Raw genomic sequence first — 55,878 nt, forward strand, 5'->3', positions numbered from 1 at the left:
ATTGGGCTGCCCAACGCCATCCTCCTGCCGCACATGGCATCCTCGACAATCGAAGCGCGCCAGGACATGGGCGACCGCGTCATCCTGAACGTCAAGACCTTCCAGGACGGCCACCGCCCGCCGGACCGCGTTATCCCGGCGATGCTGTAAGATAAAATGGGCCGAAAAACTTTTTCACAGGAATCGTGATTTAGGCCCTTGCAATGATTTCAGGCTTCCGTCTATAAGGCGCCCCTCTCCGGCAGACATCTCAACGGGATGACTGCTCCGAAAGGCCCCAGATGGCCTTAAGGATTAATGAGCGGGCGTAGCTCAGCGGTAGAGCGCCACCTTGCCAAGGTGGATGTCGAGAGTTCGATCCTCTTCGCCCGCTCCAATCTTTCTCTTTTATTTTCTGTCTTTTTCAGCCTTTTCGACCAGGCGGCTATGCGTCTGTTCGTCCGGCTTCTTTTCGAGGATGCGCTGGTCCGGATCGGGCATCGGCGCCGGATGGCTGGTGCGATTGGCGTTGTCGGTCTTGCTCATGAATGTCTCCTATCCAATCCTTGGACCATTGCTGGTCAGGTCGTGGCGCTTTTCTTCATTGTAAACAGACGTGCCGTCATCGGCTTCCAGCACGGCGTCGGCGGGCAGCTTCTCCTGCTTTAAGACGCGATCGTCATGCCGCGCTGGCGAGGGCTGGCGCGTCAAGGTATCGCCGCCCTTGTCGGCGTCGTCGACAACGCCCTGGAAGCGGTTGACCACTTCCTTCTGGCGTGGGTTGTCCTTGATCGTCATAGCAAAACTCCTATCGTTCGCGATGAACGATAGGAGTCGTCAGCTAAGGTTTCGCTCCGGTTGACCGGCCGAAAAAGCAAAAGGCTCTAAATCAGGCCGGCGGCCTGCGACAGCTCCACGGCGTCGCGCGTCGCCTTTTCATAGTCGCCGTCGAGCGGATTGTATTCCAGGCCCAGGAAGCCCTTGTAACCCGCCGCGCGAATGGCCTTCAGCAGGTTGACGTGGTTGACCTCGCCTGTGCCAGGCTGGTTGCGGCCTGGCACGTCGCCGAGCTGGACATAGCCCACCTGGTCGATGCCCGCCTTGAACTTGTTGATCAGGTCACCTTCCTCATGCTGCATGTGGAAGAAGTCCCATTGTATCTTCACCATCGGCGAATTGACCGCCCGGCACATGGCCACAGTCGGCCGCGAGCCGTTGAGCAGGAAGTTCAGGTGATTGACCGTATTGAACGGCTCGACCAGAGCCATCAGGCCGGCATCTTCCAGCATCGGCGCGATGCGCATGAGGCCGGCCGTATAGCTGACCAGCATGTCTTCGCGCGACATGCCATCCGTATTATGGTGGCCGACCAGGGTGATCTGCGAGCATCCCATTACCTTGGCATCGGCGATGGCGTCCTTGATCATGGCGTCCAGCTCACCGTACTTGGCCGGGCTGGTAAAGGCCGGCGCCGCCGGGGCGAACTGCGATACCTTCAGGCCATGCTTGTCCAGTTCCCCGCGGATCGCCTGGGCATCGATGCCGCCGTCGCGCCGGGCCGGCCAAAATTCCACCGTGGTAAAGCCGCACTTCGCCGCCAGGGCAAAGCGTTCCATAAAGGGCGTCGGGCGGAACCACATGTCGATATTGCAGGCATAGGGCGCAAGAGCGGCCTTGGCATCAACCTTGGCCGCCTTGACTGGTTTGGCCGCCTGCGCTGCCGTAGCCGCTGTCATCGCAACACCTGCCGCCAGCATGGCTGACCTGCGTGTCAATTGTCCCTTATCCATGCTTCCCTCCATTATTGGCCTCCAATTGTCTGATATTTGGAGTGAACCTACGCTGAGGTTTCGGGACGCGCAACCTCATCTTACCGGGTCATTATATTTCCGCCGCGTACTGCATATTTCAAGAAAATGACGAATGTCCTAGCCCTTGATCCCCCGACAATCACACCAAGGAGGACGTCATGGGTAAGGGTATTCTGCTTTGGCTTCTGGGGGTGCCGATTCCCGTCATTATCCTGCTCTACCTCATCTTCTAAAGGGCGCGGATATGGACACCCCTTCCGAAACGATCGGCCGGCATGACCGGCCGAATATTGAATCCAGCCAGTCCGGCATTCACTGGGCCGCCATACTGGGCGGTGCGGCGGCCGCGGCGGCGATTTCCCTTATTCTCATCCCGCTGGGCTCGGCGCTGGGCTTCGCCTCGTTCTCGGTCTTTACCGCCGATGCGGAGGATGCACTCGAAGTCGGCGCGGGCCTGGCCATCTGGCTGGTCGTCATGCAATGGCTGTCGTCGGGCGTCGGCGGCTATCTGGCCGGGCGGATGCGCGTCAAATGGGCCGACCTGCACAGCGACGAGGTTTTCTTCCGCGACACGGCACACGGCTTCCTGTCATGGGCAATCGCCTCGCTGTTTATGGCCTTCCTCTATATTTCCGCTGCTGGTTCGGTCCTGCAAACAGCGTCAAACGTCGCCGCCGGCGCCGCTGAAAACGACCGGCTGGCTTATAATGCCGAAAGCCTGTTCCGCGGCGCCACCACGCCATCGGCGGACGCCAGCGCCGAAGCCGGCCGGATCATTGCCCAAGGCATGGCCGACAGCACCGTGACACCGGCCGACCGCGCCTATCTGGTGCGGCAGGTGATGGCGCGCACCGGCGTCGCCCAACCCGAAGCCGAGGCGCGCGTCAACGCCGCAGTAACCAACGCTGAAGCCGCGAAGAAAAAGGCGGCGGAGGCTGCGGAAAAGGCGCGCGAGGCCATGGTCGCCCTGCACTTTGGACTTTGTCTGTCTTTGTTGGTCGGCGCCTTTATTGCCAGCGTCGCCGCGGCACTCGGCGGCCGCCTGCGCGACAAGCACTAACATGCTCCCACTGCGGCCCTTCTTGGCCGCAGTGGGGCATCTTTGTTCCGCCGTACCTCCCGAACCATCGATATTTAACGCCATGCCAGGCTATTTCCGCCGCCTCATTTCCTGTCAGAGGTGCCCTGCCATGACGCACAAAGACCTTAGCCATTCCACCATCGTTATCACTGGCGCATCAAGCGGGATCGGCGAGGCGACCGCCGAAGCCTTTGCCCTTCACGGCGCGCGGCTTGTATTGGCGGCACGCGACGTCAAGGCGGTCAAGGCGGTCGCCGCCCACTGCCGTGCACTCGGCGCCCGGGTAAAACCGGTCTATGTCGATGTCACCGACCCGCAATCGGTCCGGCGCCTTGCATCCAAGGCGGTGGGGTTCGGCGGCGGCATCGATGTCTGGGTGTCGAATGTCGGTGTCGGCGCCTTTGGTCGTTTCGAGGACACGCCGATCGAAGCCCACGAACAGGTCCTGCGCGCCAACCTCTTCGGGCACATGGCCGACGCCCACGCCGTGGTACCGATTTTCAAGGCGCAGAAGCACGGCACCTTTATCAATATCATTTCGCTGGGTGGTTATACCGGCACGCCGTTTTCCGCCGCCTATAGCGCCAGCAAGTTCGGCCTGCGCGGTTTCTCGGAAGCCCTGCGCGGTGAACTGGCGGGCCACCGCGACATCCATATATGCGACGTCTATCCCGCCTTTATCGACACGCCGGGCCTGAGCCACGCCGCCAACTATACCGGCCGCGAATTGAAGGCGCCGCCGCCGGTCTTCGACCCGCGCAGAGTGGCCGACGCCGTCGTCGCGCTGGCACGCCGGCCACGCGACACGACCACGGTCGGATGGACGGCGCCCGCGGCCAAAATAGCGCATGGCCTGGCCCCTGGCCTGTTCGTATCGGTCATGGCGGGCCTGATCGACCGCTACCTGCGCAAGGCCAAGCCGGTGCCCGTCACCGACGGCAACCTGTACCACGCCCCCGCTGTGCCTGGAGGCATCGACCATAAGCATAGGCGTAACCCCGTACGGTACGAAACCGCGCCCAAGGCTTCCTTACCGGGTGGGGTGGCGCTGCTGGCCGGGGTGGCGATCGCTGGGATCGCCCTGGTGTGGCCGGCCATGGTGCGTGCAGAGGCGAAAGCTACAGTACCCGCCGAATAGCGGCAACTTCCACTTTTCACTCAAAACGCGCTTAAACATTTGTGATGTAAGATAATTACCTTGCAAGTCTCTTCAGGTACGGTTTTTGCTAGAAACCGTCCACAGGGCGAAAAGTGTCGCGAATTGCATCAGCGACGCTCCGTTCGGCGAAGACCGGCTCAGGCAAGGGTTAACAAGCGCGTATGTTATTGACGAGTGAGCAAGATCTGATTTTGGTCCTTGGCATCGTCGCCGCGGTCCTCCTGGCGCTGTCCATCGGCGCCGGGGTCCTGGCGACCATGAAATCCATGCAGGTCAAGCAGTTCCAGGACCTCCTGTTCAAGGCCGAACGCAAGATCGACACCCTGGAACGGCGCATGTTCAACGTGCTGAACGCCGTGCCCGTGGCCCTGGTCGAAACCGATGCGTCTGGCAAGTTCACCTTCGCCAACCGCGCCGCCCACACGCTTCTGGGCCGCAAGGACAATGAGCTGATCGGACTGCGCTTCCATTCGGCGACCTGGGGCATCACCTTTCCCGACGGCCGCGTCGTCCCCGCCGACATGCTGCCGATCGCGCGCACCCTGCGCGGCCAGACGGTGAAGGGCTTCCAGCACCTGATCGTCAACCACGGCAGCCACGAAAAGATCCTGGTCAGCGTCACCTCCATGCCGATCATGAACGGCAATGGCGAGGTCATCGGCTCGACCTCGGCCATGGTCGAACTGGAAAGCAATGCCGGCGAAGGCGTGGACGACCTGACGGGCTTGTGGCGCGGCCACTGGTTCACCGCCGCCGCCCTGCCCTTCTGGGGCCTGGACGCCAAGGGCCAGATCGTCGACGTCAACAATGCCGCGCTCGACGCCTTCGACGTCAGACGCGAGGATGTCCTGGGCAAGACGTGGACGCACATCTTCGTCAGCGACGCCGACTTCCAGAACGCCATCAACTACCTCGGCGAGGCTCAGGACGAGACGTCGCCGCACAACGAGAAAACGATCCCGCTGACGCTGAAGGGCGCGGAGGGGGAACGCGCCATGATCGTCAGCGCCTGGGCCGTCCATACCCACGAAGGCGGCGAACACGGCATTACGGTCATGGCCTTACCTAGATCAGAAGGTTGGCCGGCGCCCGAAGCGCCGGCGCCGGCCGCAGAGGAGACACCCATGGCGTTCAAGCCAGCCTCGGAACTCACCGACGACGACGCCCAGGAACTGGAAGACCTGCGCAATGCCGAGGCCGCCCTGGCGTCATTGGGCATCGGCGTCTGGCAGTACGATCCCGAAGCCGAGACCATCGTTGAGGACGAAGGCATGCGCCGGCTGATCGGCCGCGAATATGACGGCGGCCCGACCCTGATTTCCGATGACGACCAGGCGCGCGCCGACACTGCCTTTGCCGACCTGTTGAGCGGCAAGAGCGACGCCCTGAACCTCGATATCCGCGTGATCGACAAGGACCAGGAGCGCTGGATCACCATGCGCGGCCAGGCCGAAACCACAGCCGCCGGTGAACGTCAGATCTACGGCGTGGCGTTCGACTCGACCGCGCTCAAAACCACCCAGCCGGCCGAAGTCGTCATCCAGCCGGTCACCGGTTTGACCGTCGCCGATGTCGAAGCCGCCCGCCAGGAAGCCCTGGAGACTGCCCGCAAGGAATATGAGGCGAAACTTGAAGCCGCCGTTTCCGAACAGCCCGGCGTCTACGGCTGGTCGGATGCGCCCGCTCCCATGACGGAGGCGGACCCCGCTGTTGTCGAGGAAAACGCGGCGCTGAAGGCGAAACTCGAAAATCTCCAGGCCGAACTGGCCGATGCCGCCACCTATCAGGGCGCATTGCGGCAGGAAATTGAGACGCTGAAAGCGCGCCCGGAACCCGAGACTCCGGGACCGGCCGACGTGGAAGAAAACGCCGCCCTGAAAGCGAAGCTGGAAACCCTTCAGGCCGAACTGGTCGAAGCCGCCGACCATCAGAGCGCGCTGCGGCAGGAAATCGAAGCCCTGAAGGCGCGTCCGGAACCCGAAGCGCCCGAGCCCGTCATCGTGCGCGAAGCCGACCCGGACGTGGCCGAAGAAAATGCCGCGCTGAAGGCCAAGCTGGAAACCCTGCGCGCCGAACTGAACGACGTTACCACCTATTATGGCGGCCTGCGCGACGAAATCGCCCTGCTGAAAAGCCGCCCGGAACCCGAAGCGCCCGAGCCCGTTATCGTGCGTGAGCCCGATCCGGCCTTGCTCGAAGAGAATGCCCTGCTCAAGGCGCGGGTGGAAACCCTGCATACCGAGCTGGCCGATACCACTATCTATCACGGCACGCTGCAGCAGCAGATCGCCGCCCTCGAGGCCCGGCCTGCGCCGGTCGCGGACACGTCGGCTTATGAGGCGCGCATCGCCGAACTGGAGGCCCGGCTGAAGGACACCAGCGAAGCACGCAACGAGCTTCAGGTGCAGCTGTCCGACATCCTGATGGCGCCGCCTATCGAGACCAAGGACGACCGTGACGCCCAGATCGAACGCCTCACCAGCGAGTTGGAAGGCGCCAAGCTGCACGGCGATGTTCTGGCCGCCAAGCTCGACGCGCTCGCTTCGGCGCCGCCGCCCAAGCCGGATACGCGCGAGTGGGAGCAGAAGGTCGCCGCCGCCGAGTTCGAAATGCGCAAGTGGCACGCCGCCTATGAGGACGTCCAGGCGAAGCTCGCCGCCGTCCCCCCGCCGCCCGCCGTCGATATCGATGCCCTGACCCGGCGCCTCGATGAGCTGCAAACCAGCCTGAACCAATCCCTGGCGCAACAAGCGGAGCTGCAGACCAACCTGAACCAGTCGCTGGCGCAGCAGACCGAGCTTCAGAACAATCTGACGCAGTCACTGGCGCAACAAACCGAGCTTCAGACCAGTCTCGCCCAGGCCACGGCCCAGCAGAGCGAAGCGCAGGCGCGGGTCGAACAGCTGTCGACGGCGCTCTCGAATGCCCGCCGCTTCGAGACGGTCGGCCGCCTGACCGGCGACGTGGCCCAGGACTTCGCCCAGATGCTGAACGTTATCAACGGTGCGCTCGACGTCATGGGCCGCCATGCCGAAAACGAGCAGATCAAGAAGCTGTCCGAAGCGGCGCTGGCCGCCGGCAAGCGTGGCGAACGCCTGACCCGTCAATTGCAGGCCTTCCAGTCGGACGATTACTAAGCGCATTCCCAGAAGGGCTCTGCGGTTTTGGGTTAAAATGCGCGACGATAAACGATCCTCTGGCTTTTGATACCTGACGCAAAGTAAGATGCCCCACCACCACGCCGTTTCACGGCGCTTTCTCTCCTCCCTGTCGCGTAGCGATGGGGAGGGGGACCATTGGCGGAGCCAATGGTGGTGGGGTTCTTACTTGGGTGCGGCATGGCGCGATACAAATTAAAGGCTGAAGATACGCGCCTGTGGGCCCTGGTAACCGCTACCGTTCGCCCGCATAAGGCCTCGCGCGTCGAAACACCTCCGCCGGAAATTGAAACCGTCCACGTCGCCGATATGCCGAAGCCGATGGTGGCCGAGAAACCCAAACCGTTACCGCTCACACCCTTCGCCATCGGCCAGGCGATCAAGCCGCAGACCGGTTACAAGCTCTCCTTCGATAGCCCGAAGTTCGAGCCCGACCCGATCGAGCCCCGCCGCAAGCGCCGTCTGTCGCGCGAACGCGATCCGATCGAAGCTCGGCTGGACCTGCACGGGCTGAACAGCATCGCTGCCGAAGCGCGCCTGAAAGCCTTCGTGCAGCAGGCCTATGCCAATGACTACCGCGCCGTGCTGGTCATCACCGGCAAGGGCATGGCGGAGAACGGCATATTGAAGCGCAATGCACCGGAATGGCTGGCCGATCCTGCGCTTTCACACATCGTCGCTGGCATCAGCCAGGCCCATGCCCGCCACGGCGGCAGCGGCGCGCTCTACGTGGCGCTGAAAAGAAGAGCGGGATAATTTCTTTATCGGCGGGGCCAACTTCTGTATCGTCCCGCACTTAAGAGGTAACCTAGATCAGCCCCTTTTCCTTGGCCAAGGCATTAAGGCTGACGCGCGGGCGCGGGCCAAAGTGGCCGATCACCTCCGCCGCAGCCAGCGACCCCAGCTTGGCACAGGTCTCGATATGCAGGCCTTGCGTCAGGCCGTACATGACACCTGCCGCGTACTGATCACCGGCGCCAGTCGTATCGACGACCTTGTCAACCGGCGCGGCCGCGACGGTGTGAGTGTCCTCGAACTTGATCGCGACCGAGCCCTGCTCCGAACGCGTGACAAAGGCCAGGTCGACCTTCGAGCGCAGGAAGCGCAGCGCCTTGAAGAAGTCATCCGTCTGGAACAGCGACAGCAGCTCGCCCTCATTGGCGAAGACGAGGTCGATGTGGCGCTCGATAAAGGCCAGGAGGTCGGTCCGCCAGCGATCGACGACAAAGGTGTCCGACAAGGTGATGGCGGTCTTGCGGCCGGCGGAGCGCGCGATCTGCGCCGCTTTCGCAAACGTTTCGCGGCCCGACGGCGAGTCGAACAGATAGCCCTCAAGATAGGTGATCTGCGACGACCGGATGATGTCGGCGTCCAGGTCTTCCGGCGAGATCAGAGCCGCGGCGCCCAGATAGGTCGCCATGGTGCGCTGACCGTCCGGCGTAACATTGATCAGGCAGCGGCCGGTGCGCGCCGGATCGTCGTGCAGCACCGGCGTATTGAAGGTCACGCCCATCTTTTTCAGGTCACGGGCGAAGACTTCCCCCAGCGTGTCGTGCGCCACCTTGCCGACATAGGCGCATTTGGCCCCGAACGATGCCGCGCCGGCAATGGTATTGCCGGCCGATCCGCCCGATTCCTGCTCGCTGTCCGCCATGGCCTCGTAAAGGCTGGTGCCACGATGGGTATCGATCAGCGTCATGGCGCCCTTGTGCAGGTCGTGCGTCTTCAGGAAGGCGTCATCCGCGGGCGCCAGGACATCGACGATCGCGTGGCCGACAGCGGTGATGTCGTAGGTCAGTTCCATGGAAAATCCGGAAAAATCGGTTGCTTCAAAAGGGTGGTCGGGGGAATAGAGCGTCCATGACCAAGACGCTACTGTTTTTTACGCCCGATCCCGCCACGCCGTCGCATCACGGCCGCTGGCCCGCCGTGCTCGACGGCTATCGCGAAGCCCTGAAAGGGCTGGATGTCGAAATCAGCGCGCAAGCCTGGTCCGAACCCGTCACAAAGTCTTACGACCTGATCTGTCCGCTGGTCGCCTGGGGCTATCACAACGATCCTGACCGCTTCCGCGTCGCCTTGGCGGCATTGAAGGATACAGGGCACCGCGTCTTCAATCCGGCCGATATCGTCAGCTGGAATGTCGACAAACGCTATCTGCGCGACCTGGCCGAAGGCGGGGTGCGCATTATTCCAACGCATTTCGTCGAGCGCGTCACGGATGAGGCCATCGCCCACGCCCGCGCCGATTTCGGCGACACCCTGGTGCTGAAGCCCGTCGTGTCGGCCGGCGCCAAGAACACCCTGGTCTGGCGTCCCAGCCAGACAACCGCCTTTGCGTCCGTCGACGGCGGCGCGGATAGCGGCAAGGCCGGTCCGCCGCAGGGCGCAGCCATGATCCAGCCCTTCATGCCGTCCATCCAGGACGAAGGCGAATGGTCGTTGCTGTTCTTCGCCGGCCAGTTCTCGCACGCCGTTTTGAAGACACCGAAGTCCGGCGATTTCCGCTCCCAGCCCGACTACGACGCCCATCTGCGCACCCTGCCCCCGCCGCCGGAAGCCATGATGCTGGCCGCCGCCGCCATCGACTATATCGGCGCGGACCGCCTGCTCTACGCCCGCGCCGACATGGTGCGCGATGCCGAGGGCCGTTTCTGCCTGATGGAGCTGGAGCTGATCGAGCCCGACCTTTACCTCGGCTATTCGGACGGCGCCGCCGACCGCCTGCGCCATGCCTTTGAGATCGCCCTCTTCGGCGGATGCGCCTGCCATTCCTAGTCGCGGCAAATACCACCTCCGCGCTCACGTACTTTTCGCTTGAAAAATATGAATGGCGGGCGCTTAGTTCCGCTTTCATAATTGGCTGGGGCCAAGCCAAAAAACACATGACCAATGCCGCCGCCAGTCCGCGGCTCGCGCAGGCGCTCTTTGTCGATGATAGCGCCGCCGAGATCCGCTTAGTCACCGAGTTGCTGAACCGGGCCTGCGTGCAGTTCGACGGTCATTGGGTGAGCTGCGGCGAAGACGCCCTGGGGTTCCTGCGGCGGGAACAGGGGTTTGAGAACGCGCCCCAGCCCGATATCATCTTCCTCGACCTCAACCTGCCCAAGCTCAGCGGCGCCAAGGTACTGCAGATCATCCAGAACGACCCGACCTTAAGCCGCATCCCGGTCATTATCCTGAGCGGTTCGGATCATGAGGACGACATCGTCAATGCCCGCGAACAGGGCGCGACCCACTATGTCGTCAAGCCGCTCGACTACCCCAAGCTGCGCGAGACCGTGACCCTGATCGACACCCTGCGCCTGGTGCAGGATGGCAGCGAGTGGCACCTTATGCCCGCCTGACCGGCGGGCTTTCCACGCGAAACGTCTATGCGGACTGTTCGACGCCGATCTTGGGACACAGGTTGCGGACAATGCAGATGCTGCATTTCGGCTTGCGCGCCACGCAGACATAGCGGCCGTGCAGGATCAGCCAATGGTGTGCGCGCGTCAGCCAGTGTTTCGGTATCAGCGCCATCAGCTGTTTTTCGACCTTGTCCGGCGTACTGGCGCGAACCAGGCCGAGGCGATGGGCGACACGGAAGACATGGGTGTCAACGGCGATCGCCGGCTCGACGTCCAGTTCGTTCAGCACCACCGACGCCGTCTTGTTGCCGACACCCGGCAACGACACCAGATCCTCACGGTTCAGGGGCACCTCGCCACCAAACTTTTCCAGCAGGATTTCGCTCATGCGGATGACGTTCTGCGCCTTGCCGCGATAGAGGTTGAGCGAGCTCAGCATGGGCGTCAGGCGCTCGACGCCCAGGGCCGCCATGTCGCGCGGATTGGAGGCGATGGCAAAGAGGGGCTTGGTCGCCTTGTTGACCGCCACGTCGGTCGTCTGGGCCGACAGGGCGACGGCGACAACCAGGGTGAAAGGATTTATGAAGTTCAGCTCGGTGCGCGGGTCAGGCTTGTCCTGCTCGAAGCGCTCGAACAGGGTCTTGACCAGCTTCGGGTCCGGATTGACGAAGGGTTCAGTGGTCATCAGCTTCGACTCCGGCGCTCCAGGAAACGGATCGGCTCATTGCGGAACAGGCCGTCGTGGTAGACCGCATAGCCCAGACGCGCCGCCAGTTTCAAGGACCGGACATTGGCCGGCGAGATGATGCAGACCGTGCGCGGGATGTTCAGCGCCGTATCGGCATGGTGCAGCAGGGCGGTCATGGCTTCGAAGGCCAGCCCCCGGCCATAAAAGGCTGGCGCCAGGCTCCAGCCGGTTTCCATGGCGCCAAACGCCGGGTCTATGTCGCGGCGATAGTCGAACAGGCCGACCGTGCCGGCAAAGGCACCATCGCCATCGACCAGCGCCCAGTTGCCATGACCGAAGACCTGCCAGTGGCCGACATCGCGCAGCAGCCTCAGCCAGACGGTTTCCGGCGTGAACGGCCCGAAGCCGATATCGCCGACGAACACCGGGTCGGACCACAGCCGGCACAGCGCGTCGAAATCGCCGACCGCCACGGGCCGCAGGGTCAGGCGTTCGGTTGTCAGGATAGTCATGCGGTCTGCGTCTCCTGGCGCATGACCTCCTCCCACTTCAGCCACTTCTCGGTGATGGCGGCATTGAGGTCTATGCCTTCGGCGCGCGCCATCAGCATGACCATGCAGATGACGTCGGCCATCTCCATGGCGACGTCGTGCCGGGCGCCTTCCGCATCGCGGCGCGACCGGCCGGTCATGGCCAGGTAGGCCTGGGTCAGTTCGCCCATCTCTTCCTGGACCTTGAGCAGGTGCCAGTCGCCGCCGCGGTCGACGTCATAGACCTTGCCATAGCGGTCTGAAATAACCTTCAGGCGGTCGATAAAAGGTTCCAGTTCCGGAAGCGGCACAGCCATGGGTCACCCGTTCATATTCTGTTCCAACCGTCTTAGGGCCGAATCTGCGGTGTGATCAAGAGGTCCTTACCTTATGTCTTACCAGACGCTATAGAGACGCCATGAACTCCATCCTGTTTGTCTGCCTTGGCAATATCTGCCGCTCGCCTTTGGCCGAGGGCGTCCTTCAGCACAAGATCGACGCGGCGGGCCTGACGACGCGGTTCGTGCTCGACAGCGCCGGCTGCGGCGGCTGGCACGCCGGCGAACCGCCCGACCGCCGCTCAATCGCGGTGGCGGCCCGGCACGGCGTCGCGATCGACACGCAGACCGCGCGGCAGTTGAAAAGCGACGACTTCGACCGCTTCGACCTGATCCTCGGCATGGACCGCGACAATGTTGCCTATCTCAAGGCGCAGCAGCCGCGCGGATCGAAGGCCAGGGTCGCCCTTTATCTCGAAGAGGCCTTGGGCGAGGCCAAGAATGTCCCCGATCCCTATTACGGGACGGACGCGGATTTTCACAAGGTGTATGACGTGTGCGACCGCGCCAGCGACGCGCTTCTGGCCAGGCTGGCGACCCATTGATCCTCATGCAATTGTAAGCCATGGTGGCCGTTGCATTTGTATCAAGTGATAAGGCCCATGCTGGAAACCACCAACCCCGCGCTGTTCGAACGCGCCGACGCGCATATCAAAATCTGCAACGACCAATTGAAGACCAGCACGCCCGAGCGGGTGGCCGATGCCGCGGTTTACGGCGCCGCGCACTTCAAAGCGTGGTCGCTGATGATCCGCAGCCCGGACCAGCAGGCGATGACGGCAAATCGTGACGCTGCCATTGCAGACGCCGTCGAACAGTACAAGCGAATGTTCGAACAGAACTACGACCAGTACGTCAAGACCTTCGACGACGTCCGCGAGTAGACATTACAATATGTAGCGGCTGAGGTCGGCGTCGCCGGCGATTTCCCCCAGGCGCTTGCGGACATAGTCGGCGTCAATGGTCACCGTCTGGCCGGCCATGTCCGACGCCGTATAGCTCAGGTCCTCCATCACCTTTTCGATGACGGTGTGCAGCCGGCGGGCGCCGATGTTTTCGACCTTGGCGTTGACGGTCGCTGCGGCCTCGGCCATGGCGGCGATGGCGCCGTCATCGAACGCCAGCGTCACGCCTTCGGTCGCCATCAGCGCCTGGTTCTGCTTGATCAGGTTGGCTTCGGGCTCAGACAGTATGCGGCGGAAATCGTCCTGGGTCAGGGCCTTGAGCTCGACGCGGATCGGCAAACGCCCTTGCAGTTCCGGCAACAGGTCCGACGGCTTCGACACATGGAAGGCCCCGGACGCGATGAACAGGATGTGGTCGGTCTTCACCGGCCCGTACTTGGTCGAGACTGTTGTGCCTTCGATCAGCGGCAGCAGGTCGCGCTGCACGCCCTCACGCGACACATCGGCGCCGCCGCGTTCCTGACGCGACGCGACCTTGTCGATCTCATCGATAAAGACGATGCCTTCGTTTTCGGCCAGTTTCAGCGCTTCATTGGTGACGCTTTCGGTGTCAAGCAGCTTGTCGCTTTCTTCGGTGATCAGCGGCGCCAGGGCGTCCTTGACCGTTGTCTTGACCGTCTTCTTGCGGCCGCCCATGGCCTTTGACAGCATGTCGGAAAGGTTGAAATTGCTGTTGCCCGGCTGGCCCGGGATTTCCATGACGCCGAAGGGTGAGGCCGTCTCATTGAGCGACAGCTCGATTTCCTTGTCGTCCAGTTCGTTGCTGCGCAGCTTTTTGCGGAAGACATCGCGTGTTGCCTGACCGGCGTTTTCACCGACCAGTGCGTCGATCAGGCGCTCCTCGGCGGCGGCCTCTGCCTTGGCGCGGACACCGGCGCGGTTCTTTTCACGGATCATGATCTGGGCGGCTTCGACCAGGTCGCGCACGATCTGGTCGACGTCGCGGCCGACATAGCCGACCTCGGTGAACTTGGTCGCCTCGACCTTGATGAACGGCGCACTTGCCAGCTTGGCCAGCCGGCGGGCGATCTCGGTCTTGCCGACGCCCGTGGGCCCGATCATCAGGATGTTCTTCGGCGTGATCTCGTCGCGAATGCTTTCATCGGTCGCCTTGCGGCGCCAGCGGTTGCGCAGGGCGACGGCGACAGCCTTCTTGGCGTCGGCATGGCCGATGATGTGGCGGTCGAGTTCCGAGACGATTTCGCGGGGGGAGAAAGTGGTCATGATTTCAAACACTGCATGAGTAGGCTGGGGCCCCATTCGGGGCTGATGATTTCGCCGTAAGCCACAAAGCCGGCCTTTTCGTAGGCGCGGATGGCGCGGGCGTTTTGCGGGTGCGGGTCGGTGACGACCACGGGCGCGCCCATGGCAAACAGCCGCTCGACCTGCTGACGGATAAAGGCCGGGCCGTGGCCCTGACCTGTCATGTCGGCCTCACCGATGATCTGGTCGATGCCACGCGTTCCGTCGGGGCGATCGAAAAAATGGTGGCCCGGATAGAGATGCGGAGAATAGTCCTGCATATAGGCGAATGGCCGGCCATCCAGCGACACGATCCAGGTATTGAAGTCGGGTTCGATCAGGTCGTCTTCGTCCATGGGATCAGATTGGCCATCGGCATCGATCCACCATTCCGCCACGTGCGGCTGAGCGATCCACTCGTTGACCAGATTCAGGTCTTCCGCCGTCATGGACCGAAAGCTGTAGATCACGCGCGGCCTTCCAGCTTCAGGATCTGCGCGCGGACCTCTTTCGAGCACATTTCGCTCTTTTCGGCGAAGCTGTTGTCGGCCGCCAGGACGCGCGCCTTGATGGCGGCTTCCTTCAGTTGCTGGACATTGGCGACGCGGCTATAGGCCCACAGCTTCCAGCGCGGCGTCATATAGGCCTTGTACAGCCAGTTCATCGGCCAGCCGGAGACGCCGATAAAGATCGACACGGCCATGATGCTCATCGGCGCCAGGCCCGATGGCACGATCAAAAGCGCCTGGGCCCAGGCGACCATCATTATCAGGGTCGCTGGCATGTTGATGGTCAGGCGCGCCTTGTCGATGGCCTGATCGATGGTGATGCGATCGGTCATGACAGCTGTTCGAGCGTGACGTTGCCGTTGGTATAGACGCAGATATCGCCGGCGATCTTCATGGCCTTGCGGGCGATGATTTCGGCGTCGGGTTCGTATTCAAGTAGAGCCCGCGCCGCCGAAAGTGCGTAGGTGCCGCCCGAGCCGATGGCGGCCACGCCGTCTTCGGGTTCCAGCACGTCGCCGACGCCGGTAATCGTCAGGATGTGGTTCCGGTCGCCGACCAGCAGCATGGCTTCAAGCCGGCGCAGATAGCGGTCGGTGCGCCAGTCCTTGGCGAGATCCACACAGGCGCGCGCCAGCTGGTCCGGATAAAGTTCCAGCTTGGCTTCCAGCCGCTCCAGCAAAGTAAACGCGTCAGCCGTCGCGCCGGCGAAACCGACAATGACCTTGCCGCCGGCGAGCGTGCGGACTTTTTTCGCGCCGCCCTTGACGATGGTGGCGCCCATCGAGACCTGGCCGTCGCCGGCGATGACGGTCTTGCCGTTCTTGCGCACCGCGACGATGGTCGTGCCGTGCCAGTTTGGAAAATTGGAGTCTGTCATGGTCCCGTACTTGGCTGTTTTGTGACGCGCTTTCAAGGGCCAAATCGCGGACTTGCCATGCGGCTATTCGTCAGCCAAGACTTGGCAAAACAGAGGACACGCCCATGACGATCAGCCGCCGCACCGTGGCCGCCACCCTGATGCTGGGCCTGGCGGCCAGACAGGCCCGCGCCACCTCCGTCACCTTCCCTATTCCCCGACTGGCCATCGCGGGCCTGACGCACGGCCACGCCCATTGGGTCTTCCAGGCAGCCAAACGCGGCGACACGTTTGAGATCGTCGGTATCGCCGAGCCCGATCGCAAGCTGGCCCGCCAGTATGTCACGCAGTACGGCCTGAGCATGGACCTGGTCCATGACGACCTGGCGACCATGCTCGACAAAGTGAAACCCATGGGCGTCATGGGTTACGGGTCTGTGGCACGGCATGTCGATATCGTACGCACCGCAGCACCGCGCAAAATCCATGTCATGGTCGAAAAACCCTTGGCGGTCAGCCTTTCCGATGCGCGCGAAATGGCAGCGCTGGCGAAAAGGCACAATATCCATCTGCTGACCAACTATGAGACGACCTGGTATCCGACGGTCGAAACAACGCAAGGCCTGTTGGCAAGCGGCGCGATCGGCCCGTTGCGCAAGACTGTCTTTCATGCCGGCCACAAGGGCCCCAAGGAGATCGGCGTTGGGCCTGAGTTTCTCAACTGGCTGACCGACCCGGCGCAAAACGGCGGCGGGGCCATCATCGACTTCGGCTGTTACGGCGCCAACCTGATGACCTATCTGCATCAGGGCAAACGACCCGTCAGCGTCACCGCCGTCACGCGCACCTTCAAGCCGGAGGTCTACCCAACGGTCGACGACGACGCGACGATCATCGTTGACTATGGCGATGCCCAGGCCATCATCCAGGCATCATGGAACTGGCCGGTGTCGCGTAAGGACATGGAGCTTTATGGCGCCACGGGACAGATCATCGCCGATGACGGCATCCACATGCGGCTGGTAACCGAAGCCGGCGTGAAACCCGTCACGGCGCCGGAGCGCCGGCGCCCGGGCAATGACCCGTTCGCTTATTTCTGCGCCGTCATCCGCGGCGAAATCACCCCTCAGCTGTTCGAACCCTCGGCGCTGGACAACAATCTGATTGTCATGGAAATCCTCGACGCCGCCCTGCGCAGCGCAAAAACGGGACAGATGGTCCGCTTCACCTGACGGAAACTTGCCGCACCGGCGTTTCACTGTTATCCAATTGTCAGACAAGAGGGAAACGCCATGTTGAAACAAATGACCGGCCTGGCGCTTGCGCTCAGCCTGATGACCACGCCTGTGTGGGCCGAGGATAGCTTTCCCGTCACCATCACGGTCGACGCCGCCAAATCGCAAGGGCCGCTCAAACCCGTCTGGCGGTTTTTCGGCGCCGATGAACCCAACTACGCCACCATGAAGGACGGGCAGAAGCTGCTCGATCATCTGGGCGAACTTAGGCCCAAGCAGGTCTATTTCCGCGCCCATAACCTCTTGAATACCGGCGACGGCACCCCGGCTTTCAAGTGGGGCAGCACCAACGCCTATACCGAGGATAAGGACGGCAAACCGGTCTACAACTGGATGATCACGGACATGATCATCGACAGCTATCTCGATCGCGGTGTCCGCCCCTACCTGCAGATCGGCTTCATGCCCGAAGCCCTGTCATCGGCCCCGGAAGGCACGCAATACCGCCATAGCTGGCGGCCGGGCTTCAAGTATGAGCTGATCGAAGGTGGCTGGAACTACCCGCCCAACGACTACAAGAAGTGGGAAGAGCTGGTCTATCAGTGGACCAAACACAATGTCGAAAAGTACGGCAAGGACGAGGTCCTGACCTGGTATTTCGAGGTGTGGAACGAACCCAACGGCCCGTCCTACTGGAAGGGCACGCCGGAAGAATTCTACAAGACGCACGACTATGCCATTGCCGGGGTCAAGCGCGCCCTGCCCGAGGCTAAGGTGGGCGGGCCGGATGTGGCGGGCTCCGGCGGCGCCTTCATGGACGGTTTCCTCAAGCACGTCGTCTCGGGCAAGAATTACGCGACCGGCGAGACCGGCACGCCGACCGACTTCCTGGCCTTCCATGCCAAGGGCACGCCGAAATTCATAGACGGTCACGTCCAGATGGGCATGGTCAGCCAATTGAAAGCGGTCGATACGGGCTTCAAGAAGATCGCGGCCGTACCCGAACTGAAAGACACGCCGATCGTCATCGGCGAAAGCGACCCTGAAGGCTGCGCCGCCTGCCCGGGCAAGGCCAACGGCTATCGCAACGGCACTATGTATTCCAGCTATACGGCGGCCTCGTTCGCCCGCATCTGGGAGCTTTCCGACCGCCACAAGGTCAATCTCGAAGGCGTGCTGACCTGGGCCTTTACCTTCGAAGACCAGCCGTGGTTTGCCGGCTATCGCCAGCTGGCGACCAACGGCATCGACCTGCCGGTGCTCAATGTCTTTCGCATGTATGCGCAGTTCGGCCCTGAGCGCATCGCCGCCAGCAGTTCAGCGCAGCTTCCGCTCGATGACATGATGGCCACCGTCACCCAGAAAAATGATGTCGGCGTCATGGCGACGCGCGATGGATCGAAAGTCGCGGTGCTGGTCTGGCATTACAACGACGACGACCTGAAAGGCCCGGATGCGGCGGTTACCGTCAACCTGTCGGGCCTCGGCAAGGCCAGGACACGCAAGGTCACGCAGTACCTGGTCGATCCGAAAACCGCCAACGCCTATACCGCCTGGCAGGAGATGGGCTCGCCGCAGTCGCCCAATCAGGATCAGTACAAGGTTCTGGAAGCGGCTTCGGTCATGCACCCGACGGCCCTGGCACCGTTGACGGTCACCAAGGGCGCGGCGAAGCTCGATCTTACGCTCGTCCGCCAGGGCGTGACCCTGCTGATCGTCGAATAGGCTTGGATCGAACGGCATTCGGTCTTATCTAGCCGTCATGCTTACCGACGATGAAATCGACCGCTATGCCCGCCACCTCGTGCTCAAGGAGGTCGGCGGGACGGGCCAGTTAAAGCTTAAAGCCGCCAAGGTCGCCCTTGTCGGCATGGGCGGGATCGGCGCGCCGGCCGCGCTGTATCTGGCAGCGGCCGGTGTCGGTACATTGGGCCTGATTGACGATGACACGGTGTCGGTGAGCAACCTGCAACGCCAGGTGCTCTACGGCACGGGCGATACCGGCAAGGCCAAGGCCGGCACTGCGAGAACGACGCTTCAGAGCATTAATCCGCACACGGACTATAATATCCACGCTGCGCGCCTCAGCGACGACAATGCCACGGATATCCTTGACGGCTATGACATTGTGCTCGATGGCTGCGACAACTTCCCGACTCGGCTTCTGGTCAACCGGGTCTGCCAATCCTTGAAAAAGCCGCTGGTATCGGCGGCGCTCGGCCGCTGGAGCGGGCAATTGTCTGTGTTCGATGGGCCGCCCTGCTATCAGTGCCTGGTGCCGGACATTCCGCCGGACGCCGAGACCTGCGAACGCGTTGGCGTTGTCGGCGCCCTGGCCGGCGTTATGGGCTCGCTGGCGGCGCTGGAGACAATCAAGCTGATCACCGGCGCGGGCGAGCCCCTGCGTGGCCAATTGCTGATTTTCGACGGCCTCACCATGCAGTCGCGCGTCGTCAGACTTTCGGCCGATCCGGACTGTCCGGTGTGCCACGGCTAGAGCGATGTGCGGAAAAGTGTAAGCGGTTTCCGCTTAAACATCGCGACAAAACAAGACGGTTTTCCGTCGCGCAAAACTATGGCATGATAGTTTCAAGCGTAAACATATGCGCATCGCAGGACAGGATGCACGCCAGGCCCCAAACCTGATGGATGCGCCATGCCGCCAAGCACCGCAACAGCCGCGACCGCCAATGACGACAAGGAGAGCCTGCTCTACCCGGCCGTCAAACACACCCTGATCGAAGACATCTACGCCTTCGCCATCGGCTGTTCGTTCGTCGTGCTGGGCATGATGTTCCTGAAGGCGGCGGGCCTGGTCACCGGCGGCGTCGCCGGCATCGCGCTGCTGGCCTCATACGTCGTGCCCATGCCGGTCGGCCTGCTGTTCCTTCTGATCAACATCCCGTTCTTCCTGTTTGCCTGGCCGGCCATGGGCAGGCACTTCATGATCAAGACCGTCATCGTCAACCTGGCCATCATGGCCGGCGCGCAAGCTGCGCCCTATGCCTTCCATATCGACAAGGTGCATCCGGTGTTTGCTGCGCTGTTCGGCGGCACGGTCATCGGTATGGGCATTCTGTCCCTGGCCAGGCACAGCGCGGGTGCCGGCGGCACGGGCGTGCTTGCGCTGTACCTGCAAAAAACGCGCAATATCAATGCCGGCAAGACGCAGATGCTGTGCGACGCCCTGATCCTGTCGGCGTCGATCCTGGTGCTGAACGGCCAGCAGATCGTCTTTTCGATCCTGTCGGCCATCGCCATGAGCGGCGTGCTGATCGGTTTCCACAAGCCCGAGCGCTATATCGGGCGTTAATTATTGAGACGCGCTTTCTATCCAAAAACCGCATGACACTTTTTGGAAAGCGCTTTTAGTCGTCACTGGTATAGACGCTGTCACCGATGAAGATCATTTCCGTGTCCGGCTGGGGCGGCGTCTTCTTCGAGGCAAAGGCAAAGAACTCGCGCTCAATCTTGCCGTCCGCATAGGTAAGCGTAATGGTGTGGCCCTTGACTGTATAAGTGCCGTTCTTGCCGTTGCTGGCGCTGACCGCCGTCGCCCAGCCCGTTTGGCTGCCGGAATTGAGCGCGCCGACATTAGCGCCGCGCACAAACCGGCCATCGGGCGAGAAAGCGATCTTGCTTTGGACGGCAATCGTCATCTCACCCCCCATGGCGGAATTGCCGCCGCCCGACACGCGCTTATAGGCCGGCAGCAGCTTGCCTATCGAGGCCGGATAAGCCTTGAAGAACTGGCCCTGCTGGAGTTCGTAGCTGTGGGACTTTCCGGTGTATCCCGTCAACACGAAGGCCGCGCCGGCCTTGCTCCAGCGCCCCCACAGTTTCGGCCGCGCCTGGCGGTCGGCGGTCAAATCCATGTCCTCGAGCGCCTGCTGGCGGATTTCGACATAGGACCCGTCCTTGAACAGTATGATCGGTTCGAAATCCATGATCATCATGCCGCCGACGCCGAAATTGGCGATCGAGCGAAAATAGACGCCCTCGACCTTGGCCCAGTTCTGGGCGAAGCGCGCATTAGGCGCGGCTTTTATGCCGGCAGGCTTCGGAGCGGCGACCGGCGCGGCAGCGGGCGTCGCCGGAGCGCTTACCGGCTTGCCGAAATTGGCCAGGCACAGCAACAGGAGCTGCGGGATGTGCGACTGGCTCTCCGTCCTGGCGGGCGCGCGGATATGGCAGACCCCGCCGCCGCCGTCCGAAGCGACCAGCATATGGACCTGTCCGGGGTCCTTGCTGAACTGGCGCGCCACGACGGCGATCGCCACCCCCATGGAGCTATCGATCTTGGGCTCGGGACCGCTTGACGCCTGCCCCAACGTGCCTTGCAGCCTGACGATCGCCGCACTCAGGCGTCCGGCGGGATCGGCGGCCGGACCGCCTTCTTCCTCCATAGCCACCGTAATGCCGAGCGGATTGTCATAGGCCAGCGGCCCGGCGTGCGCAGCCAAGGGCGCAGCCAGCAGCGCGCCAAGCCCGGCGATGGATTTCATGGACAGCATAGACGGTCTCCCGAACGCAGGATGCCCGCCCCCGGTCGCACCCTACCGTCAAAATCGCGACGAAACGATGACGAACGGCAAGGTCTTGCGCGGCTTTATCCCCGCACCATGAACAGGTCACGCAGCCAGTCCTTCACCTCTTCGATGATCTGGTGCTGTCGCGTCGACAGAACCGTACCGTCCTGGTCAACATAATCGGACAAAATCTTCATGGCGCGCTCATATGGCGTGCCCTGGCACTGGCTCGTTTCGGCCATGCGTTTCAGCGACTCGGCAATAAGCCTCGGGTCTTCCAATGCGAACAGGTGCGCGTGGTCTCTTTCCGGATCTCGCGGCCATTTCCTGATCGTCACCATGCGCACTCCGTGCCAGCCCGAATGCATTCTGCACTTCACGAAATCAGGAAGTAATTTGCGGGCAGTCCGCGAGATATCAGAAGGTGGCAAAAAAACGACTTACGGGTCTTATTAGACAAACGGCGCCTTTTCCTATATAAGCCGCGCCTTCATCCCCGAAATGCTCTGTCCGAAAGCCGCTTGCCTTGGCCCATACGCTCGACCTGTCTCAAAAGCCCGCCTCCCCTCAGCTGGTGAACATCACCGGCCTGACGCGCGATGGGCTGACCCAGGCCCTGATTGACAGCGGCGTGGTCGAGGCACGAAAGGCCAAGATGCGCATGCAGCAGATCTGGCGCTGGGTGCACCATTACGGCGTCGTCGATTTCGACCAGATGACCGACATCGCCAAGGACCAGCGCGCCCTGTTCGCCGACAAGTTCACCCTGGCCCGGCCGGAAATCGTCGAGCGCCAGATTTCCAAGGACGGCACGCGCAAATACCTGATCCGCATGGCGCCGGGCATAGAGGTCGAAACCGTCTACATTCCGGATGTCGGCCGTTCGGGCGCATTGTGCGTCTCCAGCCAGGTCGGCTGCACGCTCAACTGCTCCTTCTGTCATACCGGTACGCAGAAGCTGGTGCGCAACCTGACGGCCGCCGAAATCGTCGCCCAGGTCCAGGTGGCGCGCGACGATCTCGGCGAATGGCCGTCGCCCAAGGAAGACCGTCGCCTGTCGAACATCGTCTTCATGGGCATGGGCGAGCCACTCTACAATCTCGACAATGTCGCCGACGCCATCGACATCATTTCCGACAACGAAGGCATCGCCATTTCGCGCCGGCGGATCACGGTGTCGACCTCGGGCGTCACGCCGGAACTGCCGGCTTTGGGCGAGCGCACGGCCGCCATGCTGGCCATCTCGCTGCACGCCACCAACGATGAGCTGCGCGACGTCCTCGTGCCGCTCAACAAGAAATACAATATCGAACAGCTGATGGCGGCCATCCGCGCCTATCCGGGCCTGTCGAACGCCCGCCGCGTCACCTTCGAATACGTCATGCTGAAGGGCATCAACGACACACCAGCCGAAGCGCGCGCCCTGATCCGCCTGCTGAAAGGCATTCCGGCCAAGATCAACTTGATCCCGTTCAACCCTTGGCCCGGCACCGATTACCAGTGTTCGGACTGGCGCACGATCGAAGCCTTTGCCGCCGTGCTCAACAAGGCCGGCTACGCCTCGCCGATCCGCACGCCGCGCGGCCGCGACATCCTGGCCGCCTGCGGCCAGCTGAAGTCCGAGAGCGAGAAGCAACGCGCCAGCGTGTTGCGCCGCAACCAGCGCGAAAATATTGCGTCAAACGAGGACAACACGCAAGACGACGATCATAGCGAGAGCCTGCCTTTTGCCCATCTGGCGGCCGGCATGATCTCCTGAATCGCGTATTTGCAAGGTCCGACGCAATTCACAGCGAAAGTGTCCACAGGCGTGGAAGCGTGGACTTGATCTTGCAGGAAGTTTCCAGCATACCTAACGGGCCGGTGGAGAACGCCACCGGACCGCACCGCAAAAAGTGCCGCAGGGGACCGTTTCGCAAATGACATCCGACACGCTCAATCTCAGCTTCCTGACGCCCGAAGTGCTGCGTCCGGAAATGCAGGCCTTCGCCTCGGGTTTCGTCACCACCCTGCTGCACGGCGGCGTCGCGCTGCTGATGCTAATGATTGGCGCAACCGTCTATTCCATCCTGACGCCCTACAAGGAAATCCAGCAGATTCGCGAAGGCAATTCGGCAGCTGCGGTTGGCTATGGCGGCGTCATTATCGGCCTGGCCATTCCTCTGGCTGCCTCCATCGTCGCCTCGACGTCTTTACGCGAAATCGTGCTGTGGGGTGGCGCGACCATTCTGCTGCAACTGTTTGTCTTCCGTATGGTGGACTTCCTGCTGGCCGGCCTGCCCAATCGCATGAATGAAGGCGAAGTTTCCGCCGCCGTACTGCTGGTTGCCGCCAAGCTGGCCGCCGCCCTCCTCCTCGCCGCCACCGTCCAGTAAGGGCCCGGCCATGAAGCTAGACTGGCTTCTTTACGGTGCATGTGTCGCCCTGATTACAGTGGTGACCAGCCAGTGGCATGAGAATTCGCCGGCGCCCCCCGCGCCGCCGCCGCCGGGTGTCGGTGAGATGGCCCTTTTCGCCAACTTCACGCCGTTTTCCGCCGGCTCGATCATCAACCTGCCGATCGGTGATCAGCGCGTCATGACCGGCACGGCCTTCAGCCTGTCGCAGACGGGTGACTGGGTCGTGTCGCGCCAGAGCATCCGCGGCTGCAGCCACCCCTTTCTCAATATTGGCGGCAATCTCGGCGTGCCTTTCAAAATCCGTGAAGTGCCCGGCGTCGACAGCTACGTGATAGGCGTAACGGACGGCGGCGCGCGGCCCCTGTCCCTGGTCGATCCTAAGACGATCGAGCCGGGCATTCGCGGTTTCATGCCGGGCTTTCCCGCCGGTGAACCCGGCGAAGCCACCGCCCGCCTGATCGGCGTGACGGTGCTGGAGCGCTCCAAACGCGGCGGCCACAACGAAGTGGTGCTGGCCTGGGCAGCGGCCGGCCGTACCCAGGGCATCGAAGGCGATCTCAACAATCTCAAGGGCGGCCCCGTCATCGACGACAATTCGCGCGTCGTCGGCATTGTCATCAAGGAAGCCCCGCGCCGGGGCCGCATCTATACCTCGGTCCCGGAGGCCGTTGTGCAACTGGCCAATGCCAGCCCGCGCAAGCCGGATTACGACGCCGAAGCCACCATCACCAAGCGCAATTACGGCATCGTCGCCGATACCCTGCGCCGTGAGTACCGCGTGGCTCAGGTCGGGTGCATCAAGTCGTAAATACTGCCGCTTTTGCGCAGCCGTTGCGGTATAAGTGCCTCATGACACCTCTCGACCCAGAGCACCTGGCGGGCCTTGCCGGCGCCGATCCGAAGCTCCGCCCCATCACCGAACGCTTCGGCCACATCACTTTCCGCAAGCGCGACAATGGTTTTCCCGCCCTGCTGGGCCTGATCGTCGAGCAGCAGCTGTCGGTCAAGGCGGCCAATACCATCATCGCCCGCCTGCACGCCGGCCTCGGCGACGTCAGCCCGCAGGCGGTACTGAGCCACGACGACGACCTGATGCGCGGCTATGGCCTGTCGCGCCCCAAGATCAGCTATGCCCGCGCCCTGGCCGAAGCCTTCCATTCCGGCGACCTGACCGCCGAAGCGCTGGAAGCGATGGAAACCGAGGCCGCCGTCAAGCACCTGATGGCGCTGAAGGGCATCGGCCGCTGGACGGCAGAGGTTTATCTGATGTTCTCGGAAGCCCGGCTTGATCTGTTTCCGGTCGGCGATGTCGCCCTGCGCGAAGCCGTCGGCTGGCTGGACAGACTGGAGGCGCGGCCGAACGAACTTTACTGCGCTGAACGCGCCCTCGTTTGGTCGCCTTACCGCTCAATCGCCTCGCACCTGTTGTGGGCCTGGTATGGCGCGGTCAAGCGCGGCGAAGCCAGCCGTGAGCTATAGCTTCGAGGCAAAACTCTGGCGCTGGCGGGCCGAAACGGCCTCCTGGGTGTTCATTACCCTGCCCGAAGATATCGCGTTTGCCATTCGTTGCGAGGCAGAAACGCGTGGCTGGGGCTCGGTCAAGGTGACGGCAGCTATAGGCGCCACCACCTGGCAAACCTCGCTGTTCCCGCACAAGGCATCGAACAGCTATCTCCTGCCGGTCAAGGCCGCGGTCCGCAAGGCCGAGGATTTGCACGACGACAGCATGACCAGCGTCACGATCACCCTCGCCTAGAGCGACATGGTGAAAAGTGTAAGCGGTTTTCGCCTTAAATATCGCGACAAAACAAAAACTTAGATCGGCATGATGTTTCCACTTAAAATCATACCGACGCGATTATGCCGTCTCTTCTTCCAAAGCCGCGAAGTGAGAGGCATCGCCCGTCTTGAACACCTTGTACCAGGCGTCCAGCACCTTTTCGTCAAACAGGTCGAGCGCGCGGAAGATTTCGCGGGCGAAATCGACCGGCGCCGTTCCAGGCGCCGTGATCACCGTGCCGTCCGAGTAGGCCTGCGCATCGACATAAAGATGCGCCCCGCCGTAACCCGTCGCTTTGATATAGTCCGCGGCGTTGCTGGTGTGCTTGCGGTTATCCAGCACGCCGCCGCGCGCCAGCCCCGCGGTTGCGCCGCAGATGGCCGCGACCTTGCCGCCGACGGCCAGCACGGCCTTGGCGAGGTCGACGCCTTCGCCGTTACCGCGCTCATCCCACCGCGCACCGCCCGGCAGGATCAGCATCGCACAGGCTGAGGGATCGATATCCGACAGGGCAAAATCCGGCAGAATGCGCATACCGCCCGTTGTCGTGACTGGATCCCTGGTTACGCCGACCGTGGTGACGGTATAGCGGCCGGGCGACTTCTGATAAGTTGGGTCGTTGATATTGGCGATGGCATATCCCGGCTCCCAGTCGGCCAGGGTATCGAATACGTAGAGATAAACCGTTTCGGTCATGATGTTGGTTTCCTATTCCGCCCAAAGGCCATCCCCAATACGCACCATTCCACCCTGCACCACGCGTGCGGTGATACCGCCGTGGCTGCGCACGGCGTTGTAGCCGCCTTCGCCGAAGATCTCTTCCATGCGTGAGCAAGGATGGCATTCGCCGGTCATTTCCAGCAAAGCCTCTCCCAGGCGGAAGGTCTTGTCTTTCAAAGCCAGCAGATTGATGCCGGAGGTCAGGATGTTGCGCCTGAGTTGTTCCGGCGCGACATCCTGGTCAAGGAAACTGGCGATGGCCGCGATGTTTTCACGGCCTATCAGAGTGACGTGGCGCGAGCCGCCGCGGCCGCTATAGCGATCGCCAATCAGGCCCTGCGTGGTATCCAGCATCGCCTCTTCCATAACGACAACCGGCGCGCGCCGTCGGGAGCGCACGCCGATCCATTCGACTTTTCCGGGCCGCATGCGGGCATTTATCAGGCCGGCCAGCGGCGAAGCAGGGTTGAGCATGCTTCCGGTTTACACGGTTACTGCTTGTCCTTCATCTCGATTTCAAGTTTGCCGCCGCCCGGCTTGAGCGTCACGTCAGGACGCAGAACGTGATGCTGGGCATCTTGTGGCACACGGAAGCGGTGCTGATCTTCCGGCGGGAAGTATTCCTTGTCTTCCCCCGACTGGTTCAATTCATTAGGGCGAAAGACCAGCTTGCCTTCGTACGTGCCCTCCTGCGACAGCGGATCGTCGCGGCGTTCGGCAGCGTCTTGCGGCTGATCCTTATGCTTGAACGGCGTGTCGCCACCTTGCGGCTTTTGCACGACATCGCTGGAACCGCCCATGATCGCATCGGCGGCATTGTTCTGAATATCCTGGGTATCACGGTCGACTGAGGTTTCCGCTGGAGACACTACGCCGGTGTCCGGGCTGACGCCTTCAGCAGCAATCGTATTTTCGTTGGCAATATCCGTGCGCGCGTTGGCGTAAGACGTATCCGCAGAGCCTGGTAACTCAGTATCGGGTGCGGCTTGTCCTTGAATGCCCGCGATTGAGTCGAGGCCGGCCGTTTCACCGCCCAGACCGTTGCCGCCGGCGCCGTCGCCCAATGAGCCGTTGCCGAGGCTATTAGCCTGTTCCGGGTGCAGAATAGTATTGTCCTGGCTCTGGCCGTGTTGCGACTGGGACTGACCGCTCTGAGATTGATTAAAGCGGTCGCGGTCGTTGTGGATCTGTTCTGCCATAGGAGTCGCTCCTTCTGTTTAAGGAACGAGCGTACTCCCGGGTGCAGTAAGAATCGGATGCCGGTTTTCCTGAGCAGAGTAAGCCACAGGTAAGAGCGGGCGTTAGACTCAGGTCAATCCTTTCGCGCCCTCGATGAGGTCCTTGACGACGCTCGGATCCGCCAGCGTCGAAATATCTCCCAGCGCTTCCGGCTGACCTTCAGCGATCTTACGCAGGATACGACGCATGATCTTGCCCGAACGTGTCTTGGGCAAGCCCGGCGCCCACTGGATGACATCCGGCGAAGCGATGGGGCCGATCTCGCGGCGGACGTGTTCGCGCAAGGTCTTCTTGAGATCATCTGTCCCCGAAACGCCGGCATTCAGCGTGACGTAGCACCAGATGCCCTGGCCCTTGATATCGTGCGGATAGCCGACCACGGCGGCCTCGGCCACGTCATGGTGAGACACCAGCGCGCTTTCGACCTCGGCCGTGCCGATGCGGTGGCCCGAGACGTTGAGGACGTCATCGACGCGGCCGGTGATCCAGTAATAGCCATCAGCGTCACGCCGGCAGCCGTCGCCGGTAAAATACATACCTGGATAGGTCGAGAAGTAGGTGTCGAGGAAGCGCTGGTGATCGCCGAAGACCGTGCGCATCTGGCCCGGCCACGAGTCGCAGATACACAAGTTGCCTTCGGTGGCGCCTTCCAGCACCTTGCCCTCGGCATCGACCAGGCAGGCGACGACGCCCGGCAGGGGCAGGGTCGCCGAGCCCGGCTTGGCCGCCACAGCACCCGGCACCGGCGTAATCAGGTGACCGCCGGTTTCGGTCTGCCACCAGGTATCAACGATCGGACAGCGGCTGTCACCGACCACGCGGTGATACCACAGCCAGGCTTCCGGATTGATCGGCTCACCGACCGTGCCGAGTAGGCGCAAGCTGGCGCGGCTGTACGTCTTCACCGGCTCTTCGCCTTCGCGCATCAGGGCGCGGATGGCGGTCGGCGCAGTATAGAAGGTGTTGACCTTGTGCTTGTCGATGACCGCCCAGAAGCGGCTGACGTCGGGATAGTTAGGCACGCCTTCGAACATCAGCGAGGTCGCGCCATTGGCCAGCGGACCATAGACGACGTAGGAGTGGCCCGTGACCCAGCCGACATCGGCCGTGCACCAGAAAATGTCGCCGTCCTGGTAGTCGAAGGTGGTTTTGAACGTATAGCTGGCCCAGGCCAGATAACCGCCCGTGGTGTGCAGCACGCCCTTCGGCTTGCCGGTCGAACCCGAGGTATAGAGGATGAAGAGCGGGTCTTCGGCGTTCATCGGCTCGGGCGGGCAATCTGCCGAAATGTCCTTCAGCGCCTCAGCAACCGCGACGTCCTTGGGACCGCGCGTCCAGGCCGTCGACGTATGATCGACAACCAGCACGTTGCGGACATTGGGGCACTGTTCAAGCGCCTTGTCGACATTTGCCTTGAGCGGAATCGACTTGCCGCCGCGCAGGCCTTCATTGGCGGTGACGACGATGTCCGACTGGCAGTCAAGAATGCGGCCGGCGATGCTGTCGGGCGAAAAGCCGCCGAAGACGACGCTGTGGACGGCGCCGATACGCGCGCAGGCCAGCATGAAGTATGCGGCTTCCGGCACCATCGGAAGATAAAGTGTGACGCGGTCGCCCTTCTTCACCCCATACTGCTTTAGAAGGTTGGCGCGTTTGTTCACCTTGACCGACAACTGGCGATAGGTGACGGTCGATGACACATTCGGATCATCGCCTTCGAAGATCAGCGCGACCTGGTCGCCACGGCGGTTGAGGTGACGGTCGATACAGTTGGCCGACACATTCAGCACGCCGTCATGGTACCAGCGGATGCGGAAGTCCTCGCGCTGATAGCTGACGTCCTTGACCTTGGTGAACGGCTTGATCCAGTCGAGCGCCTTGCCAAGGTTCGTCCAGTGTGCGTCGGGATCGCGGGCAAACAGGTCCGTCTGCGCCTTCAAACCTTCGGCCGTCAGCGTGCCGGGGCGGATGAAATCGGCGGGAACCGGGAAAATGGCGTCGTCGCTCACCTTTAGTCTCTCCTGAGTGTCCCGGCGCATACGCGCCGGGGCGGCATTTTTGTTGGCGCGACCTTAGGAAATAAGGATTCCGGAGTCGATAGGACCAATACGAAAAATCGTTGGCATTAACAGCATACAAGCCTAAAACCCGTCACAGTCGAAACCGTCTGTTCAGGGACTTCCCATGCTGCTTCATCTGTCGACCTGGTGCGAAATCGAAAAGCGCCTCGAGACCTCGCGCACCGTAATCGTGCCGATCGGCTCCAATGAGCAGCACGGCCCCATGGGACTGCTCGGCACCGACTGGCTGTGTCCGGAAATCATCGCGCATGCCGCCGAAAAGGAAGGCGACTTGCTGGTCGCGCCGACCTTCAATATCGGCATGGCGCAGCATCATCTGGGCTTTCCCGGCACGATATCCCTGCGCCCGACGACCTTCATGTCGGCCATAGAGGACTGGGTCGATTCACTGGCGCGTCATGGCTTCGACCGCATCTATTTCCTCAACGGCCATGGCGGCAATGTCGCCACGATCGAAGCGACCTTTTCGCAGATCTATTCGCACTATTCCTATTCGGGCAATCCTTGCCCGTTTATCCTGAAGCTCAGGAACTGGTGGGACCTGCCGGGCATCATGCGTCTTGCGGCCAAGCTTTATCCGACGGGCCACGGCAGCCATGCCACGCCGTCGGAAATCGCCGTCACCTTCGCGGCCTATCCGGACCATGTAAAGTCAGCGCCGATGGAGCCGAAGATCGCACCCGATGGTCCCATCCGCGATGCGCTGGATTACCGCTCGCGTTTCCCCGATGGCCGCATCGGTTCGGACTCGTCGCTGGCCACCATAGAGGACGGCCGAGCCCTGATCGAGGCGGCGGCCAAGGGCCTGCTCGACGACGTCGCCAAGCTGGAAGCGGAGTAGACCTTCATTCGACATGGAGGCCCCGCCGTCTGCGCCACCAAACTAAGCTCGCGTTAAGCATAGACCGCTAAAGTCCGGCCACCACCAGAGGGGCCGATGACATGACCAGCCACGCCGCGACCACGCCCATTTTACGCCAGTCGCCCTTGTTCGCGGTGACGGTCTTCACCAGCGCCCTGCTCGTCTTCTTCGTCCAGCCCATGGTGGGCAAGCTTCTGCTGCCGCTGTTGGGCGGCGCGCCGGCGGTGTGGAACACCTCCATGGCCTTCTTCCAGGCCGCGCTGCTGCTGGGTTACGGCTACGCCCACCTGCTGCAAAGACTGAAGTCATTCCGCATACAGGTCATCCTGCACGGCGTCCTGCTGGGTCTGGCGGCGCTCAGCCTGCCGCTTGGGATCAGCAATGCCTTTGGTCTGCCCGACCCGGAACACCCGATCCTGTGGATGCTGGGCGTGCTGACCCTATCGATCGGCGCGCCTTTCGCCATCCTGTCGGCGACCGCGCCCCTGGTCCAGGCGTGGTTCGCCCTGACCGCCAATCCCGACCCCGCCACGGGCAAACCGCCAGAGCCCTATGCGCTTTATGCCGCCAGCAATCTCGGCAGCCTGCTGTCGCTGGTCGCCTATCCCGTGCTCGTCGAGCCGCTGACGCAACTGACCGACCAGCGCATCGGCTGGAGCCTCGGCTACGGCATACTGGTCGTGCTGATCCTGACGCTGGGCCTGACGCGGAAGGCCCCGACCGTTCCCGTCACTGAAACCACCGCGACAAGCGCGCGTCCGTCGCTGATGACCATGGCCATCTGGATTGGGCTTGCCGCCGTGCCAAGCAGCCTGATGATGGGCGTCACGACCTACCTGTCGACGGACGTCGCTTCGGCGCCCTTCCTGTGGGTCGCGCCGCTGGCCCTCTATCTCCTGACCTTCATCTTCGCTTTCGGCACCAAGCCGCTGATCAGCCGCAAGATGCTGCTGATCCTGCAGGCCGCCGCGGCCTGCCTGGCCATCTACGCCCTGCCCTTCCGCCATCTGGCCATACCCGCGCAACTGGCCGTGCATCTGCTGACCTTCTTCCTGACGGCCCTGTTGTGCCATTCGGAGCTGGCGCGTGCCCGGCCAAAGCCCGAGCATCTCACGCTCTACTATCTTTGCCTGTCGATCGGCGGCGTGGTCGGCGGCAGCTTCAACGCATTCCTGGCGCCCGTCATCTTTCCCCTGGTGCTGGAATATCCGCTGGCCCTGGCATTGGCCTGCCTGGCCAGACCCTGGTTCACCGAACGCGAGGACCGCCGCCTGACCCAGCTGGAGCTGGTCTGGCTGGCCTTCGGACTGGTCGACGCCATTGCCCTGGTGATTATGCTGATCGTACCGGCCGACGGCGAGGGCGCCGATACGCTGCGACGCTTCCTGTTCGCTGTGGCGCCCTTGTGCGCCTTCGCGCTCCGCGACCGGGGCATCGCCATGGCCTGCCTGCTGGTGGTCGCCGGCCTGAGCGCCGTCAACGTCACCCAGATCGGCAGGCATGTCGTGACGGAACGCAACTTCTATGGCGTGGTGAGGATCGCGGAAACCACCGACCCGGTCGTGGGCCCCCTGCGCCGCATGACCCACGGGACGACGTTACACGGCGCACAGGCGATCGATCCGCAAAAGCGCTGCCAGCCCCTCACCTATTACGCATCGGAAACGGCTATCGGGCAAACCCTCACCAAGGTTCAGGCGCTCAAACCTTCCGCCGACATCGCCGTCGTCGGTTTGGGTGTGGGCACCATGGCGGCCTATGTCCGCCCAAGCGATCGCCTGGCGTTCTTTGAGATCGATCCCGCCGTCATCCGCCTTGCAAGCGATCCAAAGTATTTCACCTTTGTTTCGGACTGCGCCAAGGGTCCGGTTACCTTCCACGCCGGCGATGCACGGCTGACCTTGTCGTCCGTGCCGGCAGGCCAGTTCGACCTCTTGACCATTGATGCCTTCTCATCGGACTCCGTGCCGGCCCACCTGCTGACGGTCCAGGCGATCGACATGTATCTGTCGAAGCTGAAACCCGACGGCGTCCTGTTGCTGCACCTGTCCAACCGCCATCTGGAACTGCGCGATCCCGTCATCGCCGCCATCCGCCAAAGCGGCGGCAGCGCGCTGACCCAGACCAGCACCAAGACATTCAAGGGCAGCTTCGTCCAGTCACCAGCCATCGTCGTCATCGCCGGACGCAACGCCGCGGCCCTGGCCGGCTTCCGTGCCGACGCGCGCTGGCAGACGCGTGATCCCGGCCCGGTCAGGGCGTGGACGGACGATTACACCAATCTGATCGGCGCCATGCTGCGTCACAAGTAGGACGCCTTATCTGACGAACCGCGCCAGCAGACGGATATAGGCCGTCTGATAGGCACCGGAGTTCTCCGTCACCTGCCAGGAATTGACCGGCCAGCTATCGTTGAAATCGGCATAGGCCTTTTGCGCCGGCTGGCCGAAAGGCGGTGACAGAGGCGCCTTGCCGCATTGTGGCGACACGCCTGGACAACGTTCATCCCAGGTGTAGGCCGGATTGGCGCCGCCGACGACAAAGCCCGGCGGCGGACCGTATTTCGACTTTGTCACGCTGCCCAGCGGCTGGAGCCATGCGCGAACCAGCTGTGATAAAAGCGGTCGACGGAGTTTTCCGCGCCGAACGCCTTCATATTGCTCAGATAGACCTTGCCGAGCGGATTGACGCCGTGGAGATAGTGCAGATAGCCCTCGGCCGCCTCCATTGCCTCGGACTTGCTGTGTTTGCCCCCGTCGAGACGGCCGATTTCAGCGAAAATGCTGCCATGGACCGACTTGGTGGCGCTTGATCCCCAGGTGTAGGCCGAGATGTGCGCCCGATAAGGGTCTTTGTCGCGTTCGCCCCAGCCGGCCAGTTCGAAACCATCGGCAAACGCGCGGCGGATATCGGCAACCACGGACGTCGTGGCGCCCGGCATGCGCGCATAGTCGAGCAGTGGCGCATTGTCGGTATAGGCAAAGTCGAGATTATAGCCTTCGCGCATCATCTGGGCTTCGCGATAGTGGCTGTCGACATGGTCGCGATACATAGCCTCGCCCGTCAGGCCATAGAGATAGACGGCCGCCGTCAGCGCCTTCGCAGCCCGGCCGCGGCCGTCGGTTTCCTGCTGGCCGGCACCGATGCCTTCGGATTTGTCGCGCGCGTCGTTGTTGTAGAAGGTCGCGTTCGGATGGGCCTCGGCCCACGCCCAGGCACGGGCGGCGCGGCGCTTCAGGTCGGCGGCGTAGTCGGCGAAGCGCGGATCGCGGCCATAGACGCTGGCGCCATAGGCGAAGGCCGAAGCCGCGGCGTAAGACGCCGAAGTCGTCGCCGGACCGTAATAGCTGTGGCCGGTCGCCGACGATGGCGGGCTGGCGTGCGACAGGGCGACGATCGATAGCACGCCGCCGTCCTCGTCCTGCATCCGTACCAGCCAGTCGAGGCCGAACTTCACTTCATCGAGTAGGTCGGAGACACCGTTCCCGGATTCCGGAATATTGAAATCGTCGCTGAAGGCAGCCGGATTGTCTTCGTAGGCGCCGAGCAGCGTCACGACATAGGAGGCGGTCCAGCTGGTATATTTGTTATAGTCACCGGCGTCGTACCAACCGCCGCTCAGGTTCCGGCGCGTCGATTTATCGCTCTTGCGGCTGTGGAGGGTGGCTTCCGAATCCTGCCCCGGCCCGATGTGCGATGCGCCATCAGCCCAGCCCTCGCCCGCGAACCGGGCGTCCTTGGCGAACCCCGCGCGCTGATAGAAGAAGGTGCGGACCGCCTGCACTAGCAAAGGCTTGTACAGATTGGGCGCGATATCGAAGGCCACGGAATCATAGGCCGACTGCACATCGCGGACGACGTAGCTGCCCGGCGACGTGACGGCGGAAAAGTCGAACTGCCAGGCGCGGTCACCCGATGACGGATCGACAGCGCCGTTGTTCCATTTGACCGGCTTGCCTTCGAAGACCATGGCCTGGGTCCTGGTATCGATCACCTGATAGGTGGCGCCCGGTCCGAAATCCCAGCCGTCATCGAAGCCGGTTTCCGGATCGCGGATGACGGCGACCTTCTGCGCATCAGGCAGATAGCCAAACTGATCCACCACAATAAATGGCGTCGGCGGCACATCGTCCTGCGCCAGCGCGGGCGCGGTCAGACCAACGGTGCAAATCCCCGCCAACAAAAGTGCTTTCAGTCCCATACGCCCTCACCCGTTTTTCCTGAGGCTATCAGCCCAGTGATGTGATCGGCAAGCCGCTTGACTTAGACCCGTGACAAATCGACATTCGACCTGCGGGGGACATCATGCAAACACTCTTCGACTTTCTGAACGCCAATCCGTGGATTTATGCTGTTCTTGCAGCAGGGCTTGCCGTGTGGATCGCAGCGCTGTTGGTCATCTTTGGTTCGCCAAAGTTCCTGCGCAAATGGCTCTGGGTCCTGCTGAGCCTGGTTTCCTTCACCTTTTCCTGGCAGGTCGATGACAATGTCGCCCTCAGCATCGGCCTGCCGCTCGGCGCGCTCTACGTGCTGTGGTTCTGGCGTTTCGGCAAGTCCCCGACCGACGAAGAGATCGCTGAACGCGGCCCGAAGCCCGCTGGCGATGGCCCCCGGGGCAAGGGCTGGCAGATCCTATCCTTAAGGCTGGCCTATCTCATGGCGATTACAGCTGTCATTACGGTCGGCATCTGGACCTTATCGGACAGTAGCGTTGACCTCATCTTTGCGCAGGGCGGCATTACGGTCGCCGACCTGCCGACCGATTTCCGTATGATGCTGGATCTGGTCAGATATTTTACCGCAGGCTTCATGATCCTGCTCTGCGGCATGTTCGTCCTGCTGTTCCTGCGGCCCTACGGCTGGGGCAAGATCCTTATGTTGTTTTGCACCTTCAGCTGGCTGAGTTTCAGCGGTGTGCAGGTGCTTGTAACCGGAACCTTGGATGCACGCGCCCTGCCGGTGCTGATCGCCGGCGCAGGTATGCTGCTGGCCATCCTTCTGCATCAGATCGCCGATCCGCGTTTCACCGGCACGTACCTGCGTCAGTCGTAACGATAGAGCTTCAGGCGCTGGATGCCGCTCTGACCCGGCGGCAGGCGCAGGTGGCGGCCCTGGTGCGTCTGGTCGCCGTTGAGCCACCGTCCTTCGAGGAACAGGCCGTCCTTGTAGCCGCCTTCGATGACCTGCTCCATGCCGACCTGCGCCTTGCCGGATGCGTCGGCGAAAGTGACGGTCACGCCGGTGCCGGCGACGATGAATTCATCCTTGCCGGTCTGGATTATCAGCCCGCCATGATTGGCTGGAGTCTGCTTGTCCTTGGGCGTCCACGGATCGACAAAGGTGACGGTAAAGCGATAACTGCCGAGGTTGAAGCTCTGCGGCGTCTGATCGACCGTGCCGTCATAGGCGATCGGCGGCTTGAAGCCGCGCATGGTTCGCGCCTTGCCGGTCTTGCCCTGATGCTCGATCATCAGCGGCGTCAACTGGTCCAGCACTGCGTAGGCGCCAATCAAAGGATCGTTGTCGGGCAGGTCCTCGATCGAGAACGGTGAGAAGCCCATGGCGTCCAGCTCACCAAAGACAAAGAAGGCATTGGCGGCGGCTTCCGGCCGGCCGGCGTGGTTGGCTTCGGGCACGAACAAAGGATTGTCGTCGCGACGGAACTTGCGCGCCCAGCCGACAAAGTCCGGCCAATAACTGTCGATGGCCAGGAAATCGACCGCCGGCGCGCCGATCTTCCAGATGTCGAACAGGTGCGGCAAAGGCCCGGCCGACGGATACTGGCCCGGCAATTTGCCCGGTGCATTCAGCGCGGCATTGACGTACATGGGCAGCGGGTAGGCGGCCTTGCCGGCCAGGGTCAGTTCGTTGGTGAAGACGGCATAGCCCCAGGCCTGGAAGACTTCGCGGCCCTGTGGCGCATCGCCGAAGACCTCGGCCCACGTGCCCTTGGTTTTATTCCCATTGGCGTCCCACAGGGCTTTCAATTCCGGCGTCAGATCGCCCTTGCGCTGCTGCACGGCGGTCATCAAAGCCGGCGGCACTGGCGCCTTGAAAGCCTTGTCGGCTTCGGCGGAATGATCGCGCGCCGACGGCAGCATGCCGATCTCGTTCTCGATCTGGATCATGACCACTGTATGGTCGCGATCGACGGTTTTCAGGTGCGCCAGAAGCGCCGCGAACGCCTTCTTGTCGGCGTCGAGATTGTCCTTGTCGAAGGCGCTCAGGATATCCTGCGCCACGCCGTTTTCGTCGCGGGCGCGGCTATAAGTCTTGGAGTCATGCTTGATCCAGGCCGGCGCGTAGGTCGACATCGAGTTCTTCCAGGCACCAAACCACAACAACACGAGTTTGGTGTTGTTGGCGCGCGCCTGTTCGATGACGGCGTCGATGACCGAAAAGTCGAAACGGCCCTGCTGCGGCTCGATCTGGTCCCATTCGACCGGCGCCAGCACGGTGTTCAGGCCTGCCTTCGTCAGGACCGGCCAGTGGGTCGCCAAATGCGCCGGGTCCGACGCCGTCGAATTGCCGAGCTCTCCGCCCAGCATCAGGAAGGGCTTGTCATGCACAAACAACTGCGCCGCAGTGCCCTGCTTTTCAAGGCGCGGTATATCCTGCGCCACAGCCGCGCCGCCCAAAGCCAAACCGCAAACCGTCGCCAACAGGATATTGCGCAGCATTTATGCCTTCTCCACCTTGATCGGACGCGACATCAGAAGACCGATAGCGTCATCGACGCTGATCGCGCCATTAAGCACGGCCGCCACCGCGTTACAGAGCGGCAGGTCCACCCCCTGGCGCTTGCCGAGATCGACCACGGCCGGCGCCGATTCGACGCCTTCGGCGACCGACACCTTGTCTTTCAGGAATTCCGCCAGGGTCTGTCCCTGGCCCAGCGCCAGGCCGACGCTCATATTGCGCGACTGCGGCGACGAGCAGGTCAGCACCAGGTCGCCCATACCGCACAGGCCGGTCATGGTCTCGGGCTTGGCGCCCATGGAGATGGCCAGGCGCGTCATTTCGGCAAAGCCGCGCGTGATCAGGGCGGCGTGGGCGTTCTTGCCCAGGCCCTTGCCTTCGCTAATACCGCAGGCGATAGCGACGACGTTCTTGATGGCGCCACCGGCTTCGGCGCCGATCAGGTCGGTGGAGAGATAAGGCCGGAAGCTGGGGCCGGCGATGGTCGCGGCGATTCGCGCGGCGACCTCTTCGTTCTGCGAGGCGATGGTCACCGCGCTGGGCAGACCCATGGCGACTTCGCGGGCAAAGTTCGGCCCGGCCAGCACAGCCGGACAGGCCTCAGGCAGAACAGCGTCCAACACCTCGGTCATGAGGGCGTCACTGCCCCGTTCCACGCCCTTGGAGCACAGCACGACCGGCAGGCCGGCTCGGGCATAGGGTTTGAAGGCGTTCAGCGTCGCGCGCATATGCTGGGCCGGCGGCACGGCCAGGATCAGGTCGCAGTCTGCGAGGTCGGCCAGGTCATTGGTCGCCGTCACGCTTTCGGAAAGTTTGACACCGCCGAGGTACAGACTGTTTTCGCGCGTCTCGCGGATTGCGGCGACGACTTCCGGCTCACGGGCGTGCAGGGTGACGGCATTGCCGCCTAGAGTGACGACCTGCGCCAGGGCCGTGCCCCACGCGCCCGCGCCGATCACCCCGATGCGCCGGTACTGCTGCGTCATGCCTTGGCCCCTTTTCTACCCTGCGTCTTGTATATCGGCGATTCCATCGCCCGCGCCTCGTCCAGCGGCCAGCGTGGCCGGGCGAGCGCGGCCATGTCGGCGCTTGCGTCGCGTGGCATACTGCCCCGCTTCGCGAAATGTTCAAGCCCGGCCAAGGCGATCATTGCTGCATTATCCGTGCAATATTTCAACGGCGGGGCCACGAATGTGAAGCCGTTCTTTTTGCAGAGGGCCTGAAGCGCCTCACGGACGGCGGTATTGGCCGCAACACCGCCGGCGACGACAAAGTCGGGCGTTGTAACGTCGATCTGTTCCCTGAACTGTTTCTGGGCGCGGTCGGAGCGTTCGACCAGTTGCCGCGTGATCGCGGCCTGGACCGAAGCGCACAGGTCGGCGCGGTCCTGTTCGGTCTTGACTTCCTCGTGGGCGATCTTGGCGGCGGCGGTCTTCAGGCCCGAAAACGAAAAAGCACAGTCCTTGCGGCCCAGCAGCGCGCGCGGCAGGACAAAGCGCGTGGCGTCACCCTTCCTGGCTTCGCGTTCCAGCGCCGGACCACCGGGATAACCGAGCCCCAGCACCTTGGCGATCTTGTCGAACGCCTCACCGGCGGCATCGTCGATCGTCGTGCCCAGGCGCTCATAGTCGCCGACATCGCGCACCGACAGCAACTGGCAGTGGCCGCCGGACACCAGCAACAGCAGGAAGGGAAAGCGGACATCCTCCGTCAGGCGCGCCGACAGGGCGTGGCCTTCGAGATGGTTGACCGGCACCAGCGGCAGGTCGTTGGCCAAAGCGTAACCCTTGGCGAAGCTCAACCCCACCATGACGCCGCCGATCAGTCCGGGGCCGGCCGTCGCCGCCACCGCATCGATCTTCGCATCACCGGCTTCGCTCAGCGCCCGGCGCGCCATGGCGTCGATGGTTTCGACGTGGCTGCGCGCGGCGATTTCCGGCACGACGCCACCGAATGCGGCATGCTGAACGACCTGGGAATGGATGACGCTCGACAAGACCTCGACGCGGCCGTCGGAATCGCGCCGCACGACGGCGACCGCGGTTTCGTCGCAGCTCGATTCGATGCCAAGAACGGTAAGGGTTTGGGACATGGGACTCATCTACTCCTCCCCATGAAATGGGGAGGGGGACCATTGGCGGAGCCAATGGTGGTGGGGGCTCTTACTTCCTAACACCTGCGACAAAGCCTCCCGTCAAGCCTTTTGCATTGAACCTGCTTGTGAAAATGCTAGACGGACAGGATGACTATCAAACTGAAAATCGGTACGCGCGGCTCGAAACTGGCCCTGACCCAATGTGGCTGGGTCCAGCGCCAGATCGTCGCCGCCATGGGCGACGACCCGGCCGACGCCGACGCCATCGCGCCACTGACCGTGATCACCACGACCGGCGACCGCATCCAGGACCGCCGCCTGATCGAAGCCGGCGGCAAAGCCTTGTTCACCAAGGAAATCGAAGAGGCGCTCCTACGCGGCGATGTCGATATCGCCGTTCATTCACTCAAGGACGTGCCGGCACACGAGGTTCCAGGCCTGACGATCTGCGTCATCCCGGTGCGCGAGGACCCGCGAGATGCTTTCCTGAGCCCCAACTATGCCAGCCTCGCCGACCTGCCCAGGGGTGCGAAACTGGGCACCGCCTCGATGCGCCGCCAGGCCCAAGCCCTGAGCTGCCGGCCGGACCTCGAAGTCGTCATGGTGCGCGGCAATGTCGATACGCGCCTTAACAAGCTTAAAGCCGGCGACTGCGATGCCCTGTTGCTGGCGGCGGCCGGGCTCAACCGCCTGGGGCTAAGCCAGGAGATCCGCAGCTATATCGACGCTGACGCCTATGCCCACGCGCCGGGTCAGGGCGCCCTGGCCATCCAGTGCCGCACCGGGGATGTGGGCAAGGACTGGATGAAACGCCTGCATCACGAAGAGACCTTCGTCGCCATCCAGGCCGAACGCGGGGCGTTGGAAGCGCTCGAAGCGTCGTGCCGCACGGCGGTCGGAGCAACCGGCAAGGTCACGGACGGCACCTTATCGCTATTTGTCGAAGCCCTGAGCGCAGACGGCAGCAAGCGCTGGCAGCGGCGCGAAACGTTTTCGCAAGTGACGCCTCAAACCGCCCGCGAACTGGGCCTGCGGCTGGGCTTTGAGATCAAGGCCGAAGCCGGCCCAGACCTGATCGTTGCGTAAGGGCGGACAATTGGCCCCCACCACCGCATCTCAGCTCCGCATCGTGCGGTCCCCTTCCCCGCTCGCATCGAACGCGCTGACACAGCCGCGGGGCTCTGCCTGCCGGCGAGGCTGGGGAGGAGTAACCGAAGTTGTTCCGCTTCTTATTCCTCCCCATGAGCGGCGCAAATATATCAACACGCCCAGTGCGAACGGGGAGGGGGACCATAAGCGGAGCGAATGGGGGTGGGGGCCTTTGCCTGCATGAAAAAGGTCGTCTGGATCACCCGCACCAACGGCGAAAGCACCACCGCCGCCGTCGAAGCCATGGGCCATGAAGCCCTGCTCGCCCCGCTGCTTGCCGTGCAGCCGATCGACGCCGACTTAACCGCCCTCACCTATGACGCCCTTATCTTTACCAGCCGCAACGGCGTATCCGCCTTTACCCGCCTGTCGGATCGGCGTGATCTGCCCGTCTGGTGCGTCGGCGACGCCACCGCCGAAGCCGCCAAAACCCACGGCTTCACCCAAGTGACAAGCGCTGGCGGCGACGCCCCTGCACTCTTCGAAAAACTGAAATCGGAAGCCCCACGCAGCACACGCTTTCTCTATGCCGCCCCGCGCGAACCCTCGGCGCCTCTCGCCGCCTGGATGTGGGCTGAAGGTTTCACCGTCCACCACATCGCCGTCTATGAAACCGTGGTCACCACCCCGGCCCTGTCCGACGCCGACCTCAGCCGCGTCACCCACATCCTGATCCATTCGGCGCGCGGCGGCCAGACCCTGGCTTCACATCTCATTAGCCGTAAGTTTGCCTTCACCAATTCATGCTTTATCTGTATTTCTGAAAAGGCATGGCAGGGGTTTGCGGGCGCCATCGAGACGCAGGACAAGTATCTGCTCGCGGGGGTGAAAAAGCGGATTTCTCCGTTACCGGAGGAGCCTTCCATGTTAAAACTGATCGACGGGGACGCATGCTGATCTGTCCCCGATAGGACGACGCGCATGAACGAGCCGCTGAACACAGCCGCCCCGCAGACCGAAACCTATTCCGAAAGCGGCCTGAACGCTTCGGACATGTCCTACGGAAAGCCGCAGCAAAGCCCGACCGCGGCGGCGACGCGCATGTTCATCCTGTTCGCCATTCCGCTGGCCCTGATGTTCATCATCCTGGTCGCCGCCTTTGCCTGGAAGCTCAACCAGACCAAAGTCGCCGCCCAGGCACCTGTTGTTGCCGCGACGTCCAGCAAGGACGCCCAGATCGCCCAGTTGCAGAGCCAGATTATCGCCCTGCAAAGCCGCCTGAATACGCCAGCCGTAACGCCCGATCCCACGGCGCCGACGGTAACCGCGCCTGTTCCAACCTACACCGACCCGGCCCTGCTGACCCAGCTGTCGCAGCGCCTCGACCGTCTCGAAGCCAATCAGCGGGCGCTGGCCCGCGCCGCCGCCGCCGCCAATGCCGCCGCGGCCCTGCAACTGAAGGCGCATTCCTCAGAACCCTTCCTGAACGAACTGGCCGCCGTTGAGCCCGCCTTCGACGATCCGGCCCTGACCGCGCCCCTGCGCGCCGTCGCTGAACGCGGCGTGCCGTCCGAAACCCAGCTGGCCATCGAATTCCCGCAGGCCGCCGCCAAGGCTAACATCGCCGCCAAGGCCGCCGGAGATGAGGCCAGCCTGTTCGACCGTGCCCGCCACGCCCTGGGCTCCTTCATTTCGGTCCGCCGCACCGACAATCTCAACGGCAAGGGCGTCCAGGCCATTCTGGTCCGCGCCGAAACCCGCCTGAACCAGGGCGACCTGAAGGGCGCGCTCGCCTATCTCGACACCCTGCCGCCGGAAGGCCAGAAGGCGCTCAAGCCGTGGCTCGACAAGGCGCGCGCGCGCGCGCTCGTCGATGGCACGACGCTGCGCCTGACGCAGCTGACCCTGCAAAAGCTTGCCAAGGCCTCCGATACCGGAGCCGCGCTGTGATCCGCACCCTCCTTATCCTGCTCGGCATCACCGTCCTCGTTACGACCGGCATCGGCTTGCTCGGCGACGCCGGTGTGGCAAGCCTGACCTGGCTCAACTACCGCATCGACACATCGGCGGCGGCCGCCGTCAGTATTATCGGCGTCCTGGCCTTCTGCGCCGTCTGCTTCTGGAACCTGGCCTTGTGGCTGTCGCGTTCGCCGCAACGCGCCGAACGCGCCCGCGCCGAAACGCGCCGCCGCCAGGGCGACGAAGTCCTGACGCGCGGATTCTTAAGCGTCGCCGCCGGTGACGGCAATGAGGCGCGCCGCAACGCCGTCAAGGCGTTGGACCTGTGCGACAATGTCGCCCTCGTTCGCATCCTGACCGCTATGGCCGCCGAAGCCTCGGGCGACGTGACCGCGACGCGCGCTGCCTACACCGCCATGCTGAGCGTGCCGGAACTGAAGCTGGCGGGGCTCAAGGGCCTAATGCAACTGGCGCACAGCCAGGGCGACAAGGTCGAGGCCGTCAAGCTGGCGACCGAGGCCTACAGCCAGTCCAAGCCCGCCATGTGGGCATTCGAGACCCTGTTCGAAGCGCGCCTGGAAGCCGGCGAATGGTCCGAAGCCCTGGCCCTGATCGAGGGGGCGCTTACACGCAAACTGATCTCGCCCATCTTCTCCGAACGCGCCAAGGCGTCGCTGATGGCCGCTTCGGCCGCCGGCATCGAAGCCAGCGACGAGACCCAGGCGCTCGACTACGCCGTCCGCGCCGCGAAGCTGCAGCCGCAGTTTACGCCGGCCGCCATCATCGCCTCGCGCCTGCTGTGCAAGGCCAACAAGCTCGGCCGCGCCGAGGACGTGCTGGAAGCCGCTTGGGCCGCCAGCCCGCACCCCGCCCTGTGGCTCAGCTATCGCGACCTGGTTTCGGACGAGACGCCGCGTGAGCGCGCGCGCCGCCTGCAAGGCCTGATCGACCGCAATCCGAAACACCGCGAAAGCCGTATCCTCCAGGTCGAACGCGCGCTTTTGACCGGCATCCGCCAGGACATCGTTGATGCCGTCAAGGCACTGGAAAACGACAGCACGCCCGACAGCCTGACCAAACGCGGCTGTGCCGTGCTGGCGCGTGGCGCCTCGGCGCTTCAGGACATGGACACGGCACGTGCCTGGGCGGCGCGTGCCACCATGGCCAAGTCCGATCCGGAATGGTCGGATATCGATGCCGAAGGCCGCGCCTTTGAATACGGCGCCGCCGACTGGTCGAACCTGATCCTGACCTTCGCCGGCAAGGCGACCCTCGTCCACCCGCGCTTCGAGCGCGGCGAAAAGGGCCTGCCGGAACTACCCGACCTGCCTTCGCGCTACGTGCCGTCCATGCCGTTCATCAAGGCGGCGCAGAAGCGTTCAGGCCCCGTGCCGGTGCCTGATGATCCCGGCGGTTTCGACGCGGCCATTACCGGCCAGGACCTGGACGAGACCGAAGCCGTCAAAACCAAGCCGGTCCGCAAGGCGCGCGCGCCAAAGGCTGTGAAATAAGAACGATTTGCCCTTGGCAAGGCGTATGCAGTTGTGTAAAGACACGCCCCTGTCCGCGAGCCACTTTGGGCCTTCGCGTATTTCCGGGCCGCTTTAGCTCAGCCGGTAGAGCACCTCATTCGTAATGAGGGGGTCAGGTGTTCGAGTCACCTAAGCGGCACCACTTTCCCTACAAGTTTGCAACTTGCGGCGATTAGCACAATTGCGCCGATGGAACGAAACATGTTTGCGCAGCGCTCACGCTCGCAACAAAAAGGGCGGCCCATAACTGGCCGCCCTTCTAAATCTACGTGAACACCTGACCAATGTCAGAGGTTTGGCCAGGGTCACCACAGAACGCTTTAGCTGATCCCGACCGTCTTGATTTTAATATACGACACGCCAAGTGACCAAACACGCAGTTCAATCATATGCCCTTCCCGCGAAGCATCCAGGGTAAACGGCAGGGAAAAATATTCGTAACGGAACGGCTGCTTAAATTGCTTCCGGGTGACCGTCCTCTGTGTAAGAATTGTGCCGCCGGTGCTGGCATCAACAACTTCGAGACGAAGAACCGGGATATTGTCATTCGTCGTATTGTCAAGCATCAGCTTCCAGGTCGCGATGTTGTCTCCCTTAGGAATGGTCGTCGTATAAGGGCCGTATTGGACAAAATCCTGACCGTCCGTAACGATCGTCGACCATCCGCCATCCGCCTCAAGCCGTCCAATGACATGGCCAATTCCAGGCGATTGCATACCCCATTGGGTATCAAAGCCTCCAAACGTGTCGGACGCGAACATGGCGCGACGCGTCCCGCCACCCGCGCGGTAATAGGTGTAGTTTGCGCCGCCCGCAGTAACCAGATCAGGCCCGTCATTACCAAAGCCCAACGATTGCGGCAGAATTGCATTTTGCGAGAACTGGGTCCATTGGAACAGGTTGGAAGACCGAGCCACACCAGACGCCCATTTTGCCTGATCATAGGGCGGCGCTTCACTTCCTTCGTAGACCATGTAATACGCGCTGCCGATCTTCTGGATCGATCTGCGGCCGGCGGTTCCGGCTTGCCAACTTCCCGGCCGGGTAGTGATGACCGGATTCCCTGAATAACGCGTGAGCGAGTAAAGACTTGCTCCCGACGCCAAGCCGATCTGCACGCTTTTGTTCGGGCCGTTGTAGCCGTGATAGAAAAGATACCAGATGCCGTTTTCGCGATAGAGGCTGGGGGTGCCGATGTTGGTTTGCTCCCACCCGCTTGTAAGGTGGGAAAGGATGATGCCGTTCTTGTTGAAGTTTCGGCCATCGCTTGATGTCGCCAATCCGATATTGCCAGGAGAATTCGTGCCCGCGCCTTCATAAACCAGATAGAATATACCGTTATCGTACCAGACGCCGGGGAAGGTTGCAAAGTTGCAGTCCCAACTGCCTGCCGCACCTGCCCGCAGCACGAAACCCTGATCGGCAAAATTGACACCATCGGTCGAAGTTGCCAGGCCTATGCCCCCCTGGGGCTGGCCGGGGTTGCCGCATTGTGACGTAGCAGGGTCGTATTTTATGTAATACGCGTAAATTGTCCCTCCGACATTCACCGTTGAAATAAAATGCATGCCAAATGCACCGCCAATACTGGTGTTTGTCTTGTCCAGCTTCATAAAAGCCAGATTATTATCTATAATATCCGCTATCGACGGAGCCTGGGCTTCGGCGGCCAAGGGCAGGCTGAGCGAGACGACGCTTCCGAGTAACGTCGCTGCAAGTGTTCTTTTCAATGCGGTGAACATATTCGCCTCCATTATGGCTGACAGATCTTCAGTCGAGATGGATCTTGAGGCGAGGCCGGCCTATGCGGCGATTACATCTGCGCGTGCACGGAATATAGCGGCGCGTCCCCCCAGACCGACTTGAAAGTGCACGGCCGGACTCGCGCCGTCAACGCTTAATTGTATTTTCTATAAAATCGCGCCGCAATATGGCCGACCGGTCTTCTACCACACACGGATACCGAGCGGGGCGGGGCGGGGCGGCACTGCCTGCTCCCTAGCAGGCAAGAATCTTCTCCGTGTCGCCAAAACGATATTTCAGCCGCCAAAGCCGGATGCCGCTCGTGAAGACTGGAAGGACAAGTCCACTGCGGACAGCTTGTATGGCTTGTCGGCCGACTTGGCATTTCGGATCGCGGCACCGGATAGGGCCATGATGGGGTACCGTGTGCGCTGAAAGATGGGTATCGCGATTATATCCCCAATCCGTACCCCAATATGCGCAGATACATGCGGACACGGGCGCACAATGGCGGACACCGGAGCCCGTAAACTATCAGATTTTAAGGGATTTTTCAAACATCAGCAGACGCTGATGGAAACCCAGATGGTGCCCAGGAAAGGACTCGAACCTTCACGGCCGTTAAGCCACTGGCACCTGAAGCCAGCGCGTCTACCAATTCCGCCACCTGGGCACACTATCTAGGTGGTAGGTCCGGTCTTGCGACCGAAGGCGGCGACCTATAGGGGCAAACTTTCCGGCGGTCAACGGCGAAAGAGCGGTTTTTTAAGGCCTTATGACAATTTTCCACATCTTCACGAAATCAACCCCATTGCGCCTTCTTTATTTTCACCGGAACCCGCCGCATCTCAATATTATATTCCGCTCCCTATCTTCCCCCACACCGCCAAAATGAGAGGGAAAGTCCATGCTTATACGTAAAAGTCTTGCGTCCATCGCCGCCGCCGGCCTTCTGGCGCTCGCCGCCTGTTCGGGCCCCGTCAAGGATGACAAGGCATCCGATTTCGTCGCGAAGGCGTCGGTCGCCAACCTTTTCGAGATCCAGACCAGCGAACTGGCGCTGCAACGGTCGCAGAATCCCGAGGTGCGCGCCCTGGCCCAGGCCATGATCACCGATCACACTAAGGCCGGCGCCGACCTTCAGGCCGCGCTGACCGCCGCCAAGAGCAGCGTCGTGCCCGCGACCGCGCTGGATGAGGCGCACCAAAAGAAGTACGAGGACCTGGCCAATGCCAAGCCCGAAGAATTCGATGACAAGTATGTCGACATCCAGACCGACGCGCATAATGAAGCCGTCGCCCTGTTCAAGGACTATTCCGATGGCGGAGCCGCCGGTCCCCTGAAGGATTTTGCCGCGGCCACCCTGCCCGTGCTGGAAGGCCACAAGGCCAAGGTCGACACGATCGACGACGTAACTCACTCCGGCGCGACCAATTCGGCGAAGGCTTCGGAAGAAGCGTCCGAGTCGGCGGCAGGCCACTAAGCCTAGATACCCTACCTGAAAAAAGGGCGCCGTCGTCACGACGGCGCCCTTTGTTTTTAATCGAAGGCTGTTTTGGGGATGTGGGTGATGCGACATGCCAGGTCGGCTTCGCCGGACGCCACAATATAATGATCCCCGCCGTCGGCGATTCCGGTCGTGAAGACGACATCGCGGATATACATCTGGTGTTCCAGCGGCCGGGTCAGTTCCGGATTGGCCTCCAGCAGCGGCGCATGGCAGGTGCGCAGGATCTTGCTCGGTTCGTCCCTGTCCATGATCGACCAATAGGTGCGATAGATGCCGACGATCTCCTTGGGCTCGACGCCGTGCCACAGGCTGAGCCAGCCCTCATCGGTCAGGATTGGCGGCGTTCCGCCGCCCATGCGCGCGGTCGCCACAGTACCGGAATGCGGTCGGATACCCGGCTTGGCGTAAGGCTTCCAGAACAGCCCGTCCTTCGAATGCGCCAGGTTAATCGACGGACCGGCGCGCCATTCGCTGCCCGGCGGATAGGCGAAATAAAGGTCGCCCAAGGGCCGCGTCTGGGCGAAATATTGATCGTTGATAAGGCCTTCGAAGATCAGCATGTCCTTGTTCTGATGGTCGAGCACGATGTCCTCGAACGTCCAGTCGAACCCGTTGGTCGAGCTATAGAGCGTAGTCGAATGGCGCTCCGGGCTGACCGAGCAGGTCGTCATCAGCCAGCGATCGCCGACCTTCGAAATCCGCGCATCCTCGACGCCGTAGCATTGCAAGGAATTTTGCGGCGTCACGGCCTTGTCGTAGTGAACGGCGACGACTTCCAGCCCATCGGGCGTGAGTTCGACCGGCAGCAGCCACGACAATGAGGTCAAGGCCATGATCTTCCAGCCGCCGCCGTGCAGCAGGAACTTGCGCGGGTCGGCGGTATTGGCCAGTTCCAGCGGCCAGGCGTCCAGCACATAGCGGCCTTCATCCCAGCGGATGGCGTGGACATGGTTGTCGAAAATCGCCGTGCGCAGGGCTTCGGCGACACGCACCATCATCAGCAGATTGCCATTGGGCAGGCGGGCCAGGCCGGGATTGAAGGCCCCCAGCACATAGGTTTCGACATCGATGTGTCCACGCAGGGGAGACCGCGACAGATCGATATCGTCGGGCGTGAAGACCAGTTTGTCGGTGGCGTAGCGGTTGTCTTGAGCGGAAGCCGGTTGCAGGCCCGCCTTTCCTTGGTCATCGTGCATGATGCGCTTCCTATATCCGGAATATCCGCGGAAAATACCGGAGCGCGCCTAAGTTTTTAGTGGGCGAAGGCGGTGGAAATATAAGGAAGCTGCAGGGGCTGCGTCTTAGCCGAACAGCACGAATGTCAGGGAAGCAACCAGCATAAAACCGGTCAGGCCGCTGGCCACCAGCGGGATAAACAGCGGGACGCCGGCCTGCGAGTCCGGGCGGGGATCGTACGTCATTCTGAGCCTCGATCATATGGGGCAGTTATCTGCCGTAGACGAGTAAGACTCGATTCCGGTGAAAGAAAATGCACGAATTTGTGAGAGTGGTTTTCCCCATTTAAATTATGTCGCATTTCCTGACGCCGAACCGGTGGCCACTTCGCCGGGAAATGCTTTTATTTGCTTGTCGCATTTCCTGACGCCGAACCGGTGGCCACTTCGCCGGGAAATGCTTTTATTTGAAATCACGCGAGCGAATAAGAATCACCGGGGGTGAGGCCGCGCGATTGCCGCCGCGCCGTTTGAGCGTGCGCGGATCGGGGCCCGGCTCACCATGGCGGAAGTCATCGCCACGCGGCTTGGGTACCCGAAACGCATCATCGCGTTCACTGACGCTGTCAAGCAGGTCGGACAGGTCGATCAGGCGCCTGGCCACCAGGTGGACGACCTCGCCCTCTTTCTGGATCTGGCCGACGATCGCCACCATGCGCGCCGTCAGGATCAGCCGGCGCTGCTCTTCGTAGATGCGGCTCCAGATAACGGCGTTGACGATGCCGGTTTCGTCCTCGATGGTCATGAAGGTGACGTTCTTGGCCGTGCCCGGCCTTTGCCGCACCAGCACCATGCCGGCGACGATGGCATCGGATTTGTCGGTGAGCGCATTGGCGGCGATGCAGGTCAGGATATCGCGCCCGCTCAACTCACCGCGCAAAAAGGCCAGCGGATGCTTGCGCAGCGACAGGCCGATATGGCCGTAGTCCTGGACGACCTCGCTGCCGGCCGTCATCTGCCGGAGCGCGACGGCTGGCTCATCCAGCTCAGGCGCCGCCATGGCGTCGAACAGAGGCAGGGGCGCGTCGCGCAGTCCCTTCAGCGTCCACAGGGCGTCGCGGCGCGACTTGCCCAGCGATGGCATGAAGGCATCGGCCTCCGCCAGCGGCAGGAGGCTCGATACCGGCAACCCGCTACGCCGCCAGACGTCGTCGACCGAACGGAAAGCCCCCTCTCCCCGGCTCGCGGTCAGGGTGGCGGCTTCACCGTTGGACAGGCTCTTGACCATGCGCAGCCCCAACCGCACGGCGAATTGGCCCGGTTTATCGTCTGGCTCCAGGGTGCAGTCCCAACGCGAGGCATTGACGCAGACTGGCCGCACTTCGACGCCGTGGTCGCGCGCGTCGCGGACCAGTTGCGCCGGCGCATAGAAACCCATAGGCTGGGAATTGAGCAGCGCGCACAGGAAGACATCGGGATGGTGGCATTTCATCCACGATGAAGCATAGGCAATCATGGCGAAGGAGATGGCGTGGCTTTCCGGAAAGCCATAGGAGCCAAAGCCTTCCAGTTGCTTGATCAGGCGTTCGGCGAATTGCGGCTCGTATCCGCGGTCCAGCATGCCTTGCCGCATCTTGTCACGAAAGTTCTTGACGCCACCAGTGTGCTTGAAGGTCGCCAGGCTGCGACGAACGTGGTCGGCTTCGTCGGGCGTGAAGCCGGCGCAAACCACCGCCACCTGCATGGCGTGTTCCTGAAACAGCGGCACGCCATGCGTGCGTTCCAGGATCGCCCTCACTTCATCATTGGGATAGTCCACATCTTCCTTTTTATCCCTCCGGCGCAGGTAAGGGTGGACCATGTCGCCCTGGATCGGTCCCGGCCGGACGATGGCGACCTCGATGGCCAGGTCGTAAAATACCCTCGGCCGCAGGCGCGGCAGCATCGACATCTGGGCGCGGGATTCGATTTGGAAGACACCGACCGTGTCGGCCTTGCAGATCATGTCGTAGGTCGGCGTGTCATCGGCAGGGATAGCCGCCATCCGCATGTCGATGCCCTTGTGCGCTTTGAGCATATCGAAGCTCAGCTTCATGCAGGTCAGCATGCCCAGCGCCAGGCAATCGACCTTCATGAACTTGAGCACATCGATATCGTCCTTGTCCCATTCGACGACCTGGCGGTTGTCCATGGCGGCCGGCTCGATGACAGCCAGCTCGTCCAGCCGGTCGCGCGTCAGCACAAAGCCGCCGGGATGCTGGGACAGGTGGCGCGGGGCATTGATCAGTTGCCGCGCCAGGAAGAGGGTCAGGCGCATCCGACGGTCGGCGATGTTGAGGTCGAGCCCGTCCAGGTGTTGTTCGTCGATGTCGGTCGCCCAGTGGCGGTATTGCTGGGACAGGGTCTTGATGACGTCTTCGGGCAGACCCATCGCCTTGCCGACGTCGCGCAGCGCCCCGCGGGTGCGATAACGGCTGACGACGGCGACCAGGGCGGCGTGGTTGCGGCCATAGGTCTCAAAGACCCACTGCATGACGATCTCGCGCCGGTCGTGCTCAAAATCGACGTCGATATCCGGCGGTTCGTTGCGGTTCTTTGAAATAAACCGTTCGAACAACAGGTTGTACTTGGCGGGGTCGAGCTCGGTGATGCCCAGCACATAACAGACCGAGCTGTTGGCCGCCGAACCGCGTCCCTGGCACAATATGTCCTGCGAGCGGGCATAGTGGACGATGGCGTGGACGGTCAGGAAGTAGTTGGCGTAACCCATCTCGCCGATCAGATCGAGTTCCTTGCGCAGCTGAGCGACCACAGTTGCAGGCGTTCCGTCCGGATAGCCCTTGTCAGCGGCATAGCGAGCTTCCGCCCCCATCCAGACGAACTTTTCCAGCGTTTCCTGCGGGCTCAGGTGCGGATGCGACTTCTCGTCCGGATACTGGTATTCCAGTTCGCCCATATCGAAAGTGCAGCGCTCCATGATTTCACGCGTGCGGGCAACGGCGTCCCGGTGGCGATCAAACAAGCGCAACATCTCGTCCGGCGTTTTCAGGTAGCGGTCGGCATAGCGTTCGCGGCGATGGCCCAGCTCATCGATGGTGCAGGTATGGCGGATGCAGGTCAGCACGTCCTGAAGCAGACGGCGCGACGGATTGTGGAACAGCACGTCATTGGTCGCGACCACAGGCACACGCGCACTGGCCGCCAGCTGCGCCAGGTCGTGCAGCCTGAGCGCATCATTGGGCCGCCGCCGCAGGGTCAGGGCCAGATAAGCGCGGTCGCCGAACAGCGCCTTCAGGCGGCGCAGATTGGCCAAGCAGGCTTCATCGGCAAGGTCTGGGACAAGGATCGCGAGCAGGCCTTCGTGAAAGCTTTCGACATCAGCCCAGTCGAGATGGCACTTGCCCTTGCCCGCCCGGCCCTTGCCCAGCGACAGCAGCCGGCACAGGCGCGAATAGGCGGCGCGATCGGCGGGATAGACCAGCAGCGACGTGCCGTCACGCAGGTCGAGCCGGCAGCCGACAATCAGCCGGACGCCGTAATCCCTGGCCGCCTTGTGCGCCTGGACAATGCCCGCCAGCGAATTGCGGTCCACCACCCCCAGCGCCTTGATGCCCAGGGCCTTGGCCGTGGCGAACAGCTGATCGCACGAACTGGCGCCGCGCAGGAAGGAAAAATGCGTCGTGACCTGGAGTTCGACATAGTTTTTCGTCTCATTGGGGCTCATGCGAAGACCCCGTGCAGGAACCATTCGCGGCTGCCGGTTTTGTCGTCCTCGCCATCGCCGCTGCGGTAGATCCACAGCCGCTCACCTGTCGTCAGCTCGACCCGGAAATAGTCGCGCACGGCCAGCATCTCGGCATCGCGCCGCCACCATTCGCCGAAGATGCGCTCCGGACCATCCGCGGCGATGACCAGGTGGCGGACACCGCGCCAGGTAAAGGCCTTTGGCGGATAGTCGGGCAACTGCGCCAGGGTGGCTATGCGTTCCGGTTTCGATAGCAGGCGCACCGGACGCGGCCAATGGGATGGCCAGGCGCTCTCGGAAGCCTCGCCCAGCGCGGACATCTTGCGCATGGAGCGCTCGGGCACGTCGCTTTCGACCGGTGCCAGACGGTAGATGCGTTCAGCGCCCATGCGGTTGCTCAAGGTATCCAGCAAGGTCGCGAGGCCGGGCGCCGGATCGTCGGTCGCGCTGACCTGCCTGTGCGGCAAGGGCTCGGCGGCAGTCGCGATCAGGCGCATATGCTCGATGCCAAAGCCCGGATCGACGGTCTCGATCTTGTCGCACAACAGCCGCGTCAGGCGTTTGACGTCGCGCATGGGCTGAGCGAGGCCGACACGAATGGCCTCGATGCGGTTGTCGGTGCGGGTGAACAAAAGGTCCGCCTGCCTCACGCCCCAACCCTTGTCTTCGAGCGCATCGCACAGTTGCTGCGTAAGCTTGCCGGTATAGCGCGCAATGGTTTCGGGCGCGCCGATCGGCTCGGCGAAACGCCGCCGGACCTCGATGACATCGGGCAGGTCGACCGGATCGATCGGCTCATCGAGATGGCCGAACATCTGGTCGAGCCGTCGGCCCAGTAGCGGGCCGAAGCGGTGCACCAGGGGCGCGCGCGGCTGAGCCAGCAGATCGCCGACGGTCTCGAAGCCCAGGACATGCAGGCTTTCGGCCATGCCGAAGGATAAGCGCAAGGCGCCTATCGGCAGGGACGGCAGGGCGCGGCCGCCCGTATCCTTCGGCAGGATAAAGACGGGCTTGGGAATGAACCGCGCCAGGGCATGGGCGGCGCCCCAGGTGCCGGCGATGGCGGCGCGCGCTTCAAAGCCCTTATCCGCCAAAGCCTGGACAAGGCCTTCCAGCAAGGCCGCCTCGCCGCCGTGCAGGTGCGCCGCGCCGCTGATTTCCATGACCACGCCGTCCGGCGGATCGGCGGCCACCAATGGCGAATAGGTGCGCAGAGCCCAGCGCGCCAGCGTCTCCAGATCGGCCGCGTCGGCATCGAGGTCGGCATCGTGGATGACGAGATGGCTGACCAGGACCTGCGCCTTGGCCACCGGCATACCGACCCGAATGCCCCCCGCCTCGGCCGCGCGGTCGGCCGCCAGCACGACGCGGCGCCGGCCATCCGAGCCCTTCAAAATCAGCGGAACGTCAGGAGGCGGCGCGGTGCCGCTCATCCGCCGCCGCAACCGGTCGGTGGACCAGCGGGGCAGATACAGCGAGATGACCCTGGCCATCGCACGCCTCCACATCGAATTCAGCGGTCTGTCCGCCCTTGCAACGCAGCAGCTCCAGCCGCCAGCGCGCCCGTCCGATACCGGGCACGGGCAGAGGGGCAGACGGAATGGAGGTCACCCGCCAGCGCGTCATCGCCGCCGTTGGCAGTCCGAATTGCACGGCCGCCTTTTCCGTATCCCAGCGCCGCACCATCAGGCCCAGGGTGCGCGCCCCTTCGGCGGCCAGCTGCAGCCGGCGCGAGGCGATCATAGACAGGCGCGCGACTTCACCGACAACCGCGCCCAGCCCGCCGTGGCGCAAAGCCTCTTCGCAGGCCGCCAGCACGCCCTTATCGTCATCGGCTTCGACATGGATCACGCGTCCCGGCGGGAGCCCGCCTTGCGCCAGCCCCGGCGCGAACAGGTCGCCTGGCCTTGCGCACCACATCACCAGGCCGTCGCTGCGCGCGGCGATGCCGGCGGCGAACAGTCCGGCCGCCGCGCCATCGACCGCGCCTTTTCCCGATCCGGCGATCTCATGGAGAGCCCCAAGCGCCAGCCCGCCTCCAGGCAGGCGGCTGTCGATAAGGTTCAGTCCGAACGGCAATACGCCTGCGACACGGCGCTCCCCTTCCAGCCTTGAGATGCGCTGGCGAAGCTGATCTATGTCCGCAGGCTGTGTCCCGGGCATTACTCTCATCCTTTATACCGACTTCTTCGGCGTTATGTTCACTCTTTGTTCCTTGACACGGCAAATGTCAATACGCTTCGGCAAAGTGCTTCCGACGCCTCAGAAGCGCTTGATCGACAGGGTCTCGAAGGTCTGTTTCAGCGTCGTGGTCGACCGTTCGTAATCGGCCAGGGCCAAGGCGGCGATCAAGGCATCGACGACGCAGAGCTGGGCGATGCGGCTGGTCATCGCCTCGGTGCGAAAAAGCGTCTCACGCGCCATGGTCGCCAGCACCACGTCGGCATAGGACTGAATGGGCGAACGGGCAAAGTTGGTGATCACCACCGTCCTGGCCCCGGCCGCCTTGGCCAGGCGCGTCGAGGTGACGGTTTCATGGGTGGCGCCCGAGTGCGACACGGTCAGGACGGCGACCTCCGGATCGGTGCGTGAGGCGCTGATCGCCTGGACGTGGCTGTCGATCACCACCTTGGCGTCGAGACCGATGCGCAGCATGCGGTAGTGAGCGTCTTCGGCGATCGGCGCGGCCGAACCGATGCCGTAGATTTCGATCCGCCGGGCGGCGCGAAAGATATCGACGGCCTGGCTCAAGGCGCCCGGATCAAGCACGGACAGGGTATCGTGCAGCGCCTGGACGCCTGCATGGAAAATCTTGCGGCAGACCGTATCGACATCGTCGTCGCGGTCCAGGTCCTCGTGAATGAACTCAACCGGCCGGACGGTTTCCTGCGCCAGGCTGAGCTTCAACTGCTGAAAGCCCGACAGGCCCAGTTTGCGGCAGAAGTTGATGACGCTGCCTTCCGAGGCGCCGGTGGCTTCCGACAATTCGGTGACCGACATCTGCACGATGCGGCCAGGCTGGGCGATGACATAATCGGCTATGCGGCGCGCGCCCTTGGCCAAGCCGGAATAGGCAAGATTAATGCGGGCCAGGGCATTATCGACCGGAGCGGGACTGGGAGAATCAGGCAGGGGTTTCAAGCAGGAGTCCTGAAGTCATAATGGCCCGGGTTGTTTTAGGATATGGTGATTCCGGAAGTCGCGCATGAACCTTTGATGACCATGGGTCATTGTTTCATAAAACGTACTTGGAACCGTAGCACCCGCGCAACGTGGAGGGCCCATACAAGGTCTTAAGAACTGAAACAAGCTCAATTTTATAAATATTAAAAGATGAGTAAATTTCATTAACGTTCCACAAAAATGGGATGTTTCTGTCACACGACACCTCTAGCCTCCCCCACCATCCAGCCGCCCCGCCTCCCTGGCGCGGCTTGTCACACACGGGGATACATCTCATGTTCTTTAAGACAAAACGTTACCACGCGCCCTTGCTGGGGCTCGTGTCGCTGGGCTGCGGCCTGGCGGGCGCGGCCTTTGCCGACAATGCCGGCAACGCCGCCGATGCCGAGTCGGGCGCCGAATCCGTCGTCATCACCGGCAAGCGTTCGACGGCCTCAACGACGGCCAAGGAGCTGTCGGCCTACGGCACAGAGGTCCAGGTCATCACCGCCGAACAGATCGACCAGTCGGGCTCGATCAACTTCGCCGAAGCCGCCCAGTTCCTGGTCAAGGGCGTCAATGTCGGCTACTCGCCCGACGAAGGCGAATTCACCATCCGTCTTGATGGCGGCGGCGACCGGGACACCCTGGTGACGCT

General features: G+C 62.5%; 55 protein-coding genes and 3 tRNA genes (2 of these 58 only partly in view). 29 read left to right on the forward strand and 29 right to left on the reverse strand.

Annotation, left to right across the window (positions count from 1 at the left end):
- On the forward strand, positions 1-150 hold the 3' portion of the coding sequence (locus J2X24_RS10875; RefSeq protein WP_209720942.1) for a 2-hydroxyacid dehydrogenase. It extends 837 nt beyond the left edge of the window; the window shows 150 of its 987 coding nt (coding positions 838-987); the start codon falls outside the window, past its left edge; it ends in the stop codon at positions 148-150.
- Between the two features lie 151 nt (positions 151-301).
- Positions 302-376: transfer RNA gene (locus J2X24_RS10880), tRNA-Gly, on the forward strand.
- An 11-nt stretch (positions 377-387) separates the two neighbouring features.
- Here J2X24_RS10880 and J2X24_RS10885 read toward each other — a convergent pair.
- The 3 genes from J2X24_RS10885 to J2X24_RS10895 all read right to left on the reverse strand — a co-directional run bounded on the left by J2X24_RS10885 (position 388) and on the right by J2X24_RS10895 (position 1,769).
- A complete protein-coding gene (locus tag J2X24_RS10885; RefSeq protein WP_209720945.1) occupies positions 388-525 on the reverse strand; it encodes a hypothetical protein in 138 nt (45 codons plus the stop codon).
- 9 nt (positions 526-534) lie between these two features.
- Positions 535-777, reverse strand: coding sequence for a hypothetical protein (locus J2X24_RS10890; protein WP_209720948.1), 243 nt, complete (start codon positions 775-777; stop codon positions 535-537).
- A gap of 86 nt (positions 778-863) precedes the next feature.
- Complete coding sequence (locus tag J2X24_RS10895) at positions 864-1,769, reverse strand: TIM barrel protein (RefSeq protein ID WP_245344611.1); 906 nt, start codon at positions 1,767-1,769, stop codon at positions 864-866.
- A 265-nt stretch (positions 1,770-2,034) separates the two neighbouring features.
- Between J2X24_RS10895 and J2X24_RS10900 the strand changes: the two genes are divergently transcribed.
- From J2X24_RS10900 to J2X24_RS10915, 4 genes are all read left to right on the forward strand, one after another.
- Positions 2,035-2,850, forward strand: a complete 816-nt coding sequence (locus J2X24_RS10900; protein ID WP_209720951.1) for a hypothetical protein — start codon at positions 2,035-2,037, stop codon at positions 2,848-2,850.
- 130 nt (positions 2,851-2,980) lie between these two features.
- Complete coding sequence (locus tag J2X24_RS10905; protein WP_209720955.1) at positions 2,981-4,009, forward strand: SDR family oxidoreductase; 1,029 nt, start codon at positions 2,981-2,983, stop codon at positions 4,007-4,009.
- Positions 4,010-4,221: 212 nt separating this feature from the next.
- Complete coding sequence (locus J2X24_RS10910; protein ID WP_245344612.1) at positions 4,222-7,167, forward strand: PAS domain-containing protein; 2,946 nt, start codon at positions 4,222-4,224, stop codon at positions 7,165-7,167.
- Between the two features lie 201 nt (positions 7,168-7,368).
- On the forward strand, positions 7,369-7,944 hold the full coding sequence (locus J2X24_RS10915; RefSeq protein WP_209720992.1) for a Smr/MutS family protein: 576 nt from the start codon (positions 7,369-7,371) through the stop codon (positions 7,942-7,944).
- A 52-nt stretch (positions 7,945-7,996) separates the two neighbouring features.
- Here J2X24_RS10915 and J2X24_RS10920 read toward each other — a convergent pair whose 3' ends face one another.
- Positions 7,997-8,992 carry an adenosine kinase gene (locus J2X24_RS10920; RefSeq protein WP_209720995.1) on the reverse strand — a complete coding sequence of 332 codons (996 nt, stop codon included), beginning with the start codon at positions 8,990-8,992 and terminating at the stop codon, positions 7,997-7,999.
- A 56-nt stretch (positions 8,993-9,048) separates the two neighbouring features.
- On the opposite strand from J2X24_RS10920, the gene J2X24_RS10925 reads away from it, so the two are divergent.
- Complete coding sequence (locus J2X24_RS10925; RefSeq protein ID WP_209720998.1) at positions 9,049-9,966, forward strand: ATP-grasp domain-containing protein; 918 nt, start codon at positions 9,049-9,051, stop codon at positions 9,964-9,966.
- Positions 9,967-10,073: 107 nt separating this feature from the next.
- Positions 10,074-10,535 (forward strand): response regulator, encoded by a 462-nt coding sequence (locus tag J2X24_RS10930; protein WP_209721001.1) that lies wholly within the window; start codon positions 10,074-10,076, stop codon positions 10,533-10,535.
- Positions 10,536-10,560: 25 nt separating this feature from the next.
- On the opposite strand, the gene nth is transcribed toward J2X24_RS10930, so the two are convergent.
- Genes nth through J2X24_RS10945 form a run of 3 tightly spaced genes read right to left on the reverse strand, consistent with a single transcriptional unit; the run spans position 10,561 to position 12,073 of the window.
- The gene (gene nth / locus J2X24_RS10935; protein ID WP_209721004.1) at positions 10,561-11,223 is read right to left on the reverse strand and encodes an endonuclease III; all 663 of its coding nucleotides are present in this window, start codon (positions 11,221-11,223) and stop codon (positions 10,561-10,563) included.
- The gene (locus J2X24_RS10940; protein ID WP_209721008.1) at positions 11,223-11,738 is read right to left on the reverse strand and encodes a GNAT family N-acetyltransferase; all 516 of its coding nucleotides are present in this window, start codon (positions 11,736-11,738) and stop codon (positions 11,223-11,225) included. The genes nth and J2X24_RS10940 overlap by 1 nt, the downstream gene beginning before the upstream one ends.
- Positions 11,735-12,073: a pyrophosphohydrolase domain-containing protein gene (locus tag J2X24_RS10945; protein WP_209721011.1), complete on the reverse strand. Its 339-nt coding sequence runs from the start codon at positions 12,071-12,073 to the stop codon at positions 11,735-11,737. The genes J2X24_RS10940 and J2X24_RS10945 overlap by 4 nt, the downstream gene beginning before the upstream one ends.
- A gap of 101 nt (positions 12,074-12,174) precedes the next feature.
- Between J2X24_RS10945 and J2X24_RS10950 the strand changes: the two genes are divergently transcribed.
- The gene (locus J2X24_RS10950) at positions 12,175-12,639 is read left to right on the forward strand and encodes a low molecular weight protein-tyrosine-phosphatase (RefSeq protein ID WP_209721014.1); all 465 of its coding nucleotides are present in this window, start codon (positions 12,175-12,177) and stop codon (positions 12,637-12,639) included.
- 57 nt (positions 12,640-12,696) lie between these two features.
- On the forward strand, positions 12,697-12,978 hold the full coding sequence (locus J2X24_RS10955) for a DUF3144 domain-containing protein (RefSeq protein ID WP_209721017.1): 282 nt from the start codon (positions 12,697-12,699) through the stop codon (positions 12,976-12,978).
- A gap of 3 nt (positions 12,979-12,981) precedes the next feature.
- On the opposite strand, the gene hslU is transcribed toward J2X24_RS10955, so the two are convergent.
- Genes hslU through hslV form a run of 4 tightly spaced genes read right to left on the reverse strand, consistent with a single transcriptional unit; the run spans position 12,982 to position 15,687 of the window.
- Positions 12,982-14,283 carry an ATP-dependent protease ATPase subunit HslU gene (hslU, locus tag J2X24_RS10960; protein WP_209721019.1) on the reverse strand — a complete coding sequence of 434 codons (1,302 nt, stop codon included), beginning with the start codon at positions 14,281-14,283 and terminating at the stop codon, positions 12,982-12,984.
- A complete protein-coding gene (locus tag J2X24_RS10965; RefSeq protein WP_310003257.1) occupies positions 14,280-14,771 on the reverse strand; it encodes a GNAT family N-acetyltransferase in 492 nt (163 codons plus the stop codon). The genes hslU and J2X24_RS10965 overlap by 4 nt, the downstream gene beginning before the upstream one ends.
- Positions 14,768-15,142 carry a hypothetical protein gene (locus J2X24_RS10970; RefSeq protein ID WP_209721022.1) on the reverse strand — a complete coding sequence of 125 codons (375 nt, stop codon included), beginning with the start codon at positions 15,140-15,142 and terminating at the stop codon, positions 14,768-14,770. Before J2X24_RS10970 ends, J2X24_RS10965 begins: the two co-directional genes overlap by 4 nt.
- A complete protein-coding gene (gene hslV, locus J2X24_RS10975; protein WP_209721025.1) occupies positions 15,139-15,687 on the reverse strand; it encodes an ATP-dependent protease subunit HslV in 549 nt (182 codons plus the stop codon). The genes J2X24_RS10970 and hslV overlap by 4 nt, the downstream gene beginning before the upstream one ends.
- Before the next feature lie 104 nt (positions 15,688-15,791).
- Here hslV and J2X24_RS10980 point away from each other — a divergent pair, with 104 nt between their 5' ends.
- The 4 genes from J2X24_RS10980 to J2X24_RS10995 all read left to right on the forward strand — a co-directional run bounded on the left by J2X24_RS10980 (position 15,792) and on the right by J2X24_RS10995 (position 20,214).
- A complete protein-coding gene (locus J2X24_RS10980) occupies positions 15,792-16,898 on the forward strand; it encodes a Gfo/Idh/MocA family protein (RefSeq protein WP_245344613.1) in 1,107 nt (368 codons plus the stop codon).
- A 60-nt stretch (positions 16,899-16,958) separates the two neighbouring features.
- Positions 16,959-18,626 (forward strand): GH39 family glycosyl hydrolase, encoded by a 1,668-nt coding sequence (locus tag J2X24_RS10985; protein ID WP_209721029.1) that lies wholly within the window; start codon positions 16,959-16,961, stop codon positions 18,624-18,626.
- Between the two features lie 37 nt (positions 18,627-18,663).
- Positions 18,664-19,398, forward strand: coding sequence for a HesA/MoeB/ThiF family protein (locus J2X24_RS10990; RefSeq protein ID WP_209721032.1), 735 nt, complete (start codon positions 18,664-18,666; stop codon positions 19,396-19,398).
- Between the two features lie 159 nt (positions 19,399-19,557).
- Positions 19,558-20,214 (forward strand): YitT family protein, encoded by a 657-nt coding sequence (locus J2X24_RS10995; protein ID WP_209721035.1) that lies wholly within the window; start codon positions 19,558-19,560, stop codon positions 20,212-20,214.
- A 55-nt stretch (positions 20,215-20,269) separates the two neighbouring features.
- Here the strand turns inward: J2X24_RS10995 and J2X24_RS11000 are convergent, their stop codons facing one another.
- Together J2X24_RS11000 and J2X24_RS11005 are read right to left on the reverse strand one after the other, a co-directional pair.
- Positions 20,270-21,415 (reverse strand): hypothetical protein, encoded by a 1,146-nt coding sequence (locus J2X24_RS11000; protein ID WP_209721038.1) that lies wholly within the window; start codon positions 21,413-21,415, stop codon positions 20,270-20,272.
- A gap of 95 nt (positions 21,416-21,510) precedes the next feature.
- A complete protein-coding gene (locus J2X24_RS11005; RefSeq protein WP_209721041.1) occupies positions 21,511-21,771 on the reverse strand; it encodes a DUF3175 domain-containing protein in 261 nt (86 codons plus the stop codon).
- Between the two features lie 185 nt (positions 21,772-21,956).
- Here J2X24_RS11005 and rlmN point away from each other — a divergent pair, with 185 nt between their 5' ends.
- From rlmN to J2X24_RS11030, 5 genes are all read left to right on the forward strand, one after another.
- The gene (gene rlmN, locus J2X24_RS11010; RefSeq protein ID WP_209721044.1) at positions 21,957-23,189 is read left to right on the forward strand and encodes a dual-specificity RNA methyltransferase RlmN; all 1,233 of its coding nucleotides are present in this window, start codon (positions 21,957-21,959) and stop codon (positions 23,187-23,189) included.
- Positions 23,190-23,349: 160 nt separating this feature from the next.
- Positions 23,350-23,805, forward strand: coding sequence for a DUF350 domain-containing protein (locus J2X24_RS11015; RefSeq protein ID WP_192619315.1), 456 nt, complete (start codon positions 23,350-23,352; stop codon positions 23,803-23,805).
- 10 nt (positions 23,806-23,815) lie between these two features.
- Positions 23,816-24,637, forward strand: coding sequence for a peptidase (locus tag J2X24_RS11020; protein ID WP_209721047.1), 822 nt, complete (start codon positions 23,816-23,818; stop codon positions 24,635-24,637).
- A 41-nt stretch (positions 24,638-24,678) separates the two neighbouring features.
- Positions 24,679-25,308 (forward strand): DNA-3-methyladenine glycosylase family protein, encoded by a 630-nt coding sequence (locus J2X24_RS11025; RefSeq protein WP_209721050.1) that lies wholly within the window; start codon positions 24,679-24,681, stop codon positions 25,306-25,308.
- A complete protein-coding gene (locus J2X24_RS11030; RefSeq protein ID WP_209721053.1) occupies positions 25,298-25,585 on the forward strand; it encodes a DUF1905 domain-containing protein in 288 nt (95 codons plus the stop codon). Before J2X24_RS11025 ends, J2X24_RS11030 begins: the two co-directional genes overlap by 11 nt.
- A gap of 102 nt (positions 25,586-25,687) precedes the next feature.
- On the opposite strand, the gene J2X24_RS11035 is transcribed toward J2X24_RS11030, so the two are convergent.
- The 4 genes from J2X24_RS11035 to acs form a co-directional block, all read right to left on the reverse strand.
- Positions 25,688-26,305, reverse strand: a complete 618-nt coding sequence (locus J2X24_RS11035; protein ID WP_209721056.1) for a type 1 glutamine amidotransferase family protein — start codon at positions 26,303-26,305, stop codon at positions 25,688-25,690.
- Between the two features lie 12 nt (positions 26,306-26,317).
- Positions 26,318-26,803 carry an MOSC domain-containing protein gene (locus J2X24_RS11040; RefSeq protein WP_209721059.1) on the reverse strand — a complete coding sequence of 162 codons (486 nt, stop codon included), beginning with the start codon at positions 26,801-26,803 and terminating at the stop codon, positions 26,318-26,320.
- Positions 26,804-26,820: 17 nt separating this feature from the next.
- A complete protein-coding gene (locus J2X24_RS11045) occupies positions 26,821-27,528 on the reverse strand; it encodes a hypothetical protein (protein WP_209721062.1) in 708 nt (235 codons plus the stop codon).
- Positions 27,529-27,636: 108 nt separating this feature from the next.
- On the reverse strand, positions 27,637-29,577 hold the full coding sequence (acs, locus tag J2X24_RS11050; protein ID WP_404977820.1) for an acetate--CoA ligase: 1,941 nt from the start codon (positions 29,575-29,577) through the stop codon (positions 27,637-27,639).
- Between the two features lie 175 nt (positions 29,578-29,752).
- Between acs and J2X24_RS11055 the strand changes: the two genes are divergently transcribed.
- Together J2X24_RS11055 and J2X24_RS11060 are read left to right on the forward strand one after the other, a co-directional pair.
- The gene (locus tag J2X24_RS11055; RefSeq protein WP_209721068.1) at positions 29,753-30,490 is read left to right on the forward strand and encodes a creatininase family protein; all 738 of its coding nucleotides are present in this window, start codon (positions 29,753-29,755) and stop codon (positions 30,488-30,490) included.
- A 101-nt stretch (positions 30,491-30,591) separates the two neighbouring features.
- Positions 30,592-32,823, forward strand: coding sequence for a spermidine synthase (locus J2X24_RS11060; RefSeq protein ID WP_209721071.1), 2,232 nt, complete (start codon positions 30,592-30,594; stop codon positions 32,821-32,823).
- A gap of 6 nt (positions 32,824-32,829) precedes the next feature.
- Here J2X24_RS11060 and J2X24_RS11065 read toward each other — a convergent pair whose 3' ends face one another.
- Both J2X24_RS11065 and J2X24_RS11070 read right to left on the reverse strand, forming a co-directional pair.
- Entirely contained in the window at positions 32,830-33,087 is a 258-nt protein-coding gene (locus J2X24_RS11065; protein WP_209721074.1) for a hypothetical protein, read from the reverse strand.
- Positions 33,084-34,712 carry a glycoside hydrolase family 9 protein gene (locus J2X24_RS11070; protein ID WP_209721077.1) on the reverse strand — a complete coding sequence of 543 codons (1,629 nt, stop codon included), beginning with the start codon at positions 34,710-34,712 and terminating at the stop codon, positions 33,084-33,086. The genes J2X24_RS11065 and J2X24_RS11070 overlap by 4 nt, the downstream gene beginning before the upstream one ends.
- A gap of 104 nt (positions 34,713-34,816) precedes the next feature.
- On the opposite strand from J2X24_RS11070, the gene J2X24_RS11075 reads away from it, so the two are divergent.
- Positions 34,817-35,563 carry a hypothetical protein gene (locus tag J2X24_RS11075; RefSeq protein WP_209721080.1) on the forward strand — a complete coding sequence of 249 codons (747 nt, stop codon included), beginning with the start codon at positions 34,817-34,819 and terminating at the stop codon, positions 35,561-35,563.
- Here the strand turns inward: J2X24_RS11075 and J2X24_RS11080 are convergent.
- Genes J2X24_RS11080 through tsaD form a run of 3 tightly spaced genes read right to left on the reverse strand, consistent with a single transcriptional unit; the run spans position 35,554 to position 39,311 of the window.
- Positions 35,554-37,191: a GH35 family beta-galactosidase gene (locus tag J2X24_RS11080; protein ID WP_209721083.1), complete on the reverse strand. Its 1,638-nt coding sequence runs from the start codon at positions 37,189-37,191 to the stop codon at positions 35,554-35,556. The genes J2X24_RS11075 and J2X24_RS11080 overlap by 10 nt on opposite strands.
- Positions 37,192-38,196, reverse strand: coding sequence for an NAD(P)H-dependent glycerol-3-phosphate dehydrogenase (locus J2X24_RS11085; RefSeq protein WP_209721085.1), 1,005 nt, complete (start codon positions 38,194-38,196; stop codon positions 37,192-37,194).
- A complete protein-coding gene (tsaD, locus tag J2X24_RS11090) occupies positions 38,193-39,311 on the reverse strand; it encodes a tRNA (adenosine(37)-N6)-threonylcarbamoyltransferase complex transferase subunit TsaD (RefSeq protein ID WP_245344615.1) in 1,119 nt (372 codons plus the stop codon). Before tsaD ends, J2X24_RS11085 begins: the two co-directional genes overlap by 4 nt.
- A gap of 141 nt (positions 39,312-39,452) precedes the next feature.
- Here tsaD and hemC point away from each other — a divergent pair, with 141 nt between their 5' ends.
- The 5 genes from hemC to J2X24_RS11115 all read left to right on the forward strand — a co-directional run bounded on the left by hemC (position 39,453) and on the right by J2X24_RS11115 (position 44,027).
- Positions 39,453-40,391, forward strand: coding sequence for a hydroxymethylbilane synthase (hemC, locus tag J2X24_RS11095; protein WP_209721089.1), 939 nt, complete (start codon positions 39,453-39,455; stop codon positions 40,389-40,391).
- Between the two features lie 243 nt (positions 40,392-40,634).
- The gene (locus tag J2X24_RS11100) at positions 40,635-41,351 is read left to right on the forward strand and encodes a uroporphyrinogen-III synthase (protein WP_209721092.1); all 717 of its coding nucleotides are present in this window, start codon (positions 40,635-40,637) and stop codon (positions 41,349-41,351) included.
- Between the two features lie 24 nt (positions 41,352-41,375).
- Positions 41,376-42,344: a COG4223 family protein gene (locus tag J2X24_RS11105; protein ID WP_209721094.1), complete on the forward strand. Its 969-nt coding sequence runs from the start codon at positions 41,376-41,378 to the stop codon at positions 42,342-42,344.
- Positions 42,341-43,864, forward strand: a complete 1,524-nt coding sequence (locus J2X24_RS11110) for a heme biosynthesis protein HemY (RefSeq protein ID WP_209721096.1) — start codon at positions 42,341-42,343, stop codon at positions 43,862-43,864. The genes J2X24_RS11105 and J2X24_RS11110 overlap by 4 nt, the downstream gene beginning before the upstream one ends.
- 87 nt (positions 43,865-43,951) lie before the next feature.
- A tRNA-Thr gene (locus tag J2X24_RS11115) sits at positions 43,952-44,027 on the forward strand.
- A 178-nt stretch (positions 44,028-44,205) separates the two neighbouring features.
- Here J2X24_RS11115 and J2X24_RS11120 read toward each other — a convergent pair.
- Entirely contained in the window at positions 44,206-45,627 is a 1,422-nt protein-coding gene (locus J2X24_RS11120; RefSeq protein WP_209721101.1) for a glycoside hydrolase family protein, read from the reverse strand.
- 587 nt (positions 45,628-46,214) lie between these two features.
- Positions 46,215-46,301 (reverse strand) — tRNA-Leu (locus tag J2X24_RS11125).
- A 234-nt stretch (positions 46,302-46,535) separates the two neighbouring features.
- Here J2X24_RS11125 and J2X24_RS11130 point away from each other — a divergent pair.
- Positions 46,536-47,111: a DUF4142 domain-containing protein gene (locus tag J2X24_RS11130; protein ID WP_209721104.1), complete on the forward strand. Its 576-nt coding sequence runs from the start codon at positions 46,536-46,538 to the stop codon at positions 47,109-47,111.
- A 56-nt stretch (positions 47,112-47,167) separates the two neighbouring features.
- Here J2X24_RS11130 and J2X24_RS11135 read toward each other — a convergent pair whose 3' ends face one another.
- From J2X24_RS11135 to J2X24_RS11155, 5 genes are all read right to left on the reverse strand, one after another.
- A complete protein-coding gene (locus tag J2X24_RS11135; protein ID WP_209721107.1) occupies positions 47,168-48,334 on the reverse strand; it encodes a glycoside hydrolase family 130 protein in 1,167 nt (388 codons plus the stop codon).
- 442 nt (positions 48,335-48,776) lie between these two features.
- Positions 48,777-52,037 (reverse strand): error-prone DNA polymerase, encoded by a 3,261-nt coding sequence (locus J2X24_RS11140; protein WP_209721110.1) that lies wholly within the window; start codon positions 52,035-52,037, stop codon positions 48,777-48,779.
- Complete coding sequence (locus J2X24_RS11145) at positions 52,034-53,551, reverse strand: DUF6504 family protein (RefSeq protein WP_209721115.1); 1,518 nt, start codon at positions 53,549-53,551, stop codon at positions 52,034-52,036. The genes J2X24_RS11140 and J2X24_RS11145 overlap by 4 nt, the downstream gene beginning before the upstream one ends.
- Positions 53,466-54,221 carry an ImuA family protein gene (locus J2X24_RS11150; protein WP_209721118.1) on the reverse strand — a complete coding sequence of 252 codons (756 nt, stop codon included), beginning with the start codon at positions 54,219-54,221 and terminating at the stop codon, positions 53,466-53,468. Before J2X24_RS11150 ends, J2X24_RS11145 begins: the two co-directional genes overlap by 86 nt.
- A 99-nt stretch (positions 54,222-54,320) precedes the next feature.
- Positions 54,321-55,199: a MurR/RpiR family transcriptional regulator gene (locus J2X24_RS11155; RefSeq protein ID WP_209721121.1), complete on the reverse strand. Its 879-nt coding sequence runs from the start codon at positions 55,197-55,199 to the stop codon at positions 54,321-54,323.
- A gap of 317 nt (positions 55,200-55,516) precedes the next feature.
- On the opposite strand from J2X24_RS11155, the gene J2X24_RS11160 reads away from it, so the two are divergent.
- Positions 55,517-55,878 carry the 5' portion of a TonB-dependent receptor plug domain-containing protein gene (locus J2X24_RS11160; protein ID WP_209721123.1) on the forward strand. 1,969 nt of this gene lie beyond the right edge of the window, so the window shows 362 of its 2,331 coding nt (coding positions 1-362); it begins with the start codon at positions 55,517-55,519; the stop codon falls past the right edge of the window.

This window comes from Asticcacaulis solisilvae (assembly GCF_017875235.1).
GTDB lineage: Bacteria > Pseudomonadota > Alphaproteobacteria > Caulobacterales > Caulobacteraceae > Asticcacaulis > Asticcacaulis solisilvae_A.

Bases quoted from the DNA above. Each gene is read 5' to 3' on its own strand.
- J2X24_RS11085 (WP_209721085.1), bottom strand. From the start codon at position 38,196: ATGACGCAGCAGTACCGGCGCATCGGGGTGATCGGCGCGGGCGCGTGG.
- J2X24_RS10985 (WP_209721029.1), top strand. From the start codon at position 16,959: ATGTTGAAACAAATGACCGGCCTGGCGCTTGCGCTCAGCCTGATGACC.
- J2X24_RS11140 (WP_209721110.1), bottom strand. From the start codon at position 52,037: ATGAGCCCCAATGAGACGAAAAACTATGTCGAACTCCAGGTCACGACG.
- J2X24_RS10920 (WP_209720995.1), bottom strand. From the start codon at position 8,992: ATGGAACTGACCTACGACATCACCGCTGTCGGCCACGCGATCGTCGAT.
- J2X24_RS11060 (WP_209721071.1), top strand. From the start codon at position 30,592: ATGACCAGCCACGCCGCGACCACGCCCATTTTACGCCAGTCGCCCTTG.
- J2X24_RS10895 (WP_245344611.1), bottom strand. From the start codon at position 1,769: ATGGATAAGGGACAATTGACACGCAGGTCAGCCATGCTGGCGGCAGGT.
- J2X24_RS11025 (WP_209721050.1), top strand. From the start codon at position 24,679: ATGACACCTCTCGACCCAGAGCACCTGGCGGGCCTTGCCGGCGCCGAT.
- J2X24_RS11100 (WP_209721092.1), top strand. From the start codon at position 40,635: ATGAAAAAGGTCGTCTGGATCACCCGCACCAACGGCGAAAGCACCACC.
- J2X24_RS10945 (WP_209721011.1), bottom strand. From the start codon at position 12,073: ATGGCTGTGCCGCTTCCGGAACTGGAACCTTTTATCGACCGCCTGAAG.
- J2X24_RS11040 (WP_209721059.1), bottom strand. From the start codon at position 26,803: ATGCTCAACCCTGCTTCGCCGCTGGCCGGCCTGATAAATGCCCGCATG.
- J2X24_RS11000 (WP_209721038.1), bottom strand. From the start codon at position 21,415: ATGCTGTCCATGAAATCCATCGCCGGGCTTGGCGCGCTGCTGGCTGCG.
- J2X24_RS10940 (WP_209721008.1), bottom strand. From the start codon at position 11,738: ATGACTATCCTGACAACCGAACGCCTGACCCTGCGGCCCGTGGCGGTC.
- J2X24_RS11020 (WP_209721047.1), top strand. From the start codon at position 23,816: ATGAAGCTAGACTGGCTTCTTTACGGTGCATGTGTCGCCCTGATTACA.
- J2X24_RS11035 (WP_209721056.1), bottom strand. From the start codon at position 26,305: ATGACCGAAACGGTTTATCTCTACGTATTCGATACCCTGGCCGACTGG.
- J2X24_RS10995 (WP_209721035.1), top strand. From the start codon at position 19,558: ATGCCGCCAAGCACCGCAACAGCCGCGACCGCCAATGACGACAAGGAG.
- J2X24_RS10980 (WP_245344613.1), top strand. From the start codon at position 15,792: ATGACGATCAGCCGCCGCACCGTGGCCGCCACCCTGATGCTGGGCCTG.
- J2X24_RS10925 (WP_209720998.1), top strand. From the start codon at position 9,049: ATGACCAAGACGCTACTGTTTTTTACGCCCGATCCCGCCACGCCGTCG.
- J2X24_RS10990 (WP_209721032.1), top strand. From the start codon at position 18,664: ATGCTTACCGACGATGAAATCGACCGCTATGCCCGCCACCTCGTGCTC.
- J2X24_RS10930 (WP_209721001.1), top strand. From the start codon at position 10,074: ATGACCAATGCCGCCGCCAGTCCGCGGCTCGCGCAGGCGCTCTTTGTC.
- J2X24_RS11075 (WP_209721080.1), top strand. From the start codon at position 34,817: ATGCAAACACTCTTCGACTTTCTGAACGCCAATCCGTGGATTTATGCT.
- J2X24_RS11070 (WP_209721077.1), bottom strand. From the start codon at position 34,712: ATGGGACTGAAAGCACTTTTGTTGGCGGGGATTTGCACCGTTGGTCTG.
- tsaD (WP_245344615.1), bottom strand. From the start codon at position 39,311: ATGAGTCCCATGTCCCAAACCCTTACCGTTCTTGGCATCGAATCGAGC.
- J2X24_RS10950 (WP_209721014.1), top strand. From the start codon at position 12,175: ATGAACTCCATCCTGTTTGTCTGCCTTGGCAATATCTGCCGCTCGCCT.
- J2X24_RS11120 (WP_209721101.1), bottom strand. From the start codon at position 45,627: ATGTTCACCGCATTGAAAAGAACACTTGCAGCGACGTTACTCGGAAGC.
- J2X24_RS10955 (WP_209721017.1), top strand. From the start codon at position 12,697: ATGCTGGAAACCACCAACCCCGCGCTGTTCGAACGCGCCGACGCGCAT.
- J2X24_RS10890 (WP_209720948.1), bottom strand. From the start codon at position 777: ATGACGATCAAGGACAACCCACGCCAGAAGGAAGTGGTCAACCGCTTC.
- J2X24_RS11055 (WP_209721068.1), top strand. From the start codon at position 29,753: ATGCTGCTTCATCTGTCGACCTGGTGCGAAATCGAAAAGCGCCTCGAG.
- J2X24_RS11130 (WP_209721104.1), top strand. From the start codon at position 46,536: ATGCTTATACGTAAAAGTCTTGCGTCCATCGCCGCCGCCGGCCTTCTG.
- nth (WP_209721004.1), bottom strand. From the start codon at position 11,223: ATGACCACTGAACCCTTCGTCAATCCGGACCCGAAGCTGGTCAAGACC.
- J2X24_RS11045 (WP_209721062.1), bottom strand. From the start codon at position 27,528: ATGGCAGAACAGATCCACAACGACCGCGACCGCTTTAATCAATCTCAG.
- J2X24_RS11080 (WP_209721083.1), bottom strand. From the start codon at position 37,191: ATGCTGCGCAATATCCTGTTGGCGACGGTTTGCGGTTTGGCTTTGGGC.
- J2X24_RS10885 (WP_209720945.1), bottom strand. From the start codon at position 525: ATGAGCAAGACCGACAACGCCAATCGCACCAGCCATCCGGCGCCGATG.
- J2X24_RS10900 (WP_209720951.1), top strand. From the start codon at position 2,035: ATGGACACCCCTTCCGAAACGATCGGCCGGCATGACCGGCCGAATATT.
- hslV (WP_209721025.1), bottom strand. From the start codon at position 15,687: ATGACAGACTCCAATTTTCCAAACTGGCACGGCACGACCATCGTCGCG.
- hemC (WP_209721089.1), top strand. From the start codon at position 39,453: ATGACTATCAAACTGAAAATCGGTACGCGCGGCTCGAAACTGGCCCTG.
- hslU (WP_209721019.1), bottom strand. From the start codon at position 14,283: ATGACCACTTTCTCCCCCCGCGAAATCGTCTCGGAACTCGACCGCCAC.
- J2X24_RS10970 (WP_209721022.1), bottom strand. From the start codon at position 15,142: ATGACCGATCGCATCACCATCGATCAGGCCATCGACAAGGCGCGCCTG.
- J2X24_RS10915 (WP_209720992.1), top strand. From the start codon at position 7,369: ATGGCGCGATACAAATTAAAGGCTGAAGATACGCGCCTGTGGGCCCTG.
- J2X24_RS10905 (WP_209720955.1), top strand. From the start codon at position 2,981: ATGACGCACAAAGACCTTAGCCATTCCACCATCGTTATCACTGGCGCA.
- J2X24_RS11105 (WP_209721094.1), top strand. From the start codon at position 41,376: ATGAACGAGCCGCTGAACACAGCCGCCCCGCAGACCGAAACCTATTCC.
- J2X24_RS11135 (WP_209721107.1), bottom strand. From the start codon at position 48,334: ATGCACGATGACCAAGGAAAGGCGGGCCTGCAACCGGCTTCCGCTCAA.
- J2X24_RS11150 (WP_209721118.1), bottom strand. From the start codon at position 54,221: ATGCCCGGGACACAGCCTGCGGACATAGATCAGCTTCGCCAGCGCATC.
- J2X24_RS11015 (WP_192619315.1), top strand. From the start codon at position 23,350: ATGACATCCGACACGCTCAATCTCAGCTTCCTGACGCCCGAAGTGCTG.
- J2X24_RS11145 (WP_209721115.1), bottom strand. From the start codon at position 53,551: ATGGCCAGGGTCATCTCGCTGTATCTGCCCCGCTGGTCCACCGACCGG.
- J2X24_RS11005 (WP_209721041.1), bottom strand. From the start codon at position 21,771: ATGGTGACGATCAGGAAATGGCCGCGAGATCCGGAAAGAGACCACGCG.